Below are 56,337 nucleotides of genomic sequence, written 5' to 3' on the forward strand. Positions count from 1 at the left end.
AAACTCGGCAAGACCCTGCCGGCGGACTGGCAGAAGCGTCTGCCGGAAGCCAGCACGCCGTACACCTCGACCATCGTGTTCCTGGTGCGCAAGGGCAACCCTAAAGGCATCAAGGACTGGGGCGACCTGGTCAAGAACGACGTGTCGGTGATCACCCCGAACCCGAAAACCTCAGGCGGTGCGCGCTGGAACTTCCTCGCCGCCTGGGCCTATGGCCTGAAAGCAAATGGCGGTGACGAAGCCAAGGCCAAGGAATACGTGCAAACCCTGTTCAAGCACGTGCCAGTGCTGGACACCGGTGCTCGCGGTTCGACCATTACCTTCGTCAACAACGGTCAGGGTGACGTGTTGCTGGCGTGGGAAAACGAAGCGTTCCTGGCCCTGAAAGAAGATGGCGGCGCCGACAAGTTCGAAATTGTCGTGCCTTCGCTGTCGATCCTTGCCGAGCCGCCAGTGGCGGTGGTCGACAAGAACGCCGAGAAGAAGGGCAACGAGCAGATCGCCGAAGCCTACCTCAAGCACCTTTACAGCCCGGCGGGCCAGGAAATTGCGGCTAAAAACTTCTATCGTCCACGGGACAAGGAAGTCGCCTCGAAATACGCCCAGCAGTTCCCGAAACTGGACCTGGTGACCATCGACAAAGACTTCGGCGGCTGGAAAACCGCGCAGCCGAAATTCTTCAACGACGGCGGCGTATTCGACCAGATCTACCAGGCGCAGTAATCTTAAATAGCCATCAAGGAGCCTCGAATCGCGATTCGAGGCTTTGTGCATTCTCAACCAGGGACTTTTATGTCGCGTCGTATCTCCCCCGTCATACCCGGCTTCGGGCTGACGCTGGGCTACACCTTGGTGTACCTCAGCCTGATTGTGCTTATACCACTGGCGGCGATGTTCGTGCATGCCGCTCAACTCACCTGGGATCAGTTCTGGGCAATCATCTCGGCGCCAAGGGTGCTGGCGGCGTTGAAGCTGAGCTTCGGCACCGCCCTGTACGCGGCGATCATCAACGGCATCATCGGCACGCTGCTGGCCTGGGTGCTGGTGCGCTATACCTTCCCGGGACGCAAGATCATCGATGCGATGATCGATTTGCCCTTCGCATTGCCCACCGCCGTGGCCGGTATTGCGCTGACCGCGCTGTACACCCCAACCGGCCTGGTGGGTCAGTTTGCGGCGGATCTGGGTTTCAAGATCGCCTACACCCCCCTGGGCATCACCCTTGCCCTCACTTTTGTGACACTTCCATTCGTAGTACGTACCGTACAGCCCGTGCTGGCCGATATTCCCCGTGAAGTGGAAGAAGCGGCGGCGTGCCTGGGTGCAAAACCGTTGCAGGTGTTCCGTCATATCCTGGTGCCGGCATTGCTTCCGGCCTGGTTGACCGGTTTTGCCCTGGCCTTTGCCCGCGGGGTCGGCGAGTACGGTTCAGTGATTTTCATCGCCGGTAACATGCCGATGAAAACCGAGATCCTGCCGCTGCTGATCATGGTCAAGCTGGACCAGTACGATTACACCGGCGCTACCTCCATTGGTGTACTGATGCTGGTGGTTTCCTTCATTCTGTTGCTGCTGATCAACTTGCTGCAGCGGCGCATCGAAACCCCATAGGGAGGCGCGAACAATGTCCCAATCGTCTATTGCTGCCGCCTCTTCGGCCAACGCTGCCCGCCGTGGCAGCGCGACCTCGCGGCGAATCCTGATCGGCCTTGGCTGGCTGATTTTTGCGCTGTTCCTGTTGCTGCCGCTGTTCATCGTGGTGTCCCAGGGTTTGAAAAACGGCCTGGGTGCGTTCTTCACCGCGATCTTCGAACCCGACGCACTGTCGGCTCTGAAGCTGACGTTGATTGCCGTACTGATTTCGGTGCCGTTGAACCTGGTGTTCGGCGTCAGTGCCGCGTGGTGCGTGAGCAAGTACTCGTTCCGCGGCAAGAGCATGCTGGTGACCCTGATCGACCTGCCGTTCTCGGTATCGCCGGTCATCGCCGGCCTGGTCTATGTGTTGATGTTCGGCGCCCAGGGCCTGTTCGGCCCGTGGTTGCAGGACCACGACATCCAGATCGTCTTCGCCTTGCCAGGCATCGTGCTGGCGACGATATTCGTCACCGTGCCGTTCGTGGCCCGTGAGCTGATCCCGCTGATGCAGGAGCAGGGCACCCAGGAAGAGGAGGCCGCGCGCTTGCTCGGGGCCAATGGCTGGCAGATGTTCTGGCACGTCACCGTACCCAACATCAAATGGGGCCTGATCTACGGCGTGGTGCTCTGTACCGCGCGGGCCATGGGTGAATTCGGTGCGGTGTCGGTGGTTTCCGGGCACATTCGCGGGGTGACCAACACCTTGCCGCTGCACGTCGAGATCCTCTACAACGAATACAACCACGTGGCCGCGTTCGCCGTGGCGAGCCTGTTGCTGATCCTGGCGCTCTTCATCCTGCTGCTCAAGCAGTGGAGCGAAAACCGTATCAACCGCCTGCGCGCCAGCGCCGCGGAGGAATAATTCATGTCGATCGAAGTGCGTAACGTCAGCAAGAATTTCAATGCGTTCAAGGCCCTGGACAACATCAGCCTGGACATCCAGAGCGGCGAACTGGTCGCGCTGCTCGGCCCGTCGGGCTGCGGCAAGACCACGTTGCTGCGGATCATCGCCGGCCTGGAAACCCCGGATCAGGGCAATATCGTGTTCCACGGCGAAGACGTTTCCGGCCACGACGTGCGTGATCGCAACGTCGGTTTCGTGTTCCAGCACTACGCTTTGTTCCGCCACATGACAGTGTTCGACAACGTCGCGTTCGGCCTGCGCATGAAGCCGAAAAACCAGCGCCCGAGCGAAAGCCAGATCGCGACCAAGGTGCACGAACTGCTGAACATGGTGCAGCTGGATTGGCTGTCGGATCGTTATCCGGAACAACTGTCCGGTGGCCAGCGTCAGCGTATCGCCCTGGCCCGTGCCCTGGCGGTGGAGCCGAAAGTGCTGCTGCTCGACGAACCCTTCGGCGCCCTCGACGCCAAGGTTCGTAAAGAGCTGCGTCGCTGGTTGGCGCGTCTGCACGAAGACATCAACCTGACGTCCGTTTTCGTGACCCACGACCAGGAAGAAGCGATGGAAGTCGCCGACCGCATCGTGGTGATGAACAAGGGCGTGATCGAGCAGATCGGCGCACCGGGTGACGTCTACGAAAATCCAGCCAGCGATTTCGTTTATCACTTCCTCGGTGATTCGAACCGTCTGCACCTGGGCGAAGACAATCATGTGCTGTTCCGTCCGCACGAGGTGTCGCTGTCGCGCCATGAACTGGAAGATCACCACGCCGCGCAAGTGCGCGATATACGTCCGTTGGGTGCGACGACGCGGGTGACGCTGAAGGTCGAAGGCCAGAGTGATCTGATCGAAGCCGAAGTGGTCAAGGATCACGACAGCCTGATCGGGTTGGCCAAGGGCGAGACGCTGTTCTTCAAGCCGAAGGTCTGGCAGAAGGTCGCCAACCTCTGACCTGTAGGAGCTGGCTTGCCAGCGATCAACGATGACGCGGTGTGTCATACACACCGCTTTCGCCGGCAAGCCAGCTCCTACAGATCCGCTCAGGCCGCCGCTTTGTTTGGATTGACCCGCACACCCCCCGCCCGCGCCTCGATCTGCTCTTTCAGCTCATGCCGCAACCCGAGCAAAAACGCCAACTCAACCACCACAAACAACGGCCCGACAATCAACCCCGTCACATCATCGACAAACGCCGGTTTGCGCCCTTCATAGTGGTGACCGACAAACTGGATAACCCAGCCAATCACAAACATCGCCACGCCACTGCTCAACCAGACCAGCGTGCTTTGCTGCGCCAGGACCTGGCCCGCCCAAATGCACAGCCCCAGCAGCGCCGTCATCAACACCCCAAGGCGCAACTCCAGGCGCAGGTAGAACCACGCCGACGCCAGCGCGACCAGCACCGCCGGTGAAAGCCAACCCCCAGCCCATTGCGGACGAGACAGCAACACCGCCACCGCCACCACAATCAACGGGATACCAATGAAGTGGGTGGCAATGTTGCGCGGATCGCGGTGGTAGGCGGCGTATTGACTGAGATGATCAACGAGGCTTTTTTTCATTGTTGTTCCTCCTGTAGGGTGCACGATCATGCCTCGGGGCCATTCATTGCTCTGTCAGCCAGGCGACAATCTCTAGGAGTTTTCATGGATATGCAGGACTGGCGGCCACGCCTGTTGCGCGGCCAATGGTTCAGCCATTTGCCTGCTTCCCTACAGGATAGTCTGCTGGACGCCGCCAGGGTGCGGCGCTTATCAGCCGGTCAGCGCCTGTTCCAGCGCGGCGATCCGCCCTGTGGCCTGTACGCGGTGCTCGAAGGCGCGGTGCGTATAGGCGCCGTGAACGAGCAGGGCAAAGAGGCGTTGCTGAGCCTGGTGGAAGCGCCGCACTGGTTTGGCGAAATCTGCCTGTTCGATGGCCAGGCGCGTACCCACGACGCCTTTGGACTGGGCCCGTGCACGCTGTTGCACATACCGCATATCGCCCTGCTCACGTTGCTCGATGAACAGCCGGTGTACTGGCGGCAACTGGCGCTGCTGATGAGTCAGAAACTGCGCCTGACCTTCATCAATCTCGAACAGCTGAGCCTGATGCCGGCCCCGGTGCGGCTGGCCCATCGCTTGCTGATGATCGCCGAAGGGTACGGCGAAATCGACGAACCACGCCGCGTCCTGCAGTTGCCGCAGGAGCAGCTTGCTTCGATGTTGTCGCTGTCACGGCAGACCACCAACCAGATCCTCAAGGATTTGCAGGGGCAGGGGATATTGAATCTGGGGTATGGCGAAATTGAAATCCTCGATGTTCAGCGGTTGCGGGCGTTAGTTGCCGTTTAATGGTGGGCTTTACCCGCAAACGCGCCTAGCCTGTCGGAACGACAATCGAGGTGTGCCATGCGTGTATTGCTAGTGGAAGACGAACCCGGACTCGCCAGGCATCTGGCCGATGGCCTGAGCGAAGCGAGCTATGCGGTGGATGTGGCAGTCAACGGTATGGACGGCCGGCGCTTCATCGAGGCGGGCGAGTATGAGCTGATCATCCTCGACGTCATGCTGCCTGGGCTCAATGGTTGGCAGTTGCTGCAACAGATCCGCAAGCTCGGTGAGACCCCAGTGCTCCTGCTCACTACCAAGGATGGTATCGAGGATCGCCTGCGCGGCTTGGAGTTGCACGAGGATGATTACCTGCTCAAGCCCTTTGCCGTGAGTGAACTGGTGGCGCGGGTGCGCAAGTTGTTGCGGCGGGGTCAGGGGCGCTGAAGTTTTCAGGCGCTTAAAAAAACCAGCTGGACTTAGTCTTTAAACTGCACTAAATACAATGCATATTCCACATTTCGTGGTGCTTTGCACGGTATACGATGCAGGTCGATAAATGGAAAACCTTGGTGAACTGATCCGCTCACTGCGTAAAGAGCAAAAGCTTTCCCAGCAGGTACTGGGAAAACAGTACGGAATGAGCCGCTCCACGATTTCTGGAATCGAGAACAACACGATCTCCGAAATCGGTCTGCGCAAGGTTGAGGCGATCCTCAACGGGTTCGGCTATGAGCTCATCGCCGTGCCTCGTCAGGCGCAGCGTCCAACGCTGGACTCTCTGAAGAAGGCAAACTTCCATGGCTGAGCCGCAGGAGCAGGACCGGCTATATATCAGTGTCTCGGGAGCCGTGGCCGGCACGCTCGGGCGTGGTCAGTCGCGCAGTGATTCGGTTTTTACCTATGCCGACAGCACGCAGGAAGAAAACGCGGTTTCGTTGACCATGCCGGCTCGTCTCGAAAGCTACACGTGGGAACGAGGTGTTCCGCCAATTTTCGAAATGAACTTGCCAGAGGGAGCTCTGCGCGAAGAGTTGGTTCGTCGGTTCAGTAAAGCGGTCAGGGGTTTCGATGATTTTACGATGCTGGCGATCGTTGGTCCGTACCAGCTCGGTCGAGTGGCAATTGCAAACGCGCAGGATGCGAGCGACCGTCCACCCGAAACCAGCCTCGCGGACCTGCTGGTTCACGACGGTGCGCAAGGTTTGTTCGATGATTTATTGCGCACGTATGGCCAATACTCGGGCGTCTCCGGCGTGCAGCCCAAGGTGCTTGTCCGTGATAGTGCGACGACTGTCGACCGGTTGACTCATCGAGGCGCGACGCACCTGGTCAAGTCCTTCCGTCCCGAGGAATACCCTGAGCTTGCGGCCAACGAGTATTTTTGCATGCGGGCCGCCTTGCACTCGGGCCTTGAAGTCCCGAAGTTCGAACTTAGCGAACATGGCAAATTCCTGGTCGTCGAACGTTTCGATCTGAATGAGCGAGGTTACTTGGGGTTCGAGGATTTCTGCGTCCTGAATGCCTGGCCTTCGAAGGCTAAATACGATGGTTCATACGAAGGTGCCGCAAGGCAGATAAGAGCATTCGTCTCCCCGCCATTGCTCAACCATGCGTTGGAGTCTTTTTTCAAGATTGTTGCGCTCTCGTCCGGCCTGAAAAATGGCGATGCTCACCTCAAGAACTTCGGTGTGCTGTACGAGGATTGTGGTACGGATGCGCAAATCAACCTCGCTCCCGCCTACGACATCGTGACCACTTCGGTCTACATCAAGAACGACAGTATGGCGTTGTTGCTAGGCGGGTCAAAAGCATGGCCCAAGTACAAAATGCTGATGCGCTTTGGCCGGTCGGCCTGCAATCTGACCGAGGGACGCTGTAATGAGCTGTTGCAGCAAGTCGCACATGGCATGGACATGGCAATGACGGAGATGGCGGACCACATCAAGGGCAATCGTCACTTTGCGAGCGTTGGCGAAGCGCTGATGGAACAGTGGAAATCAGGTATGGCCCGCAGTCTTGTGAAGAGCTGATCAGCGCAACCCATCGCGAAACTGCCCCGGCGTGATCCCCGTCCAGCGCTTGAACGCACGGCTGAAACTGCTGGTATCGGCAAACCCCAGCAAGTAGCTGATTTCGCTCAACGAGCATTGCGGATCACGCAGGTGCAGCAACGCCAGGTTTTCGCGGCTTTCGTTGAGCAGCGTATCGAACCGACAACCCTCATCCGCCAGGTGCCGTTGCAGGCTGCGCAGGCTCAGGTGCAGTGCCTTGGCGATGTGTTCGGCACTGGGTTCGCCTTCCGGCAGTTGCTCTTCGATGGCGTCGCGGACCTTGCGCTCCCAGGTCAGCGGCTTGAGTTGCGCCAGGGTGCGGTTGAGCACGGCTTCGTTGTGTTCGGCCAGTTCCGGGTTGGCGTCGTCCAGGTGACTGTCAAAATCCGCCAGCGCGAACTCCAACCGATCCTCCCCGGTGGCGAAATACACCGGTGAGCGAAAGACCTTGTGCCATTGATGCGGGTCCGCCGGCTCAGGACGACGCAAGTACACCGCCAGCGGTGCATAGTCGCGGCCCAGGCGGTTGCGGCAGGTGCGCACATAAATCGCCACGAAGGCGTCGATGGCCTCATAGGCCGGGGCCGGATTGCCTGGCGGAATCCTCAGGTGGAAACAGTAGCGGTCTTCGCCGCGGGTCAGTTCCAGTTCCAGGGCGTCACTGACCACCTGGTGATAACGCACGATGCGTTCGAAGACTTCCCGCAGGCTGCCGCTGGCCACCAGCGCATACCCGAGTGCGTGAAAGGTGGTGGGGCTGACGAAGCGCGAGACGCGCAAGCCGATCGCCGGGTCGCCGCTGACCTGCACCGCGATTTCCCACAGGCGCGTGGTTCCGGACAACGGATAACGGGCGTTGGGGTCGTCCATCAGTTGCGGATCGAGCCCGGCTTGCTGGCACAGGGCAGTGCTGTCGAGGCCCAGGGCGTCGAGTTGCTTGCGCAGGGCGCGGGTCCAGCTGGCGAGGGAGGTCGGTTCAGTCATGCTGATTGGCGCTTCCGGTCAACAGGTTGGCGTTCTCGGCTACCGCTCCAGGCATATGAAGCGGGCAGGATGCGAACATCAATAACCAGAGGATGGAAGCATGCAAGGTACTTCTGCAAGTCCCCAGCGACTGAATGCTGCTCAGCGATCTGCACATATTCGCGAAGTGGTGCTGGCCAAGGGTGTCGAACTTCGCCAGCGCTACCCGGTTCTCAATCATCAGGACGCCTTGGGCGCAGGCATTCTGGCCTTCGCCCTGGCCGGCATGATCGGTTCGGCGGCGCTCTACATCGAGGGTTACATGGCGTGGTGGGTGTGCTTGCTGCTCAATGCTTTTTTCGCGTCCTTGACCCACGAACTCGAGCACGACCTGATTCACAGCATGTACTTTCGCAAGCAGCGGCTGCCGCACAACCTGATGATGGGGCTGGTCTGGCTGGCGCGTCCGAGCACAATCAATCCATGGATTCGTCGACACCTGCACCTCAATCACCACAAGGTGTCCGGCACCGAGACCGACATGGAAGAACGCGCCATCACCAACGGCGAGCCTTGGGGATTCGCGCGGTTGTTGATGATTGGCGACAACATGATGTCGTCGTTCATTCGCATGCTGCGGGCCAGGACCTGGGCGCAAAAGTTCAGCATCATCCACCGCACCCTGAAGGTCTACGCGCCACTGGCGCTGATGCATTGGGGCGCGTGGTACGTGTTTCTCGGCTTCCACGCCGCGAACGGCATCGCCTACCTGATGGGCACGCCGATCGAGTGGTCGGCAACCACGCTGTCGGTGATGAACGTGATCGATATCGCCGCGGTGGTGATCATCGGCCCGAACGTTTTGCGCACGTTCTGCCTGCACTTCATCAGCTCCAACATGCACTACTACGGCGACATCGAGCCGGGCAACGTGATGCAGCAGTGCCAGGTGCTGAACGCCTGGTGGCTGTGGCCGTTGCAGGCGTTCTGCTTCAACTTCGGCAGCAGCCATGGGATTCATCACTTTGTGGTGAAGGAGCCGTTCTACATCCGCCAGATGACTGTGCCGATGGCGCATAGGGTGATGCGGGAGATGGGGGTGCGGTTCAATGATTTCGGGACGTTTGCGCGGGCGAACCGGTTTGTGCGTAAGGATGTTGCAGCGCGAGAAGAGGTGCGTGCGGCGCAGGCTTAATGGTTGACTGAGAGGAGGCCTTCGCGAGCAAGCCCGCTCCCACAGTGGATCTTCAGCGTTCGCAAAATTTGTGAACAACCGAGATCAAATGTGGGAGCGGGCTTGCTCGCGAAGAGGCCGGTTTAGGCAACCTCAATCCGGCTGAAACGGCGACTCACTCAATATCACCCCGGTCTCATCCACATAGTTCTGCCAATGCTCGATCAACAGGTTGAGCTTGGCAGGCTGACTCAACGCCAGGTCATGAATCTCCCCCGGATCGCTGCCCAGATCATAAAGCTGCCAGGTCGCCGGCCCCACCGGCCCCGGGATGTAGACGGCTTTCCATTGCCCCTGGCGAATCGCTCGCCGCCCGAACAACTCCCAACCCGTCACGGTGTGCTCGTCATGCACTTGCGCCGTTTCGCCCGATAGAAACCCCAGCCACGACTTGCCGCGCAACGGTGCCACTGGCTTACCGCGCCATTGCTTGCCCGGATGGCGCACCCCGGCGAGGTCGAGAATGGTCGGCGTGATGTCCATCACAGTGCCGAACCCATGGCTGATCTGCCCCTTGAGCGGCAGTTGCGGGTAGTGCACCAGCGCGGGCACCCGAATCCCGCCTTCGGTGGTGAACGCCTTGAACAGCCGCGAAGGCGCGGTCGCCACTTGCGCCCAGTTCGGCCCGTACCAGACGTAGGAATTGGCGCGGCCGATGTTGTCCAGGCTGTTGTCGTAATGCTGGTTGAGGTAGGTCATCAACTCAGGGCCGAACTTCGGGAAGGCTTCCAGCAGCGCACCTTCGGCGCCGTTATCGGACATGAACAGGATGAACGTGTTGTCCAGTTGGCCCTGGTTACGCAGGTAGTCGACGACGCGACCGATGTTCCAGTCCATGCGCTCGACCATCGCCGCATACACCTCCATGGCCCGTGCGGAAATCTGCCGTTGTTCGTCGCTCAAGGCGTCCCATTGGGCGCTGAGCTGGATCAGCGGATGCGGCTCGACATCCGCCTCGATCAGCCCCAGGGCCTTGAGTTTTTCCAGGCGCTCCAGGCGCAACACTTCGGGACCGGCGTCATAGCGGCCGCGGTATTTCTCGACCACCTCCGCAGGCGCTTGCAACGGCCAGTGCGGCGCGGAAAACGGCAGGTAAGCGAAGAACGGCCGGGTCTGATCGCGCTCCTTGAGGTATTGCAGCAGCTTGTCGCCGAAGGCATCGGAGGAATAGAAAACCTTCGGAAGTTCGTCGATGAATTTATCGTCTTCGATGTACAGTGCCGGGGTGGATTTCAACAGGCCCGGCGTGTGTTCGTCATAGGTCGGTTCGAAGCCGTAATGGTTGGCGGCGCCCGGCAGCAGCGAGAACGAACGCTCGAAACCACGGGCATGGGGCGCCAGTTCGGCGGTCAGGCCCAGGTGCCATTTGCCGCTCATCAACGTCTGGTAACCGGCCTCGCGCAGCAGCTCGGGCAAGGCGGCGACGCGATCGTTCAGGTAGCCCTCGTAACCAGGCTTGCCGATCAGGTCCGGGGTCAGGGCTTCGGCCATGGTGCCGATGCCGGCGATGTGGTGATCGGTGCCGGTCAGCAGCATCGAACGCGTCGGCGAGCAGGTCGGTGCAGTGTGGAAATCGGTCAGGCGCAGGCCGTTGTTGGCCAGGGCGTCGAGGTTCGGCGTGGCGATCTCTCCGCCGAATGCGCCGATATCGGAAAAGCCCAGGTCATCGGCCAGGATCACCAGAAAGTTGGGACGTTGCGGCATCAAGAATCTCCTGTTCAGCAGGCAATGAAAGACAGTGGCAAATCACGCACCTGCACCGGCACAGGCGGTTGGTAGTGATCGTCGCTGGTGAGTTCGTGCAGCAGCTCTTCGCGCAGCTGGTGGAAGTCGAAACTGCTGCGCAGGCGCGGATGGGGCAGGGCGATGTCGACCACTTTTTTGATGCGCCCGGGACGCGGCTCCATCACCACCACGCGGTCGGCGAGGAAAATCGCTTCCTCGACATCGTGGGTGACCAGAATCGTGGTGATTTTGGCCCGCGCACGGATCGCCAGCAGTTCGTCCTGCATCTGCTGGCGGGTCAGGGCATCGAGGGCGCCGAAGGGTTCGTCCAGCAGCAGAATCCGTGGGCTGGCCACCAGGCCGCGAGCGATCGCCACCCGTTGCGCCATGCCGCCGGAGAGCTGGTGTGGATAAGCGCGGCTGAAGTCGCGCAGGCCCACCAGGTCAATGAAATCGCTGATGCGCTTGTGCTTTTGCTCAGCACTCAACGGCTCGTTGACCAGGCCCAGGCCGATGTTGTCGGCCACCGTCAGCCAGGGGAACAGGCGGTGCTCCTGAAAGACGATGCCGCGTTCGCCGCCGATGCCGGTGACGGCCTGGCCGTCGACGCTGATCTGCCCACGAAACTGCGTATCGAGGCCCACCAGCAGCCGCAGCAACGTGGATTTTCCACAGCCGCTGGAGCCGACAATCGCGACGAATTCGCCCTCGGCAATGTCCAGGTTGAATTCGCGGATGGCCTCCAGTTCAAAGCCGTCGACGTCGAAGGTTTTGCCTACGTGGTTGAAGCTGACGATGGGTGCGTTCATGCGTGTCTCCAGCGGGTGGCGCGGGTTTCGAGGCGTTGGCCAATGAGGTTGAGCAGGGCGCCGGTGAGGCCGACCAGCAACATGCCGGCCATGATCAGGTCCATTCGCAGCAGTTGTTGGGCGCCGATCATCTGGCTGCCGATGCCGCCGTTGGACGGCATGAAATATTCGGCGCCGATGGTGCCCAGCCAGGCGTAGATCAGGCTCAGCCTCAGGCCGGCGAAAATCCCTGGCGCTGCGCCCGGCAGAACCAGGCGGGCGAGGCGTTGCCGCAGATTCAGACGCAGCACTCGGGCGGCCTCGTTCAGTTGTGGCGAGAGGTTGGCGACGCTGCGTTGGGTGGCGATGAACAACGGGAAAAACGCGGCGAGGGCGACGAAGACCCACTTGGCCAGTTCCCCAAGGCCGAACCAGGCGGTGAGCAGCGGCACCCAGGCGAAAATCGCGATCTGGCGCAGCGCGGCGAGGGTTGGGCCGAGGACTCGTTCACTGGCGCGAGAAAGTCCGAGTAGCAAGCCCAGCGCGAAACCGAGGCCGCCGCCGAGCAATAGACCGCCAAGGGTGCGCCCCAGGCTCAGCGCCATGCCGCTGATCAGCGTGCCGTCGAGTAAACCGTTCCAAGTGGTCTCCAGCACTGTCAGCGGGCTGATCAGAATGTTGGCGTCCACCCATTGCTGATTCGTCGCCAGTTGCCACAGCAGTAGCAACGCCAGCGGCAGCAACCAGGGCTGCAGGCGTTGCCAACCTTGATATTTAGGGCCACGGCGAATTTCGGCCGTGGCCGGGTGCGGCCAGTGCACCAGTTTTTTGTCCAGCAGGCCGATGCCGCGATCCATGGCCACACCGATCAAGCCGATCACCACGATGCACACAAATACGATGTCGAGCATGAACAACTGCCGCGCCCAGACCATCAGGTAACCGATGCCTTCGCTGGAGGCGAGCAGTTCGACGGCGAGCAATGAGGTCCAGCCAGCGGCCAGTGCCAGGCGCACACCGGCCATGAACGCCGGCAAGGCGGCGGGCAGCACCAGGCGGCGGATCAACAAGCGTGGCGGCAGGCGCAGCACCGCGGCTGCTTCCCGCAATTTGGGTTGTGCATCACGTACGCCCACCAACGTGTGCAGGGTCACCGGCACCACGATGGCCTTGATCAGCACCACCAGTTTCAATACTTCGCCGATGCCGAAAAACACCATGAACAGTGGAATCCACGCCAGCGTCGGGACTTGCGCCAACCCGGCGAATGTCGGGAACGCCAGGCGTTCCAGTGTGCGGCTGAAACCCAGCGCCGCGCCCAATATGGCACCCGCCGTGATCCCCGCCAGCAGCCCCCAGAACAGACGTTGCAGGCTGATCCACAGATGGCTCCACAGCTCGGCGTGGGACAGTTCCAGCGCGCTGTTCCAGACCAGCGAAGGCGGCGGCAGGATCTGTTCACTCATCCACTGATTGCGGCTGGCCAGCCACCACAGTGCGAACAGGCTCAGGGGCAGCAGCCAAGGCAACAGGCGTTGGTTCAGTGTTGGCCATAACCGCCGGCCGTTGAGCGGCGGCGCTGCCAGCGGCAGGCTGAGAAGGGAAACACGGGCCATGGACGACCTCCGTTGTCGGGTTGCAATACGGCCTGCCTTTTGTGGGAACGGGCTTGCTCGCGAAGACGGCGTGTCAGGCAATGACTTATCGATTGATCCATCGCCTTCGCGAGCAAGCCCGCTCCCACAGGGTTTTAGGTTGTATGCAAAATTGTTCTATAAAATTTCAAATCAATTCTATTGGGAGATAAGCAGGACCATTTAAGGCCTCCAGCCAATACGCATCCAATGCATTCGAAGAATATTTTCGATGCTGCTCATGCATATCGCTCCACGCGCCCCGTACTGGCTCGCTTAGCTCTAAAAGATATAAAAATGTGAATTTATAGTATTTAAGTGTAGGTCACGATTCAGCCTACTTTCAGCTCCTCAACGCTGTCGCCCAGGAGCCGCACCCATGAACATTCCCTTCAAACGCGTCATCAGCCTGATCGCCGTTCCGGCCTTGGCGGGCTTGCTGGCATTCACCGCCCAGGCCGCCGAACTCAAGGAAATCCGCATCGCCGTACCCGACCTCAGCGCCGGCACTCAACACAGTGCAGGCGGCGTGGTGGACGTGCTGCGCGATCAACAGATCTACGAAAAGGCCTTCGCTGACCAGGGCATCAAGATTCAGTGGAATTTCTTCAAGGGCGCGGGCCCGGTGATCAACGAAGCCTTCGCCAACGATCAGGTCGACCTGGCGTATCTGGGCGACCTGGCGGCGATCATCGGCAAGTCCAATGGCCTGGATACCCGGGTGCTGAGTGCCTCGGCGCGCGGGGTCAAGCATTACCTCGGCGTGGTGCCGGGTTCGGGGATCAAGACCCTGCAGGACCTCAAGGGCAAACGCGTTGCGATCTTTCGCGGCACCGCCAGCCAGTTGTCGTTCGATGCGGCGCTGGCCAGCCAGGGGTTGAGCGAGAAGGATCTGAAAGTCATCAACCTGGATTTCAACGCTGCGGTTGCGGCACTCGCCGCTAAACAGATCGATGCGTCGTGGGGTGGTTCAAGTTTGACGGCGTTGCAAGCCAAGGGCTTGGCCGAGTTGCCGTTGAACACCAAGGATCTTGGCGGCGCGGGCAGTGTTCAGGCCGTATTGGTGGGCAACGGCAAGTTTGTCGATGAGCATCCCGAGGTGGTGACGAAATTGCTCAAGGCCCAGCAGCAGGCGGTGCAGTGGCTGACTCAGGACAGCAACAAGGAGGCGTACATTCAGTTGGTGTCGGGGCTGGCGAGTTATCCATCGGTGATTCTGACCGAGGATTTGAAGGACCAGAATTTGAGCGAGGTTTTCCCGTCGACCCTGGATCCGGTGTTCCTGGGTAAATTGCAGGATGCGGTGGATCTGGCTTCGCAGCAGAAGCTGATTCGCAAGGCGTTCAAGGTGAGCGATTGGGTGGCGCCTGAGTTGGCTGCGGCCAAGCTCTGAATCGTTGGTGTCAGAGCCGACGCCTTCGCTGGCAAGCCAGCTCCTAAAGGAATCACCGCGTCCTTGTAGGAGCTGGCTTGCCAGCGATGAGGCCATCAAACCGCGACTGCGATCTCCTGCTTGTCCACGGCAACCAACATCTCGATCATCGCCCGCGCCGCCGGCGACAACCTGAACCCTGTGCGACTGACAATCCCGCACCGGGCATTCATGCTTTCGATGTTCTGCGGCAGATTGCGCCAGTGCAACAGCACCAGCGAACCCTGGGCAATGTCCTCGACGAATGCTTCCTCTGTGCCCACCCCAATCGCGTTCGACTGCAGCACGATTTTCACCAGTGCCGGGAAATGCTCGGTCTCGATGGTCGGGGAAAAATCCATGCGCCCACTGAGGTTCGCCAGCAGTTTGCGGATGCCCGGTGGGATCAGCGTGGTCGCCAGCGGGTAGTCGAACATGTCGTTGGTCGACAGGCTTTCCTTGGCCAACAGCGGATGCCCGGGACGGCAGAAAAACACCCCGCGCTTGGGCGTCAGGGCCTGGGTCTGGAAGTTCGGGTCGGCTTCGAAATGGCGGATGTCGGCGATGAAGAATTCGATCTCTTCGCGGCTCAGCGCGCGGCTGAGTTTTTCCCAGTTATCCACTTCGAAACAGGTGCGCACTTTCGGGTGGGCATTGATGAATTGCGCCACCGCATCCGGCACCAGTTTCACCGCCGGGGCGGGTCCGCAACCGAAGCGCAACTCACCGGCATCAAGCTTGGTCATCTGCGTCACTTCGGCGCTGAGCAATGCCGCGCCTTGCACCAGGCTGCGAGCATGTTGCAACACCACCAGGCCTTCGGGTGTCGGGCGCAGATCCTTGTTGCCACGGTCTACCAGCACGCAGCCGAACTCTTGTTCCAGCCCCTGGATGCTGCGGCTGAACGCCGGTTGAGTGATGCCCATGGCGTCCGCCGCACGGACGAAACTGCGGTGTTCGTTGAGGGCGATGAAGTAGCGCAACTGGCGAAGATCCATATGCTTTCCCGGCATCCTAAAAATAGCTCGAAGGCATTTGCGACGAGGGTTGGTTGAGGTTTTAAATGCAAGCTCTTATTCCGTCAACGAAGCATGTGAATATCTATTAGATCTAAAAAGAATATAGATAGAGCGTTGTTTCGCTGCCGCTCAACCGTCAGCAGTCCGATCGAGGGTCAACCCATGAGCAATGCCGCTTTAGCCGTAAAACCCGCTGTTCACGCGCTTGAAATCCATCCGGTGGCCGGTCGGATCGGTGCCGAAATTCGTGGCGTGAAGCTCTCCGGTGAACTGGATGCCAGCACCGTCGAAGCGATCCAGCAGGCGCTGGTGCAGTACAAAGTGATCTTCTTCCGCGAGCAGACCCACCTCGACGATCAGAGTCAGGAAGCTTTCGCCCATCTACTCGGCGAACCCGTGGCCCACCCAACTGTGCCGGTGCGCGACGGCACCCGTTTCCTGCTGGAACTGGACGGCGCCCAAGGCCAGCGTGCCAGCTCCTGGCACACCGACGTGACCTTCGTCGACGCCTATCCAAAAGCCTCGATCCTGCGCTCGGTGGTGGCACCGGCTTTCGGTGGCGACACCGTGTGGGCCAACACCGCCACGGCCTACAACGAACTGGCGCCGGAGCTGCGCGAGCTGGCGGACAAACTCGTGGCGGTGCACAGCAACGAGTACGACTACGCAGGCGGCAAGCCGGACGTGTCGGAGGAGAAGCTGGAGCGCTACCGCAAGATCTTCACTTCGACCGTCTACGAGACCGAGCACCCGGTGGTGCGCGTGCACCCGATCAGCGGCGAGAAAAGCTTGCTGCTGGGACATTTCGTCAAGCGCATCAAGGGTTACTCCCAGGCCGATTCGGCGCACTTGTTCGGCCTGTTGCAAAGCCACGTCATCCGCCAGGAAAACACCGTGCGCTGGCGCTGGCAGGTCGGTGATGTGGCGATCTGGGATAACCGCTCCACCCAGCATTACGCGGTGGATGACTATGGTACCCAGGACCGCGTGGTGCGGCGTGTGACGCTCAAGGGGGAGGTGCCGGTGGGGGTGGCGGGGCAGCGTAGTCAGACTATCAAAGGGGCTGAAATCTCGGGCGTCTGATCTTGCCTCTTCGCGAGCAAGCCCGCTCCCACATTCGTCCTGCGTACACGGATCAAGTGTGGGAGCGGGCTTGCTCGCGAAGCTCTTTCACCACACGCCGATCTGCACCATTTTCTCGGTTTCCGGCTCACCGTAGCGAAACCGCTGCCCACGCAAATCAATCTCCTGATGACTGATGGTCGTGCGCCGCTTCAACCCACGCACCCACTCAAACAAATACCCCGCATGCTCCTCCCGAACCGAGGCATACGCCGGGTCGGCACCCAGGTCCCGTAATTCCTGCGGATCATTGAGCAGGTCGAACAGCTGCGCTCGAAAGCCGTCATACGCCAGGTATTTCCAGCGCTCGCTGCGCACCATGGTCATGCGGCAACGGTCGATGGGTTGCTGCAGCCGCTCCCGGGCAGGTGCCTGAAAGGCGTAGTCGTATTCGCTGATCGCAAAGCGGCGCCAGTCGGTTTGCACGCCGTGCAACAGGGGAATCAGCGAGCGTCCTTCAAGGCGATGCTCGGCACCTGGCAAGCCCAGCGCCTCGAGGAAGGTAGGCAGTGCATCGATGGTTTCCACCAGTCGCTCGTCCACCGAACCACGCGTGGCGTCCGCCGTCGGGCGCGGGTCGCGCACGATCAGCGGAACGCCCACCGCCGGCTCCAGCAGAAACTCTTTTTCCCCGAGATAGTGGTCGCCAAGGAAGTCGCCGTGATCGCTGGTGAACACGATCAGGGTGTCGTCCCAACGACCGCTGCTCTGGAGAAAATCGAACAGCCGGCCGAGTTGGTCATCGACCTGCTTGATCAGGCCCATGTACGTCGGGATCACGTTCAAGCGCACTTCATCCCGGGAGAAATTCAGGCTCTCCTCGTGCTGGCGAAACGCGTTGTACACCGGGTGATCACTGGCCTCGCCCTGCGCTGCACGCACCGGCTCGATCACCTGTTTTGCGCCATACAGCGCGTGGTAGGGCGCCGGGGCGATGTAGGGCCAGTGGGGTTTTATGTACGACAGGTGCAGGCACCACGGCTGCTCGCCCTGCTCGCCAATGAAGTCGAGGGCGCGGTCGGTGGTGTAGACGGTCTCCGAATGCTGCTCCGGTACGCGCGCCGGCAGATGGGCGTTGCGCATTTTCCAGCCGCTGAGGATTTCGCCCTGTTCGCCTGCGGCCGCGTTAGCCCAGTCGTGCCACGGGTTGCGCCCGGTAAACCCAAGGTCGCGCAGATGGTGGGTGTAGGGCGCGGATTCGCGTTTGTCATCGAACAACGGGTCGTCGGGGAAGATCCCGTCATGCCGAAAAAATGGCTCGAAGCCGACTTCGTTCAGCACCGAAGCCTGATCGCCGAGCGGGTCGATGGCCAGCCGCTGCAAGGCATCGAGATTGGGCGTGGCGTGGGTCTTGCCCACCAGCGCGGTACGTATGCCATGGGGCCGCAGGTAGTCACCGATGGTCAGTTCTTCCAGCGGCAAGGGCACGGCGTTCCAGGCGACCTGATGGCTGCTGACATAGCGCCCGGTGTAGGCCGACATCCGCGACGGGCCGCAGATGGTGCCTTGGGTGTAGGCACGACTGAAACGCACGCCGGCGGCGGCCAGGCGATCGATGTTGGGGGTGTGCAAGTGCGGATGGCCGTAGCACGACAGGTAATCGCGGCGCAGTTGATCGCACATGATGTACAGCACGTTGCGCACTGGGTTTGGGGTGTTGGACATGGGGGTTCACCGATCGAAAGACAGGCGAGGTTTTTCGCTGTTGGGGCGGGGTTGAGGCAAGTGCGTTTGGGGAATGGTTTTCATGCAGTGAATGCATCTTTGCCTGGGCTGACACCTTCGCGAGCAAGCCCGCTCCCACAATGGATCGGTGTACACCAGCCCCTGTAGGAGCTGGCTTGCCAGCGATGAGGCCAGATCAGACAGCGAAATTCTCCAGCGAACACACTTCATCATCCTGCGCATCAATCTCCTTGATCTGCGCAATCATCGCCTCCGCCAGCGGTGACAACCGATACCCCGCGCGACTGACAATCCCGTAGCGGGTGTACAGCTCCTCCAGGTCATCGGCCAGCCCGTCGACCTTCAAGCGCACCAACTCACCCTTGGCATTATGCAGCGCATCCGAATACTCGCCGACGATGCCAATCGCATCCGAACGCAGCACCACCCCAAGCAGGCTGTAGCTGTTTTCGCATTCCACATTGGGTGTGAAATCCGGCCGGCCGCTCAGGTCGACGATGACTTTGCGCAGGTTCGGCGGGCGGATGGTCACGGCCATTGGGTAGCTCATCAATTCGGCGGCAGTGACACTTTCGCGAGCGGCCAGGGGATGCCCGGCGCGGCAGCAGAAATGCCATTTGCGCGGGCGCAGGCGTTGGGTCAGGTAGTCCGGGTCGGCCTCGAACTGCCGGGTGTCGGCGACGAAAAATTCGAACTCTTCACTCAGCAGGCGCTTGCTCAGGCTTTGCCAGTCATCCACCTGGAATTGCACCCGCGCCTTGGGGTAGCGACCGATGAAGCTGCCGATCGCCCGCGGGATCAATCCCGCCGCGGGCGCCGGGCCGCAACCGAAGCGCAACTCGCCGGCCTCCAGGCCGTTGAACTGGCTGATCTCGTTGGCCATCTGCTGCGCGCCGCTGACCAACCGCCGCGCGTGTTCGAGCAATACCTGACCCTGTTTGGTCGGCGCCAGGTCCTTGCGCCCGCGATCCACCAACTGACAGCCGACGCTGTGCTCCAGCGCCTGGATGCTGCGGCTGAACGCCGACTGCGACAGGTTCACCGCCACGGCGCCCGCGACGAAGCTGCGCTGATCGGCGAGGGCGATGAAGTGGCGGAGCTGGCGCAAGTCGATATGCATTTTTCACATTAAAAATATCGGGGAAATGCATTGGATATGCATTAGGTCGACTCCTTATAAAGGCAATCTCTTATGCAGTAAATCTTTGTAAAAACATAAATAAATAACTTTAAAGAATATGCACTACTGAAAAGTCGCTGTGTGTTTTTGACCAGGAGCCGCCTCATGAGTCCGTTGAACCTAACGTCACCCCTCACACCCCGACGGCTCAAACGCCTGCCCCTGGCTCTGCTGCTGGCGGGGAGCGCCAGTTGGACCCAAGGCTACGCAGCCGAGACTGCCACCCCGCAAGAGGCTACTACGAAAGCCGCGTCGGCCAAGGCCGATGGCGCTCAACTGGAAACCGTGACCGTGACCACCCGCCGTCGCGAAGAAAGCTCGCAGGATGTACCGACGCCCATGAGCGTGGTCAGCGGCCAGGTGCTGGAAACCCAGCGGGTCTATCGCATCCAGGATCTGCAGCAACTGGTCCCTAGCGTCAATGTCGCCTACATGCATGCGCGCCAGTCCAGCGTGTCGATCCGTGGCCTGGGCAACAACCCGGCCAGCGATGGCCTGGAAGGCAGCGTCGGGCTGTACATCGACAACGTCTACCTCGGTCGGCCGGGTATGGCGGTGTTCGACTTGATGGACATCGAGCAGCTCGAAGTGCTGCGCGGTCCGCAAGGCACCTTGTTCGGCAAGAACACCACCGCGGGCGTGATCAACATCAGCACGCGGGCGCCGTCATTCACACCAGAGCGCAGCATCGAAAGCTCGGTGGGCGAGGACGGTTACTTCCAGACCAAGGGCACGATTTCCGGTCCGTTGAATGATGAACTGGCGGGTCGATTTTCCGCTTACCGCACCCGCAGCGATGGCGACATCAAGAACGAATACGACGGCCACGACCTGAACGGCGGCTCACGGGATGGCTTTCGTGGCCAGTTGCTGTTCAAGCCGAACGAGTCGTTCAACCTGCGCTGGATTGGTGATTACAACGAAGAGGACTCCAGCGCCGGCACCCGCGTGTTGTACAACACCGGACCGACCATCAATGGCGTCAACCTCTATCAGAACCGGGCCAATGCGGCGGGCGCCACGTTGGTCGATGGCACCCATCGCAAGGTCAACCTGAACAACGACCAGCACGTCACCGTGCATCAGGGCGGCACGTTGGTCGAGGCCAACTGGACGCTGCCGAGCGACTTCACCCTGACCTCGATCAGCGCCTATCGCTGGTGGAATTTCACTCCGCGCAACGATGACGGCCTGAACGTAACCGCCTTCTACAACGCTGGCGTTTCGGTGGAGGATAAGCAGTATTCCCAGGAGTTTCGCCTGGCCTCGCCCACCGGCGGATTCTTCGATTATGTACTCGGGGCCTATTACTTCGGCTCCAACCTGGATAACAAATCCTTTACCTACAACGGACCGCAAGCGGACATCTGGAATGGCACGCCCGCGGGTGCACTGGCCAACGTCACCAGCATCGGCAAAGGCCACATCCAGACCGACAGCTTCGCCCTGTTTGCCCAAGGCACCTGGCACCTCAGCGATCGGCTGGACTTCACCGCTGGTGTGCGCGGCACCTACGAAGAGAAAAGCGCCTGGGTCGACCGTAATGCGCCAGTGGGTGGCGCGGCGGTGGCTGGCGCGGCAGCGGCGGTCAGGCAGGGTCGTGCCGGGGCTTACGACTCCGGCGATTTGAACCAGTACAGCTCCAGCCCCTCGGGTCTGCTGAACCTCAGCTATCACTTCAGCGATAGCCTGCTCGGCTACGCCACGCTGTCCCACGGCGAGAAATCCGGTGGGGTCAACCTGGCCGTGGGCACTGCCCCGGTCGCCGGCGCGGACTCGCTGCTTATCGGCACCGAGCGCGCCAATAACGCCGAACTCGGCTTCAAAAGCACTCTCTGGGACCGTCGCCTGCAGCTCAACGCCAACGTCTTCTGGACCCAGGTCAACGGCTACCAGACCAACGCCTACGACGACGTCAACCGCGTGCAATACCTGACCAACGCCGGTTCCGTGCGCTCCCGTGGCGTGGAATTCGACAGCACGCTGATCCCGTTGCGCGGCCTGACGTTGAACGTCAACGGCTCCTACAACGACGTCAGCTACCTCTCCTACAAGGATGCGCCGTGCCCGCCGGAAGTCAGCCTGGCGCCAGGCGCCCCGGCCTCTTGCGATCTCACCGGCCACCAGGTGGTCGGTGCTTCGAAATGGATCGGCAACGCCAACGGCGAATACAAATGGAACCTGAGTAACGGCTTCGAGGAGTACGTCACCGCCAGCTATGCGTTCCGCTCCAAAGCGGTGGGCACGGTGGAGGATTCGGACTTCGGCCAGATCCCGAGCTACGCCGTGGTCAACCTGTCCACCGGCCTGCGTGGCGACTTCAAGCAGGGCCAGTGGGACGTCTCGCTGTGGCTGAAAAACGCCTTCGACAAAACCTATTACACCACCCTCTGGACCGGTGCCAACGGCGGTTACGAAGGTTTGCTCGGGACACCACGGACCTTGGGTGTGACTGGTCGCTACGACTTCTGATGCGCCGAAAACCATGCCTTGGGGGAATATTTTCAATGCCTGAAAAGCATGTGTTTTCGGCCGCCTGGCCGCAGCCCTTACGCGACATGGCCTGCAACGAATAGAGCTTTTTTTATATTCGTTTTGGGTCTATCTATAACTTCAAATATTACTTTCAGAGATAAGCGTCTCACTCAATGATTAACCCGTCGATACGTCGTTCGGGGGAACGTCGGGTTCGTCGTATCGGGTAATTCGCAAAAAGACCGCAGGGAGTAAATCAATGGGCAATGTCCAGAACGCCGCCAGCGCACACGAGGTGCTTTGGCGCCACGCGCCGGGTGGTGAGTTGGTCGACCTCGGGCGGGTTCACCGCGTGCCTTTGGGCCAGCTGCGTTTGCAGCGTGCACCCAAGGGCGTCCTGAGCCGACGCGAAGCGATCCTGCTCGGTGTGCTGGCGTTGCTGGTGCACGGCGCGGTGATTTACTGGGTCAATCAGCAGCCGACCAAGGCATTGCCGATCGTGCCGCCGGAAATTCCACCGATGACCATCGAGTTTTCGCGTCCGGCACCACCAGCGGTTGAGCCACCTCCGCCGCCTCCACCACCTCCGCCACCGGTGGTCGAACCGCCACCGCCCGTGGTGGATGAGCTGGCGGCCAAACCGACGCCAAAACCGATTCCCAAGCCAAAACCCGTGGTCAAGCCAGTACCTAAACCTGCGCCCAAGGCCGTCGAGCAACCGCCCGCGCCGCCACAGCCGGCTACTCCGGTTGCAGCACCGGCACCGCCCGCGCCACCCGCGCCAGCGCCTGTGACGCCTGCCTCGGCCAACGCCGCATACCTGAAAAACCCGGCGCCGGAATATCCGTCGCTGGCCCAGCGTCGCGGTTGGGAAGGCACGGTGTTGTTACGAGTACATGTTCTCGCCAGCGGCAAGCCCGGCGAGATCCAGATTCAGAAAAGCAGTGGCCGCGAGGCCCTCGATGAGGCAGCCCTGAGCGCCGTGAAACGCTGGAGTTTCGTGCCCGCCAAGCAGGGTGACGTGGCCCAGGACGGCTGGGTCAGCGTGCCCATAGATTTCAAGATTCATTAAACCGACACCTATTTAGCGCGAAACGTTTACATGAGGAATTCACCATGACGTTATTGGCATCTCCACTCGAATCCATCGAAAGCGCGGTGATCTGGCTGCTGGTGGTTTTTTCTGTCGCCACTTGGGGCCTGGCATTGCTCAAGGGTGTGCAGTTCGGTCGCCTCAAGGCCCAGGATCGAAAGTTTCACAAGCAGTTCTGGGCCGCCTCCAGTCTTGATTCGGCCGCGGAATTGGCCGAAACCCAACCCGGCGCAGCGGCGCGGGTGGCGCAGGCCGGTTACGCGGCGATCCAGGTAGGCGAGGCGCCACACGCAGCGGACTTGAGCCAGGCGATCAATCATCAGGATCGCCTTGAGCGGGCCTTGCGTCAGCAGATCGTGCGCGAGCGCCGTTCCCTGGAAACCGGGTTGGCGGTGGTCGCGAGTATTGGTAGTACGTCTCCGTTCATTGGGTTGTTCGGCACGGTGTGGGGAATCATGGAGGCGTTGAAGGGCATCAGCGCGGCGGGCTCGGCGAGCCTGGAAACGGTGGCCGGGCCGATCGGTGCAGCCTTGGTGGCCACTGGTGTGGGGATCGCCGTCGCGGTACCGGCGGTGTTGGTTTACAACTACTTCTTGCGCCGTTTGAAGCTGACGGCGGCGGACCTCGACGACTTTGCCCACGACTTCTACAGCCTGGCGCAGAAGAGCTCGTTCCGCGTGTTGATCCACCCGACGGCGCACAAAGGCGCGGCATCGGGTAACGCGCAGAAAGTGAAGGAGGCGTCCTGATATGGCCTTCTCCACGCAAGACAGTGATGAGGTGCTGAGCGAGATCAACGTGACACCGCTGGTGGACGTGATGCTGGTGCTGCTGGTGGTGTTCATCGTCACCGCGCCGCTGCTGACCAATGCGATCCCGATCAACCTGCCCAAGACCGAAGCCGTGGCGCCGGTGGAGCAGAAGGACCCGCTGGTGGTGAGCATCGACGGGGCCGGCAAGCTGTTTATCAACAAGGATGAAATCCAGCCCGATTTGCTGGAATTCAATCTGCAAGCGGCCAAGGCCAAGGACCCGGAGGTTCGGGTGCAATTGCAGGCCGACGACGGGGTGAATTACGGCGAAGTGGCACGGGCCATGGCGTCCATTGAGCGGGCAGGTATTACCAAGTTGTCGGTGATCACCGCGCGCTGAAAGATTTTCGATTTTCCGGGGCCGTCTCCTTGGCAGGGTGCGGCCCTTTTTTTATTTCTGTCAAACACATCACCCCTGTAGGAGCTGGCTTGCCAGCGAAAGCGGTGTGTCAGGCAAGTCGCCTTCGCTGGCAAGCCAGCTCCTACAGTTGAGCGCGGGTCATATTCTATATAGGTCTTAATAAATAGCTTCTTATTCCTTAACGAATATAAATCCCGTCCCTATACTCGATCAGGAACAGACACGCAGCAGGAGAGCTCCCCCATGCGCAACGAATCCATTCGCTACCTGATTGTGCCGGGCTGGCAAGGATCGCCGGAAGATCATTGGCAAAGCCACTGGCAGAACAGCCTGCCGAACAGCGCAAGGGTGGAGCAGGCCGACTGGTTGACGCCGCGTCGTGAAGACTGGGTGGCGGCACTGGCCGAGGCGATTGCCGCCGACAGTACCCCGGTGATCCTGATCGCCCACAGTCTTGGCTGCATCACCGTCGCGCATTGGGCAGCAACCGCACCTGTGCAGTTTCTGCGTCAGGTACGTGGCGCCCTGCTGGTCGCGCCGGCGGACGTCGAGCGCCCGGCATGCGCCCCGGCCCTGCGCAATTTCGCACCGATCCCCACCGACCTGCTGCCATTCCCAAGCCAGGTCGTCAGCTCCGACAACGACAGCGCCGTCAGCGCGCCGCGGGCTTTGGAACTGGCGCGTAACTGGGGCGCGGAAGCAGGGATCCTCGCAGGTGCCGGGCACATCAATGTGAAGTCGGGTCATCAGCGTTGGGAGCAGGGTTTTGCCTATCTCTATCGTCTGCAAAACCGCATGGAACACCACGCCCTGCGCCGCGCCTGACCCTTTTGTCTTTTTCAACGCCCCCGTCCTTTGGCGGATTTGGGCGGGAGCCTGCCATGAGTTTTGAAACCTTCGGCCAGCCGCTGCTGACCTTTCCCGATGCGGAAAAAAGTCCCCTGAGCATCCGCGCCAAGGCGCTGGTATTCGTCGATCCGCGTTCGCGGCAACTGCGCCAGGAGCTGGAGCAACTGGCGCCGCGCTCGATCTCGGTGCTGATCCGTGGGGAAACCGGCAGCGGCAAGGAGCTGCTGGCGCGGCACATCCATCGCGCCAGTGATCGCGGTGGATTGTTCGTCTCGGTCAACTGCGGGGCAATCAGCCCGACCTACGCCGATGCCGAATTGTTCGGTTATGCCGCCGGCAGTTTCAGCGGCACGGCCAGCAGTCGCGCCGGGTGGTTCGGTTCGGCGAACGGCGGCACTTTGTATCTGGATGAAATCGGCGACCTGCCACTGCCGATCCAGATCAAATTGCTCGCCGCCCTGGAAAACCACGAAGTGACCCGCGTTGGTGCGCATCAACCAAGCCCGGTGGACGTGCGCCTGGTCGCCGCCACCAGCATCGACCTGGCCCAGGCGGTTGCCGCCGGAAAATTCCATGAGCGGCTCTACCACTATCTCAGCGAAGGCCAGCTCGAACTGCCGGCCCTGCGCGAGCGGGTGGGTGACATCCTGTCCCTGGCCGAATATTTCCTCGGCATCTACAGCCAGCGCCTGGACCTGCCAGTGCCACTGATCAGCGAGGCCGCACAAGCGGTACTTGAGAGACACAGCTGGCCGGGCAATACCCGGGAGCTGGAAAACGTCATTCACTTTGCGCTGTTGGTGAGTACCGGTGACGAGATCCTGCCGGAGCATTTGAATTTGCCTGATGAAGGTTTGGCGCAAATCGAACGGCAACTCCGACAGATTCTTGGCAACGGCTCCGTCGCCGAAAAAGCAGCCTTGAAACACATTCTCAAAGACGCCGGCCTCCTGTAGGAGCAAGCTTGCTCGCGATTGGGCTTACGCGGTTTTTCTGGTCGGACGCCATCGCTGGCAAGCCAGCTCCTACAGTTGAATGTGTGGGCCAGAGCTGTATGAACAAAATGGAATATGAAAGTGAATAAAAGATATTGTTCGGGAATAAAAAATCCCGGTATTGTCCGCGTCACGCCAGCGATAGCACTTCACTGGCACTTAAATATCTAGCCGTCGCCACAAGCGACCGTGATTTTCGATAAGGACACTGCATGAAAAAGGTTCTGTTGTTCACCGCACTGGCGGCTGCCCTGACTGCGGGCCTGGCCCAGGCTGGCGAGAAACTGGTGGTGGCGGCGACCCCGGTTCCACACGCCGAGATTCTTGAGCTGATCAAGCCGACCCTCGCCAAAGAAGGCGTGGACCTGGAAATCAAAGTCTTCACCGACTACGTTCAACCGAACGTTCAGGTCGACCAGAAGCGTCTGGACGCCAACTACTTCCAGACCCTGCCATACCTGAAAAGCTTCAACGAAGGCAAAGGCACCAACCTGGTCACCGTGATTGGTGTTCACGTTGAACCGTTCGGTGGCTACTCGAAGAAAGTCAAAACCCTGGCCGAGCTCAAGGACGGCGCGACCATTGCCATTCCTAACGAAGGCAGCAACAGCGGCCGTGCCCTGATCCTGCTGCAGAAGGCTGGCCTGATCGAGTTGAAAGACCCGAAAAACGCCGTGTCCACGCCAAAAGACATCGCCAAGAACCCGCACAACTTCAAGTTCAAGGAGCTTGAGTCGGCCATGTTGCCGCGTGTGCTGGATCAGGTCGACCTGGACATGATCAACACCAACTACGCGTTGGAAGCGGGCCTGAACCCGGCGAAAGACGCGCTGATCATTGAAGGTCCGGATTCGCCATACGTGAACTTCCTGGTAGCCCGTCCAGACAACAAGGACAGCGCCGCCATCCAGAAACTGGCCAAGGCCCTGACCAGCCCGGAAGTGAAAGCATTCATCGAGAAGAAGTACAGCGGCGCGGTACTGCCAGCGTTCTGATTCACCAGGTAAACCTCTTCAAGGTTTTCAACGCCGACGGCTGATAGAGCGTCGGCGTTTTTTTATCTTCCCACGCTCTGCGTGGGAATGCCTCCAGTCGCAGAGCGTGGGAACGATCCAAGTGCGTAACCGCACATTAAAACCACTCGGCACCTAGCAGTTCTGCTAGGTGCCCGAGGCTCCGGTATGGGTGCAAGATTGGCCTTCGACCAGGAGGCTCCCGCGATGACAGCTGTACCTACCCCTATGTGTCGGTATCACTATGACGCGCTGGACCAGATCACAGGGCTCGAGTGCGCCGACCAGGCCAGCGTGCAACGCTTCTATCGTCATCAGCATCTGGTAACGGAAAGGCAGGGACAGACCAGTCATTCTGTATTTCAGCACGGCGAGCAACTGCTCGCCGTGCAATCGAGCGAGAACGACACCCTCAAGAGCCAGTTGCTGGCCACCGATCAACAGCGCTCCGTGTTGCAGCTGATTGATTCGGTGGGGCCGTTGCCACAGGTCTACACAGCTTATGGTCATCATCGGGTGGAAAGCGGTCTGAGCAGTCTTCTCGGCTTTAACGGCGAACGTCTTGACCCGGTGACCGGGTATTATTTGCTGGGTAACGGGCATCGGGCGTTCAACCCGGTGCTGATGCGTTTCAACAGCCCTGACCGGCTGAGTCCGTTTGGGCAGGGCGAGTTGAATTCGTATGCGTATTGTTTGGGGGATCCGGTGAATCTCAGTGATCCGACGGGGCGGTTTGCCGAAATAGGCCGATTGATCGCAAGCATGATGAGTGTGTTGAATGTGCGACTGGGCATGTCCCGTCCCATCCCCGCCTATAACTTGGCCAAGGATGCCTTGAGATTGGGTGCATTGAGAAAATTACCGGCCAGACAGGCCTTTGCGGCAGCGAGCACGGTGACGGCCAGTAACGCGATACTCACCACAGGTCTGGTGGGGGTTGCAAGTGCCGCTGTGGCAATCGCCGATAAACCTGAGGCAGGCGCAATACTGGGGTATGTCACTTTAGGGCTGACAACGTTGGCGTTAGCATCGAGAGTGGGGACTTATTGGGCTGTGAAAAAGCCCGGGACTGAAGCTGCCTTGATGAGTTTTGTGACGAACAAGGGGCGGGTGCCTTCGAGCTCTATCGAGCTCCTTGCGCAGCAACCAGCTCCCAGAGCGGCCAACATTCGTCGCTCTATCTGAAGGCACATCAGAAAGGTTGGCCGGTCAATCCGGCCAATACCACGCCGGCTCATCCAGCATCCGCTGCCCAACAATCCCGGTTTGCCCGAGATTCTTCTCCAGTACGATGCAATTGCATTCAGGATCTTCCTGCAACGCCGAAATCAACCGCCGCGCATGGGACACCACCCACACCTGACACTGTGCGGACGCGCGGATGATCAAGCGCGCCAGCGCCGGCAGCAGATCCGGATGCAGGCTGGTTTCCGGTTCGTTCAGCACCATCAGCGTCGGCGGCCTGGGCGTCAGCAGCGCCGCCACCAGCAGCAAATACCGCAAGGTGCCGTCCGACAGCTCGGCTGCCGACAACGGTCGCAACAGTCCTTCCTGATAAAACTCGATAGCAAAACGCCCGCCGGCCAGCGGCTCGATGTGCAGGCGCGCGCCGGGAAAGGCGTCGCTGATCGCGTTGCGCAATGCCTCGGGGTCGCCGATTTCGATGATGGTCTGCAACGCCGCCGCCAGGTCTCTGCCGTCGTGGTGCAGCACCGGGGTGCGGGTGCCCAGTTGTGGCTGACGCACCGGGGCGTCCGCGTCGCTGCGAAAGTGATCGTAGAAGCGCCAGCGGCGGATGAACTCGCGCATTTCCAGCACTTCTGGCGAGGTACGCAGGCTGCCGACCTGATCGAACAGGCTGTCGAAATTCGGCGTGTGTTGAGCCAGCACGTCCCAACTGCGGTTGGCCCGAGCGCGGATCAGCGGGCCGTCGCGATCCACCAGCAGGCTCGCTGGCCGATAGAACGGCCCGGCCCACAGGCACTCGCGCTTGATCTGCGGGTCGAGGCTGAACCGCGACGGAATAGGCGTACTGTGCCCGGGCAGCATGAAGTGACCGTTGGAGTCGGGCAGCCCGAGGCTGATCGAGTAACCGAAGTCTTCCCCGGAAAATCCCAGCCGCAGGCGCTTCACGCCCCGTGGCACGGTCGCCTCGATCGGCACTTCGCCATTGCGCATGCGCCGGCTGATGGTTTCCGGACCGGCCCAGAAGGTCGAATGCAGTCCCCCCTCGCGGGCCAATGCATTGACCACACCGCCCTGGGCGGTTTCCGCCAGCAGGCGCAGCGCGCGGTAGAGATTGGATTTGCCACTGCCGTTGGGGCCCGTAATCAGGTTCAGCCGGCCCAGCGGAATCACCAGTTTATTGATCGAGCGGTAATTGGCCACCGCGAGGGTTTTTAGCATGAAGGACGTTCCCTGTGACCTTGTAGGAGCTGCCGCAGGCTGCGATCTTTTGATCTTTATCATTCAAACGCAAAAGATCGCAGCCTGCGGCAGCTCCTGCAGTGGAAATGATGATTATTGCGTAGGCGAAGATTAAACCCTGTTCTAAGCTGACAGACGAATCGCGCCCGTTAAACGCAAAGGAGTCTGCATGGCTGTTCCCGGATTGAAAATAGCGCTTGGCTTGAGCCTCCTGGCTTTGCTGAGTGCTTGCGACAAAGAAAAGCCGGTCGAGAAGGATCGGCCACGGGTTTTCGTGCAGGAGGTCAAGCTGGCCGACTACGCCGTCAACATCACGTTGACCGGCGATGTCCAGGCCCGGGTGCAAACCGAGCTGTCGTTCCGCGTCGGGGGCAAGATCATCCAGCGTACTGTGGATGTCGGCGACCGGGTTTCGGCCAGGCAGGTGCTTGCCAGGCTCGATCCCAAGGACCTGCAGACCAACGTGGATTCGGCCCAGGCCCAGGTGGTCGCCGAGCAGGCGAAGGTCAAACAGAACGCCGCCGCCTTCGTGCGCCAGCAAAAACTCTTGCCCAAGGGCTATACCAGCCAAAGCGAATACGATTCCGCCCAGGCGGCCTTGCGCAGCACCCAAAGCTCGCTGGCGGCGGCCCAGGCGCAACTGGCCAACGCCCGTGAACAGCTGAGCTACACGGCGTTGATTGCCGACGCGCCGGGCGTGATAACAGCACGCCAGGCCGAGGTTGGCCAGGTGGTGCAGGCCACGGTACCGATTTTCAGCCTGGCCCGGGACGGCGACCGCGATGCGGTGTTCAACGTCTACGAATCGCTGCTGGCCGAGCCGCCGTCGGATCGAGCGGTGGTGGTGAGCCTGCTGGATAACCCGGCGATCAAGACCACCGGGACCGTGCGCGAAGTGACCCCGGCCGTCTCCGAGCAAACCGGTACGGTGCAGGTCAAGGTCACCCTCGACGCCTTGCCGCCAGGCATGCAGTTGGGTTCGGTGGTGAGTGCCACCGCCAATACCCGGGGCAAATCCGCCGTGGAGCTGCCGTGGTCGGCGCTGACCAAAAACATCAGCCAGCCGGCGGTGTGGCTGGTGGATGGCGAAGGCAAGGCGCAACTGCACAACGTCACGGTGGGCCGCTACCTGACCGGTAAAGTCATCATCAGCGCCGGGCTCACCGGCGGTGAAAAAGTCGTGATCGCCGGGGGCCAGTTGCTGCACCCCGGTGTGAAGGTGGAAATCGCCGAAGACACCTACAAGGACCTGACTGCGGGGGCTCAGCCATGAAGCGCCTGCTATTGGTGTTCGCCAGTGTGATGCTGGCGGCCTGCTCGAAAGAAGAACCCGCTCCGGAGCCAGTGCGTCCGGTGCTGTCCATCAAGGTCAAAGCCCTCGACGAAGAAAACCTGGGGCGATTCGCTGGCAGCATCCAGGCCCGCTATGAAAGCAACATCGGCTTCCGCGTGCCGGGGCGCATTGCCAGTCGCAGCGTCGATGTCGGTGCCGAAGTCGAAAAAGGTGCCTTGCTCGCCACGCTCGACCCCACCGACCAGCAGAACCAGTTGCGTTCGGCCGAAGGCGACCTGGCGAGTATCCAGGCGCAGCTCATCAATGCCCAGGCCAGCGCCCGACGCCAGCAACAACTGTTCGATCGCGGGGTGGGCTCACAGGCGCAACTCGACAGTGCAATTACCGATCTGAAAACCACCCAGGCCTCGCTCGACCAGGCCAAGGCCGCGGTCAGCCAGGCCAGGGATCAGCTCAACTACGTTGAGTTGCGCTCCGATCACAAGGCCGTGGTCACGGCGTGGGCTGCCGAAGCCGGGCAAGTCGTCACCGCGGGCCAGCAGGTGGTGACCCTGGCGCAGCCGGACATCAAGGAAGCGGTGATTGACTTGCCCGACACCCTGATCGAGCAGTTGCCCGCCGACGTGGTGTTTCAGGTCGCCTCGCAACTGAACCCGAGCATTACCACCACGGCCACCGTGCGTGAAATCGAGCCCCAGGCCGAAAGCGCAACGCGCACACGCCGCGCGCGCCTGACGCTGACCGAGACGCCGCCCGCATTTCGTCTCGGCACGGCGATCAGCGTGACCTTGAAGAGCGCGGTCAAGCCGCGCATCGAACTGCCCCTGAGCGCCTTGCAGGAGGTCGATGGTAAAAACCGCGTCTGGGTCATCGATGCGCAGACGCAAACCGTTTCCCCACGGGATGTCAGCATCGTCAGACGCACGGACAGCACGGTGGTGCTGGCCAACGATATCAAGGCCGGCGAGCGAGTGGTCAGTGCCGGTGTGAACAGCCTCAAGCCGGGGCAAAAAGTGAAAGTCGACGAGGGCAGCCCACAATGAAAGGGAGTTTCAACTTATCCGAATGGGCCCTCAAGCATCAGTCGTTCGTCTGGTATTTGATGTTTGTCTCACTGTTGATGGGCGTGTTTTCGTACCTCAACCTGGGACGCGAGGAAGACCCGTCGTTCACCATCAAGACCATGGTGATCCAGACCCGCTGGCCGGGTGCGAACCAGGAAGAAACCCTCAAGCAGGTCACCGACCGTATCGAGAAAAAACTCGAAGAGCTTGATTCCCTCGACTACGTGAAAAGCTACACCCGTCCCGGCGAATCCACGGTCTACGTGTACTTGCGCGACACCACCAAGGCCAAGGACATTCCGGAAATCTGGTACCAGGTGCGCAAGAAGATCGGCGACATTCGCTACTCGTTTCCCCAGGGCATCCAGGGCCCGTCGTTCAACGACGAGTTCGGCGACGTGTTCGGTTCGATCTACGCCTTTACCGCCGATGGCCTGTCGCTGCGTCAGTTACGCGACTACGTAGAGCAGGCGCGCGCAGAGATTCGCGGTGTGCCGGGCCTGGGCAAGATCGAAATGGTCGGCCAGCAGGACGAAGTGCTCTATCTGAATTTCTCGACCCGCAAGCTGGCGGCGCTGGGTATCGACGAACAGCAAGTCGTACAAAGCCTGCAGGCCCAGAACGCGGTGACCCCGGCCGGGGTCATCGAAGCCGGTCCCGAGCGGATTTCCGTGCGCACGTCCGGGCAGTTCATTTCCGAGAAGGATCTGGCCAACGTCAATTTGCGCCTTAATGATCGCTTCTATCGCCTGGCCGACATTGCCGACATCCAGCGTGGCTACGTCGACCCGTCGACGCCGGAGTTTCGCTTCAATGGCCAACCCGCCATTGGCCTGGCCATTGCCATGCAAACGGGCGGCAACATCCAGGACTTCGGCAAGGCCCTGCACCAGCGCATCAGCGAGCTGACGGCCAATCTGCCGGTGGGCGTCGGCGTGCACAACGTGTCCGATCAGTCTGTGGTGGTGGAAGCCGCCGTTGGCGGGTTCACCAGTGCCTTGTTCGAAGCCGTGGTGATCGTGCTGGTGGTCAGCTTCATCAGCCTCGGCGTACGCGCCGGCCTGGTGGTGGCGTGCTCGATCCCGCTGGTACTGGCGATGGTGTTTGTGTTCATGGAATACAGCGGCATCACCATGCAGCGGATTTCCCTCGGTGCGCTGATCATCGCGTTGGGCCTGTTGGTGGATGACGCAATGATCACGGTCGAGATGATGGTCTCGCGCCTGGAATTGGGCGAAACCAAGGAGCAGGCCGCGACCTTTGCCTACACCTCGACCGCGTTCCCGATGCTTACCGGCACCCTGGTGACGGTGGCGGGTTTTGTCCCCATTGGCCTCAATGGCAGCTCGGCCGGTGAATACACCTTCACCCTGTTTGCGGTGATCGCCGTGGCCATGATGGTCTCGTGGGTGGTGGCGGTGCTGTTCGCCCCGGTGATCGGCGTGCACATCCTCAGCGTCAATGTTAAGCCGCACTCGGCCGAGCCAGGGCGCTTGGGGCGGGCCTTCAATAGCGGCCTGCTGTGGAGCATGCGCAATCGCTGGTTGGCGATTGGCATCACCATGCTGATATTCGCCTTGTCGGTTGTCGGCATGCGCTTTGTGCAGAACCAGTTCTTCCCGGCCTCGGATCGTCCGGAAATCCTGGTGGACCTGAACCTGCCGCAAAACGCCTCCATCGATGAAACCCGCAAAGCCGTGGACAAGCTGGAAGCGACCCTCAAGGGCGACCCCGACATCGTGCGCTGGAGTACCTACATCGGCCAGGGCGCGATTCGTTTCTACCTGCCCCTCGACCAGCAACTGCAGAACCCTTACTACGCACAGCTGGTGATCGTCGCCAAGGACTTCGAGACGCGCACAGCCCTCAGCGATCGCCTGCGTGAGCGCCTGCGCAAAGACTTCGTCGGCATCGGCAGTTTCGTCCAGGCACTGGAGATGGGCCCGCCCGTGGGGCGGCCGATCCAGTACCGCGTCAGCGGCCCGGACATCGACCAGGTGCGCAAGCACGCCATCGATCTGGCAACCGTGCTGGACAAGAACCCGCACATCGGCGAGATCATTTACGACTGGAACGAGCCCGGCAAGGTGCTACGCATCGACATCGCCCAGGACAAGGCGCGCCAGCTTGGCTTGTCGTCCGAAGACGTGGCGAACCTGATGAACAGTATCGTCAGCGGTTCCACGGTGACCCAGGTCGACGACGACATCTACCTGATCAACGTGGTCGGGCGCGCGGTGGACGCCGAACGGGGTTCGCCGGAAACCCTGCAGAACCTGCAGATCCTCACCCCGGGCGGCACCTCGATTCCGCTGCTGGCGTTTGCCACTGTGCGTTACGAGCTGGAGCAACCGCTGGTGTGGCGTCGTGACCGCAAGCCGACGATCACCATCAAGACCGCGGTGATCGGTGATATCCAGCCCACCGACCTGGTGAAACTGCTCAAGCCGGACATCGACACATTCGCCGCCTCGTTGCCGGCGGGGTACAAGGTCGCCACGGGCGGTACGGTGGAGGAGAGCGCCAAGGCCCAGGGGCCGATCAACCAGGTCGTACCGTTGATGGTGTTCCTGATGGCCACCTTCCTGATGATCCAGCTGCACAGCGTGCAGAAGATGTTCCTGGTGGCCAGCGTCGCGCCACTGGGCCTGATCGGCGTGGTGCTGGCGCTGGTGCCGACCGGCACGCCGATGGGCTTCGTGGCGATCCTCGGCATCCTGGCGCTTATCGGCATCATCATCCGCAACTCGGTGATCCTGGTGACCCAGATCGACGCGTTCGTGGCGCAAGGGTCGTCACCCTGGGATGCCGTGGTGGAAGCCACCGAACATCGTCGCCGGCCCATCCTGCTGACCGCCGCGGCGGCGAGCCTGGGCATGATCCCGATCGCCCGGGAGGTGTTCTGGGGGCCGATGGCCTACGCGATGATCGGCGGGATCATTGTCGCCACCTTGCTGACGCTGCTGTTTTTGCCGGCGTTGTATGTGGCCTGGTACAGGATCCAAGAGCCGAAGAAAGAAGTGCAGTAAGACGAGCGCTGCGCGCTCATCGCCAGCAGGCTGGCTCCCACAGGGGCATGCGATCAACTGTGGGAGCCAGCCTGCTGGCGATGGCGTCCGCACTGGCTACGCAGGCTTGCGCCACACACTCGCCAACCAAGGCTGCTGCTCCCGCGGCAGCCCCGCCGGCCGGTAGTAATGCTCCAGCTCCACAAACCCCGCCTCGGTCAGCAATTGCTGCCACGCCTGCAGATCGTGATACGCCCCATACCGCGGCCCGTTCCAGCCTTCCTGATTCTCGCCACGGGGATTGGAACTGAACAACACACCCCCCGGCTTCAACGCCGCGCGCAGCTGCTTCAACACCCGAGGCAACTCCTGGCGCGGGATGTGAAACAGCACCGCATTGGCAAAAATCCCGTCGAAGCGCTCGTCCGGCAAATCCAGCTTCAGGAAGTCCTGCTGCCAGACTTCGCAACCGCTGTCCTCCCGGGCCATCTGCGCAAACTTCTCCGATCCGTCGAGACCGACCGCTGTGTGGCCCATTCGCGTAAACGTCTGCAAGTCGCGACCGGGACCACAGCCAAAATCGAGAATGTCGAACGGCGCTTTACCCTGGATATGCCGCAACAGCGCGTCGATGTTCTGGCTAACATCGTGATCGCGGGTGCCTTCGCGGAAACCTTCGGCCACCGAGTTGTAATGGCCCAGGGTGGTGGACGTGATCTGTTCGAGGTCGTCGGGGGTCTGTTTCATGGTTGGCTGCGCAGGCAATAGGGATTTGCCGAATATACGCCATCAAGCCTGGGGCTGCTGCGCAGCCATTCGCTGGCAAGCCAGCTCCTACAATGATCGCGTCGGTCATCTGCAGGAGCTGGCTTGCCAGCGATGGCGGCCTTACGTATCGCCTACTAAACGATTGGGTGGCGGCTGTACGCAGGTTAGTAGGCCGGTCAATAGGAAAACCGGTGCACCCGAAGGTGCCCCACGCACAGCCACCATATTCCGCATGCGGCAAAGTGCCGACATGAGCATGGAAACGCTATGCGCCTATTGTTCCGGGCTACTAAACCCGATCACTGATGAGCAGTGACGGACCGAGACTAACCACGGAATTTGGCAGGCGCAAGCGAGCGGAATAATCTAGGAAACGTCCTGCAAAGGAAAGGGATTTAGCCTTCAGAATTGCCGATTTTCTTGTACGAAATATCGCCAAGATCGCAGCCTTCAGCAGCTCCTACAGGGTGTACACATTCCCTGTAGGAGCTGCCGAAGGCTGCGATCTTTTGATCTTGATCTAGCGTTTGTTCAACCCCCGAGCCAACCTATCCCCACCCAACTGAATCACCGCCACCAACGCCACCAGCAACACAATCACCGTCAGCATGATCTGACTGTCAAAGCGCTGATACCCATACCGGTACGCAATATCCCCCAAGCCACCCGCACCGATCGCCCCGGCCATGGCCGATGAGTTGATCATCGTCACCAGGGTAATGGTGAAGCCCCCGACTATCCCCGGCAGCGCCTCAGGCAACAGCACATGCCAGACGATATGCCCACGTCGGCAGCCCATGGCCTGCGCCGCTTCGATCAAACCATGATCGACCTCGCGCAGGCTGACCTCGGCGATGCGTGCAAAGAACGGCGTGGCAGCGATGGTCAACGGCACCACCGCCGCCCACACACCATAGGTGGTACCGACGATCAACCGGGTGAACGGGATCAGCGCCACCATCAGGATCAGGAACGGAATCGAGCGGAACAGGTTCACGAAGGCACCCAGTGCGCGGTTCAGCGCCGGGGCTTCGTAGATGCCGCCCTTGGAGCTGGTGACCAGGATCACCGCCAGCGGAATCCCCGCCAGCAGTGCGATCAACGACGACACGCCAACCATCAGGAAGGTGTCGATGAAGCCTTGCAGCAAGCGATCAAACCACATAACCCAACACCTCTACCTGTTGCGCCCAGTTGCCGGCGCGATGACGCAGTTCATCGGCGCCCAGAGGCGAGCCGGTCACCGCCAGCAGCAGTTGCCCCAGCGCGTGCCCCTGAATCCGTTCCACGCCCCCCTGCAACAGACGCACGCGGCCACCGAGTGCAGCGAACAGCGCGGCAAGGTCTGGTTCGGCATGGGCCGTTCCGGTGAATTGCAGGCGCAGCACCACGGCATCCTCCGAAGACTGCGCTTGTTGATGCAGGCGGCTTTGCAGCTCGGGCGGCAGGGCGTGTTGCAGTGGCGCGAGCAAGGTCTTGCTGACCTCATGCTGAGGGTTGCCGAAGACTTCCCAGACCGGGCCTTGCTCGACGATTTGTCCATGTTCCAGGACCACCACGCGATCGCAGATCTCGCGGATCACCGCCATTTCGTGGGTGATCAGGATGATGGTCAGGCCCAGGCGCTGATTGATCTCACGCAGCAGGCCGAGGATCGATTGGGTGGTCTCCGGGTCCAGTGCCGAAGTGGCTTCGTCGCACAGCAAAATCGCCGGGTCATGCACCAGCGCGCGGGCGATGCCGACGCGCTGTTTCTGCCCGCCGGAAAGCTGCGCCGGGTAAGCCTTGTGTTTGCCCTGCAGGCCGACCAGTTCCAGCAGTTCACGCACCTTCTGCTCGCGTTTTTCCTTCGGCACTCCGGCGACTTTCAGCGGCAACTCGACGTTCTGCCAGACGGTCTTGGCCGACATCAGGTTGAAGTGCTGGAAGATCATGCCGATGCGCCGACGCAGCGCCACCAGGCGGTCTTCGTCGAACTCGCCAATGTCCACTTGATCGATCAGCACGCGACCCGAAGTCGGTTGTTCGAGGCGGTTGATGGTGCGGATCAGCGACGACTTGCCGGCGCCGCTGCGGCCGATGATGCCGAACACCTCACCGCGCTGGATCGCCAGGTCGATGCCTTGCAGCGCCGCCACCGGTCCTTGCTTGCCGTCGTAGGTTTTACCCAGGCCGATGAAGCGCACGTGGGCCCGATTGAGCGCCGGGTGCAGTTCGGTCTGGTCAGCATTCTTGAGCGCTGGAATGTCCAGTCGCCGTTGCGTGGCTGCCGTCATGCTCAGCTCTCCCAGCCGGCTTGGTAGAGCTTGCCGTGGGCTTTATCCAGGGCTGCGCGAACGGCCGGCGAGTGTTGGTAGATGTCGACGAACTTGATCAGGCGCGGGTCGGTTTTGCTTTTCGGCTGGATCACGAACTGGATCACGTATTCCTTGTGGTCGAGGCCGTCGAACAGCAGGGCGGAGCCGGCGTCGAAGGTTTTCGCCAGGCGGATGTAGGCCGGGTAGCCCTGGACCAGATCAGCGTCGTCATAGGCGCGCACCAGTTGCACGGCTTCGACCTGCAGGATCTTGATGTTCTTCGGGTTGGCGATGATGTCTTCTTCGGTGGCCTTGTAGCCGACACCCGGTTTGAGCGTGATCAAGCCGGCCTTGGCCAACAGCTGCAAGCCTCGGCCGCTGTTGATCGGGTCGTTGGCGATGGCCACGCTGGCGCCTTGCGGCAGCTCGTCGAAGCTTTTGTATTTCTTCGAGTAGAGGCCGACGTTGTTGATGATCCCCGGGGCGAAGGGCACCAGGTCAAAGCCGGAGGCGTTCCTGGCGTTTTCCAGGAAGGGGATGTGCTGGAAGTAGTTCACGTCGATGTCGCCGGCGGCGAGGCTGACGTTGGGCGCGATCCAGTCGGTGAACTCTACGAGTTCGACTTTCAGGCCTTGTTTGCCGGCTTCTTCTACTGCCGCTTCGAGAGGAATGGCGAAGGCGGCGGTGGTGCCGATCTTCAGTGGGGCGTCGGCGGCGAACAGCGCCGAGCTGAACAGGGCTAGGGCCAGGGCCAGTGCTTTGACTGGGTGGTTCAGGAGTTTTTTGGTCATGGTAGTTTTCCAGTCAGTGCATGAGTTTTGTGTTGTCTGGTCAGGCCTCATCGCCAGCAGGCTGGCTCCCACAGTGGGAATGCATTCCAAATGTGGGAGCTAGCCTGCTGGCGATGCTTTTAGCGTCGGTAGGCAGAGCCGGTATGCTGGCCAGGCAAATGCGCCTCGCCATGAAACAGCTTTTCGCGCAAGGACCCGTTGTCGTAGGCGGTCTTGTACGACCCGCGCCGTTGCAGCTCCGGAATCACCAGCTCAATGAAATCCACATAGCTTTCCGGCGTGACGATCCGCGTCAGGTTGAAACCGTCCAGCCCGGTTTCGGCGATCCACGATTCCAGCTCATCGGCCACTTGTTCAGGCGAGCCGACCAGGGTGATGTAACGTCCGCCGAGGGCGTGTTGCTCGAGCAGTTTGCGGCGGGTCCAGTCGTTGTTCTGCAGGTTTTTGGTGGCGGACTGGATCGCGTTGCTCTTGACGTACTGGATCGGTTCGTCGATGGCGTACTCGGAAAAGTCGATCCCGGTGGAGGCCGAAAAATGCGCCACTCCCGCCTCGGCGCTGGCGTAGCCCAGGTATTCGGCGTGCTTGGCCCAAGCGAGTTCTTCAGTCGCGCCAACGATCACGTTCAAGCCCATGAACACCTTGATGTCCTCGGGATTGCGCCCGGCCTCGACGGCGCTGGCGCGGACCTTGTCCACCTGTACCTTGGTCGACGCCTTGGTCTGCCCGCTGATGAACACGCATTCGGCATGCCGCCCGGCGAACAGCAATCCGCGATCGGAACTGCCAGCCTGGAACAGCACCGGGGTGCGCTGCGGCGAGGGCTCGCACAGGTGATAACCCTCCACCTGATAGAACTCGCCCTTGTGCTCGACCTTGTGCACTTTTTCCGGTTGCGCGTAGATCCGTTGCTGCGCATCGTTGAGCACCGCGCCGTTTTCCCAGCTGCCTTCCCAGAGTTTGTAGAGCACTTGCAGGTATTCATCGGCCTGGTCGTAGCGGCGGTCATGCTCGACCTGTTCGCTCAGGCCCATGGCCTTGGCGGCGCTGTCGAGGTAGCCGGTGACGATGTTCCAGCCCACCCGACCGCGGCTCAGGTGATCCAGGGTCGACATGCGCCGGGCGAACAGGTACGGCGGTTCGTAGGTGAGGTTGGCAGTGAGGCCGAAGCCGAGGTTTCTGGTCACGGCAGCCATCGCCGAGACCAGCAGCAGCGGGTCGTTGACCGGCAGCTGGATCGACTCTTTGAGCGGCACATCCACCGAGTTCTGGTACACGTCGTAAACACCGACGATATCGGCGATGAACAAGCCGTCGAACAACCCGCGCTCGAGCAGTTGCGCCAGTTCGGTCCAGTATTCGATCGTCTTGTACTGGGTCGAGGTGTCCCGTGGATGCGTCCACAGGCCATGGTTGATGTGCCCGATGCAGTTCATGTTGAACGCGTTGAGCAGGATCTTCTTTTTCGCGTCGGCCATCAGATGGTCCCCCGCAGCGGCGGGTTTTCATCGTTGAGGTAGTAATTGCCGACCGCGTGGTACTTCCAGCGCACCGGGTCGTGCAGTGTGTGCACCCGGGCATTGCGCCAGTGGCGATCCAGCCCGTGCTCGACCAGCGTGGCCTGGCTGCCGGCCAGTTCGAACAAGGTAGTGCCGGCGGCGAGGGAGATTTCGGTGCTGATGGCCCGGGCTTCGGCGACGGCAATCGACGCGGCGGCGACGCTTTCGGCATTGGTGTCGGCCTGTGCCTTGTCGAGGAATTCCCCGGCGCGCTCCAGCAAGGCTTCGGTGGCGTGCAGGCGAATGCTCAAGTGGCCGAAGCTCTTGATGGTCAGCGGGTCGTCGGTGGCTTTTTCATGGGTGGCGTCGATCCACGGCCGGGTCTTGGTGCGCACGAAATGCAGCGCGTCTTCATAGGCCGCGCGGGCGATGCCGGTGTCGATGGCGGCATGGAGAATCTGCGCCAACGGGCCGACCGGGGTCGGGCGCTCGAACGCGCTTTGAAACGGGATCACGTCTTCGGCGGCAATAAAGACATCTTCGAACACCACTGAACCGCTGCCGGTGGTGCGCTGGCCGAAGCCGCTCCAGTCGTCGATCACGGTCAGGCCTTTGCTGTCGCGCGGGACGAACGCCAGTTGCTGCACGCCGTTTTCATCGATCACCGAGGTCGGGATGCGCTGCGCGTAGATCGCGCCGGTGGCGTAGAACTTGCGACCGTTGATGCGATAGCCGTCACCATCGCGAGTCAGGCGGGTGACGCGGTCGTGGGCGGTTTTGGTACCCAGTTCGGCAAGGGCATTGCCGAATCGCTGACCGGCCAATACTTCGGCGTACAGACGTTTTTTCTGCTCATCGCTGCCGTTCACACGCAGCACTTCCAGCGCGTAGAAATGGTTCTGCGGGATTTGCCCGAGGGAGCCATCCGCCTGGGCGATCAGGGCGATGACCTTGGCCAGGGTGACGTTGGAAACACCGGCGCCGCCGTATTCCTTGGGCACGCTGATGCCCCACAGGCCCGAGCGGGAAAACACTTCCAGTTCCGGGTGTGGCAAACGGCGTTCGCGGTCGCGCAGGGCGCTGTCGCGTTTGAAATCTTCGGCCAGGTCGCTGGCGACGATCAGGGCTTGCTCATCGCTGGTGATGACCGCGACGTGTTGAGAAAGGGTCATGTGTTTCTCCAGATGTCTGGTCGTCAGATCCAGGAATGGCGAGCGGGCAAAGTGCCGTTCAGGTAATAGGCACCCACCGCGTGATATTTCCAGCGCACCGGGTCGTGCAGGGTGTGCACCCGGGCGTTGCGCCAGTGGCGGTCGAGGTTGAATTCGGCGAGGGTGGCGCGGCTGCCGGCCAGCTCGAAGAGCTTTTCGCTGGCCTGTAACGAGATTTCGGTGGTCAGCACTTTGGCTTCGGCCACGGCAATCGAGGCGCGGGCGGCAGACTCGGCGGTGAGCGGCGCGGCGCTCACCTGGTCGAGCACCTGCCCGGCCTTGCGCAGCAGTGCTTCGGCGGCGTGCAGTTCGATTTTCAGCTTGCCGATGTCGGCGATCACGTACAGGTCATCGCTGGCCCGTTCGACGTTGGCGTCGACCCATGGCCGGGCGCGGGTTTTGACGAATTCGATGGCGTCGTCGATGGCGCCACGGGCGATACCGGCGTCGATGGCGGCTTGAATCAGCTGCGAGACGGCGCCTTGGGTATTGGGTTTTTCATTGATCTTCCAGTTGTCCACCACCAGCTCGGCATCGACCCGCACGTTGTTGAGCAAAATGGTGCCGCTGGCGGTGGTGCGCTGGCCGAAACCGGACCAGTCATCGACGATGCGCAGCCCCGGCGTACCGCGACGGACGAAGGCCAGCACCTGCTTGCCATCGTCGTTGAGCGCCTTGACCGCGACCCAGTGCGCGAACAGCGCGCCGGTGGAATAGAACTTCTGCCCGTTGAGGACAAAACCATCGCCGTCGGCGCTTATGCGCGCCTTGAGTTCCAGGGTGTTTTTAGCACCGCGTTCCGGCCCGGCATTGCCGATTCGCCAGCCTTCCAGGACGCTCTTGAACAGCTGTTTTTTCTGCGCCTCGGTGGCGCTGCCGAGCACCAGGTTGAGAATGCCGAACTGGTTCTGCGGAATCTGACCCAGGGCCGGGTCCGCCGCGGAAATGATCGCGAACACCTCGGCCAGGGTGACAAATGAAACCTGCGGGCCGCCGTACTCGCGGGGAATGGCGATGCTGCCCAGGCCGCTGCGGGTGAATTGTTCGATTTCCGACCACGGCAGCTTGCGCTGCTGGTCGCGCCGGGCTGCCTGCAGGCGAGCGACTTGCGCCAGCTCATGGGCGGCCTTGATGGCCTGGGCATCGTTGCGCAGCACTTGCGCGGGCAACAACAAGGGGGCGATGTCCAGGTCACTCTGGACGATTGCATCAGCCAGACTGGACATCAGTGCCACTCCTTGGCTACACGCAATGCCCTGGCGATCTGCACTGGGGTGATTGTGTTCCGGACCATACCTACCTCACATCTCATGGAAACACCGCGGGGTGCGGCGAACGAAAACAAGAATGTCCGGTGGTCCGGTTTATATACCCTAAACGTGTATAAATGTTTTTTGAACTAACTTTTAGGAATATGTATAGAAGGTCAAGCTGCGCCTCATCACTTTCGTCGTTCGGCGGCTTTGAGGTGTTCTTTTTTCGGCACCTTGAGATAGGGATTGGCACAACCAATCTTCAACGCCCGTGCTGGCGCCCAGCGCGAATTGTTGCCGACACGATCAAGGATGCAGTAAGTCACCTCCAGGCGCAGGTCTTCGCCGGCTTCGAGAATGATCGCCGGTGGCACCCAGATCTGAATCGGCTGGCCCACATCACTCTCCTTGAGTGGCGGCAAATCCATGCGGGCATCGCCCCAGCGCAGGGTGATTTCGTCATCGGCGGCCATGTTCAGGTACGGCTCGATAGTGACTGGCACGCCGCGCTTGATCTGGTTGGGATTCACCCCCTGCCGGCAAATCGTTCCGGGAAGTTTTACCGGTGCCAGGCTCTGGTTCTCGTCGCCAGTCAGCGCAGTAGGCTGTCCACCGGGGCACTCGAGTTTTGACTGCAGCCGCCGGGCGGGCGATACGATCGGGGCCTGCCCTATTTGCATGATTCGATAGTGAACGCGAGAAGCGCCACTGGCGATAAAGCTCTCGGGTACCCGTAGCTGGACGGGTTGGCCGATCTCAATGGCCTTCAGGGCCCTCGAGGCGACGTAGCAGTTGTCCCAGAACAGTTCGATCAGGTCGCCTTCGTCCATCCCGGGGTAGGGTGGCACCTCGATCAGCAAGTGCGCGGCCGAGGCGAGGTTGATCCCGGCCTTGTGGGACTGCGCCAGTGTCGGGGCGGCAAGTTCGATTTTACTTGAGGTGCATGTCATGGAAGTCTCCTTGATGTTTTGCAATGAAGTCCGTTTCGGAAAACAACAGCAAAACCGTTCATTACTTTGATTTGAAATAATGATTTGGCGTGATCAGTGCCGCTGGCAGGAGACTAGATAAGAGTGCGCTGGATTCAGTGTCAATAGAGTGGGCTAGTTAAATGAAGTGCTGGGTGTTATTCAGAAAACTCCTACGCGTTAAAGTTAATAAGCCGTTCCGATGAGTCGACTTTACCTGCTCAAGGCGCCGTTTTATGAGGGGCTGGCGCATTATATGGGTTCACGATGCGCTTGGATGTCCAGTCGGCAAAACTGTTGCGCAATACATATATGTATCGAGTGCGCTGACAAGATGTGCTTGTCGTGCACGTACATTTAATTATGTAAGAGTAAGAGTTTGGTGCGGGGAGGGTGGCACTTCCATCCATGGAAGTTGACCGATGTTACGAGAGGTTTAGTTGTGGGCGTTGTTCAGGAACTTGCTGAGAAACTGTTTCGTGCGTTCTTCCTTGGGGTTGGCAAACAACGCCTTCGCTTCGCCTTGTTCGACGATCACGCCCTTGTCGAAAAACACCACGCGATTGGCCACGTCGCGGGCAAACCCCATTTCGTGGGTGACGATGACCATGGTGCGATTCTCCTCGGCCAGGCTGCGAATGGTCGACAGGACTTCGCCCACCAGCTCCGGGTCGAGCGCCGAGGTCGGTTCATCGAACAGGATCACTTCCGGCTCCATCGCCAACGCGCGGGCGATCGCCACACGCTGTTGCTGACCACCGGAAAGGCGGCGCGGGTAAGCGTCTTCCTTGCCTGCCAGGCCGACCCTGGCCAACAGCTTTTTACCCAGGGCAACGGCCTCGGCGTGCGCGATCTTCTTGACGATGATCGGGCCTTCGATAACGTTTTCCAGGGCGGTGCGGTGGGGGAACAGGTTGAAGTTCTGGAACACGAAGCCCACGTGCTGGCGCAAACGGCGCACCAGGCTCTGTTGCTGGTTAAGCGGGCGGCTGGTATCGATCTCGATGTCGCCGACCTTGATCCGGCCGCTGGTGGGTTCTTCGAGGAAGTTCAGGCAGCGCAGGAAGGTGGTCTTGCCCGAGCCGCTTGGCCCGATGATCGCCACCACCTCGCCTTCCTTCACTTGCAGATCGATGCCGTTGAGCACCACTTGACCCTTGAACTGCTTTGTCAGTTTTTCCACGACAATCATGGGGTCAGGACTCCTGGTCGTGCCGGTTGACCCGTGCTTCCAGCTGGTTCTGCAGGTGCGACAGCACCGTGGCCAGGACCCAGTAGATCAGCGCGGCGGCAAGGTACATGGTGAAGACTTCAAAGGTACGGGCGGTGATCAGCTGCGCCTGGCGGAACAGCTCCGGCACCTGAATGGTGGCCGCCAGCGCGGTGTCCTTGACCAGTGAAATGAAGCTGTTGCCCAGTGGCGGCAATGCGGTGCGCATCGCCTGCGGCAGGATGGCCCGGCGCAGTGTTTGCGCGCGGGTCATGCCGATACTGGCAGCAGCTTCCCACTGGCCGCGCTCGATGGAACTGATCGCCGAACGCAGGATTTCACAGGCGTAGGCGGCCATGTTCAGCGAGAAGCCGATCAGGGCCGCCGGCAGCGGGTCGAGTTCCATGCCCAATTGCGGCAGGCCGTAATAGATCACGAACAGTTGCACCAGCAACGGCGTACCGCGAAAGAACGACACGTAGATGCGGGCGATCCAGCTGATCAGCTTGAAGCGCGACAGGCGCATCAGTGCCAGGCCGAAGCCCATCACCAGGCCGAAGAACATCCCGCCCAGGCTCAAGATGACCGTGTAGTAGGCCCCCTTGAGCAGGAAGGGCAGGGAGTCCAGTGCGAGTTGAAAAGCTTCTTCCATTATTGAGTGACGTCAGCGCTGAAGTATTTTTCCGAAAGCTTTTTCAGCGTGCCGTCGGCGCGCAGCTTGTCGATCGCCTTGTTCACGGCTGCCAGCAGTTCAGGCTCGCCTTTGCGCAGGGCAATGCCGGCCTCCTGGCGGGAGAACGCTTCACCGGCAGCGGTGGTGTCCTTGGCTTTCTTGGCGTATTCCAGGGCGGCCAGACGGTCGATCAGGATGGCGTCGATACGGCCGACACGCAGGTCCTGGAACTTGGTCGGATCGTCTTCATAGGTGCGCACGTCAGCGGTCGGCACGTTGGCCTTGACCCACTGCTCGTAGTTGGTGCCCAGGCCCACGCCGACTTTCTTGCCACCCAGGTCGGCCGCGGACTTGATGTTCAGTTCGGCGGCTTTCTTGGTCAGTACCAGCGCCTGGATCCCGGAAACGGTGTAGGGCTCGGAGAAGTCATACTTCTTCTTGCGCTCTTCGGAGATGGTCACCTGGTTGATCACCGCGTCCAGGCGCTTGGATTCCAGTGCCGCGAGGATGCCGTCCCATTTGGTCGGTTGCAGCTTGACCTTCACACCCAGCTCTTTGGCCAGGGCTTCGGAGAATTCGACTTCGAAGCCGGTCAGTTTGCCGTCGGCGTCGACGAAGCTGAACGGTGGGTAGGTGCCTTCCAGGCCGACGTTGATCACGCCTTTGTCCTTGATTTGTTGCAGTTGCTCACCGGCCACTGTCTGGCCAATCAGGCCGGCACTGAGGGCCAGGCCCAGCGAACCCACCAGCAGATTTCGACGTAGTGCGGAAAAATTCATGACAAGCCCCTGTGTTTTCTTATGGAAGACGCTTAAGGAAAGTTGGCAAATTCGGGATTTGGACGACTGCGATATCCTGCCCTAAAGCAGCGTATGCGTCTCGCTGCAAATTCGCCTGCGGCGTGACTATATGATGGTGCTTTTAGATTAGAAAATAATAAATTCTATTTTTCTTATTTCTTAAAGGAATATGAGTTGTCTGATGAAAAGATCGCAGCCTTCGGCAGCTCCTACAGGGGATTGCGTACATCTGTAGGAGCTGCCGAAGGCTGCGATCTTTTGATCTTGGTTCTTACAAGAAGCTCGTATAGGCAAACAACGCTGGCGCCCCGCCGGTGTGCAGGAAGATGATCGGGCCCTCATCGAAACGTGAACGTCCGATCCCGTCCAGCAACCCCGCCATGGCCTTGCCAGTGTAGACCGGGTCCAGTAACAGGCCTTCCTGGCCGGCCAGCAGCTTCACCGCTGCCAGCGTGCCGGCATTGGGCTCGCCGTAACGTGGCGAGAAATACTCGTCCCACAACTCGACCTTGAAACTCTCCGGCAACGTCACCCCCAGCAACTCGGCGGTACGTTCAGCCAGGCCCTGGACCTTTGGCCGCTGGTCTTCATCGCTGCGCGAAACCGTGACGCCGATGACTGGCAATTCCGGCAATACTTCGCTCAACGCCAATGCCAGGCCGCTGTGGGTTCCGGCGCTGCCCGAGGCGAGGACGACGGCGGCGAAATTCAGTCCGGTGTCCTTGATCTGTTCGGCCAGTTCCAGACCGGCTCGCACGTAACCCAGGGCGCCCAGCGCATTGGAGCCACCGATCGGCACCAGATACGGCTTCTTGCCGTTGCTGCGCAGGCGAGCAGCCAGGGATTGCAATTGCTCGTCGGCGTTATCCAGATTTTCGACCAGCTCGACCTTGGCATCGAACAGATCCAGCAACAGCCGATTGCCGTTGCCGACATAATTGGCGTCGTCGGTGCCCAGGGGGTTTTCCAGCAGGGCCACGCAGCCCAGACCCAGCTTGGCCGCAATGGCAGCGGTCTGGCGTACATGGTTGGACTGCAGCGCTCCCGCCGTGATCAAGGTATCTGCGCCCTGGGCCAGGGCATCGGCCGCCAAATATTCGAGTTTGCGCAGCTTGTTGCCGCCCATCGCCAGTGGGGTCAGGTCATCGCGTTTGACGTAGACGTCGCGCCCCAGCCAGGCCGACAAGCGTTCGAGTTTTTCGAGGGCGGTCGGTTGGCCCAGCAGGTCTAGACGGTTGAAGCGGGCAAGCTGTTGTTTGATCATGGGTCCGTACTGGCGGTGGAAGGTCTCTGGACTATAGGCACGCCACTTTGTCGGGGCAACCGTGAATCGCTTATAGCCGATTGTAATTACGACAGCACAATTGGTTCTTAATTTTGCTTGCGGGCCTTGCCGTAAAGTAATCGCCGTCAGTGCGGCCAGACTGTCCGGCCGCCCGTGAGGAGTTTTTACCGTGAGTGAGCGTTCCAGCCATTGGCAGTTGCAAACCATCGTCAGCCAGCTGCGTACGGCACGTGAGCAGTGGCGTGCACAAAACGGCCGCGCCAGCGGTGAGCAGGGTGGTCGCGAATTGCCGTCGCGGGCAGCAATGGCGGACATTCTCGAAGCACTCTGCGGGGCGCTGTTCCCTATGCGCCTGGGGCCGGTAGACTTGCGCGAAGAGAGTGAGGATTTCTACGTGGGCCACACCCTCGATGTGGCGTTGAATGCATTGCTGGCGCAGGCGCGGCTCGAATTGCGCTATGCCGCCCGTCACAGCGCCCAGGCCGACACCGAGGTCGAGGCCAAAACCATTCAGATCATCCAGGACTTCGCCCTCGCGTTGCCTGGGCTGCGCAGCCTGTTGGACACCGACGTTCTGGCGGCTTATCACGGCGATCCGGCGGCGCGTAGCGTCGATGAAGTGTTGCTGTGCTATCCCGGCATTCTGGCGGTGATTCACCATCGCCTGGCTCATCATCTATATCGTGCGGGCTTGCCCTTGCTGGCTCGGATCAGCGCGGAAATCGCGCATTCGGCCACCGGCATCGACATTCACCCGGGCGCGCAGATCGGTCGCAGTTTCTTCATCGACCACGGGACTGGTGTGGTGATCGGCGAGACCGCGATCATCGGCGAGCGGGTGCGGATTTATCAGGCGGTAACCTTGGGTGCCAAGCGCTTTCCGGCGGATGAAGACGGCCAGTTGCAGAAGGGCCAGGCGCGGCATCCGATCGTCGAGGATGACGTGGTGATTTACGCCGGGGCGACGATTCTGGGGCGGATCACTATCGGCAAGGGCTCGACCATTGGCGGCAATGTCTGGCTGACCCGCAGTGTGCCAGCGGGCAGTAACCTGACCCAGGCCAATCTGCAACTGGATGACGGGGCTCAGAAGTAGGAGCTGTGTAGGAGCTGTCTCGTGCAACGAGGCTGCGATCTTTTAAGCGCTCCGCAAAACCAAAATCAAAAGATCGCAGCCTACGGCAGCTCCTACAAAAGCATGACCGCCGAGCTCTGGAATTAGTCCTTAGCCCCCTATTCATGTTTAACTTGAACGTTCATTCAAGTTAAACCGGTGGTTCGCTGCCCGCTCACAACAGGAGGCTTGCCTTTGCTGAGTCCGATTTCTACAGCCACGATTGACCCCTTCGAGGTGCACCTGCAATGAGTGCATCGTCCATTCCCCCAAGCGGCCTGGTCCGCATGAATCCGCCGGTGTTCTACTTCGCGGCGACCTTCATTCTGCTGTTCGGCATCGTGGTCATTGCCATGCCCGAACAGGCCGGCGCCTGGCTGCTGGCGGCGCAAAACTGGGCGGCCAACACGGTTGGCTGGTACTACATGCTGGCGATGACCCTGTATCTGGTCTTCGTGGTGGTCACCGCGTTATCGGGCTACGGCAAGATAAAACTCGGTGCCGACCACGACGAGCCCGAATTCAGTTATCTGTCCTGGGCCGGCATGCTGTTCGCCGCCGGGATCAGCATCACGCTGTTTTTCTTCTGCGTGTCCGAGCCCCTGACCCATATGCTGCAACCGCCCCAGGGCGAGGCCGGCACGGCGGATGCGGCGCGGCAGGCGATGCAGATCCTGTTCCTGCACTGGGGCCTGCATGGCTGGGGCGTGTTCGCCTTTGTCGGCATGGCGCTGGCCTACTTCGCCTACCGGCATAACCTGCCGCTGGCCTTGCGCTCGGCGCTGTACCCGCTGATCGGCAAGCGCATCAATGGCCCCATCGGTTACGCGGTGGACGGCTTTGGCATCATCGCCACGGTGTTCGGTCTCGGTGCCGACATGGGCTTTGGCGTGTTGCACCTTAACTCGGGCCTGGACTACCTGTTCGGCATTGCTCACACCCAGTGGATCCAGGTCGGCCTGATCACGCTGATGATGGGCGCGGCGATCATCGTCGCGGTGTCCGGCGTCGACAAGGGCGTGCGGGTCATGTCCGACATCAACATGCTGCTGGCCTGTGCGCTGCTGCTGTTCGTGTTGTTCGCCGGGCCCACCCAGCACCTGCTCAATACCCTGATCCAGAACGTCGGCGACTACCTCGGCGCCTTGCCGATGAAGAGTTTCGACCTCTACGCCTACGACAAGCCTAGCGACTGGCTGGGTGGCTGGACGGTGTTCTACTGGGCCTGGTGGATCGCCTGGTCGCCGTTCGTGGGCCTGTTCATTGCACGGATTTCCCGTGGCCGCACCATCCGCGAGTTCGTCTTCGGCGTGCTCCTGATTCCGCTGGGCTTCACCCTGGCGTGGATGTCGATCTTCGGCAACAGCGCCATCGATCAGGTGCTCAACCACGGCATGACGGCGCTGGGCATGTCGGCCATCGACAACCCGTCGATGACCCTCTACCTGCTGCTGGAAACCTACCCGTGGAGCAAGACCGTGATCGCGGTCACGGTGTTCATCAGCTTCGTGTTCTTCGTCACCTCTGCCGATTCCGGCACCGTGGTGTTGTCGACGCTGTCCGCCAAGGGTGGCAACCCGGATGAAGACGGGCCGAAATGGCTGCGGGTGTTCTGGGGCGCAATGACTGCGCTGGTGACCAGTGCGCTGCTGTTTTCCGGCAGCATCGATGCGTTGAAGTCCGCCGTGGTCCTGACTTCGCTGCCGTTCTCGCTGATTTTGCTGTTGATGATGTGGGGCCTGCATAAAGCGTTTTATCTGGAATCGCAGAAGCAGATTGCGCAGATGCATTCCCTGGCGCCGGTGTCCGGTTCGCGGCGCGGTGGTTGGCGCCAGCGCTTGAGTCAGGCGGTGCATTTCCCGTCGCGGGACGAGGTCTATCGCTTCCTCGATTCGACGATACGCCCGGCCATCGAAGAGGTGTCGGCGGTGTTTATCGAAAAGGGCCTGAAGGTCGTGACTCACCCTGAGCCGGTCAATGACAGCGTCAGCCTGGAAATCGGTCACGGCGACGAACACCCGTTCATCTATCAGGTACAGATGCGCGGCTACTTTACGCCGTCATTCGCCCGCGGCGGCATGGGCTCCAAGGAACTCAACAACCGGCGCTATTACCGGGCCGAAGTGCATTTGAGCGAGGGCAGTCAGAACTACGATCTGGTGGGATACACCAAGGAACAGATCATCAACGACATCCTTGACCAGTACGAACGGCACATGCAGTTCTTGCACCTGGTGCGTTGAGCGGGTCTAGGCCTCGGTGGTCATCACCATGAACAACACCAGCGCCGCCACGGGGATACCGAACACGGCGCTGCCCACCACCAGCTCCGTGCCCAACGGCTGGCCGGCATGCACCATGCCCACCGCGCCATTGATCAGCGTCAGGGCCAGCCACAGCACGATGAAGCTGTAGGCGAGGACCTGGCGGGGAAAGCCGATCTTTTCGCCGATGTACAGCATCAGGGCGAGCAGGATCAGGCCGAAAGTGATGATGATGGTGGTGTGCATGGTGTGTTTTGCCTGCCGGATGTGTATTGACTGGTCGGCCGCCTTCGCGAGCAAGCCCGCTCCCACAGGGTATCTCCTTTGAACATTAATCTTGTGAGCAACCGGGATCAATGTGGGAGCGGGCTTGCTCGCGAATGGGTCACCTCGATATCGGTTTGAGCATAGTTAAACCAACCCACCATTCACTCGCAGAATCTGCCCGTTGACCCAAGCCGAATCCGGCCGCGGAAATTTATGTCGCCTCAGCGATCGCCGGACTGGGCCTGATCCAGTGCCCGCACAACCGGCACATGTCGCCACGGGTTCGGGTGTTTGTGGATTGGTTGGGGGAGGTGTTTGCGGGGGCCGTTTGAATGGAAAAATGTGAAACGTTTCAGCCATTTTTCGAGTCTCAGGTTTTCTGGCGTTTGTCTGGGCGTATGCTGGGCGACTGGCAAAGCAGTCGAGACCAGATTCAAGACAGACAAGAGAGGATTCGATGACTTACACCGCTGCCGAAAACCGCTACGACTCCATCCCCTACCGCCGCGTTGGCCGCAGCGGTCTGGTACTGCCGGCGCTGTCCCTGGGCCTGTGGCACAACTTCGGCGACAGCACGCCGATCGATACCCAGCGCGCGTTGTTGCGCACGGCTTTCGACCTTGGGATCAACCATTTTGACCTGGCAAACAACTACGGCCCTCCGTACGGCAGTGCCGAGATCAATTTCGGCCGTTTGCTGCGTGAAGACTTCAAGCAGTACCGCGACGAGCTGATCATTTCCAGCAAGGCCGGTTGGGACATGTGGCCCGGCCCTTACGGTCAGGGCGGCGGCTCGCGCAAGTACGTGCTTGCCAGTCTCGACCAGAGCCTGCAGCGCCTGGGCCTGGACTACGTGGATATTTTCTACTCCCACCGTTTCGACCCCGACACCCCGCTGGAGGAAACCGCCAGCGCGCTGGCCACGGCGGTGCAACAGGGCAAGGCGCTGTACATCGGCATCTCGTCTTATTCCGGGGTGAAAACCCGTGAAATGGCGGCGTTGCTCAAAGAGTGGAAAGTACCGCTGTTGATTCACCAACCGGCTTACAACCTGCTTAATCGTTGGGTGGAAAAGGACCTGCTGGACACCACCGATGAACTCGGCACCGGTGTCATTGCATTCACACCGCTGGCCCAGGGTTTGCTGACGGACAAGTACCTCAACGGCGTGCCGGCGGATGCGCGGGTCAACCGTCCTGGCGGTGGTTCGTTGCAGGCCTCGCACTTGTCCGAGGCCAACATTGCGCATGTGCGTGCACTCAACGAGATCGCCAGGCGTCGTGGCCAGAGCCTGGCGCAACTGGCGCTGGCCTGGACCCTGCGTGACCCGCGGGTGACCTCGGCGCTGATCGGTGCCAGCCGGCCGGAGCAGATCATCGAGAACGTCGGGGCGTTGAAGAACCTGAGTTTCAGTGCTGAGGAGCTGGCGGAGATTGACCGGTTTGCCCAGGAGGGTGGGATCAATCTTTGGGAGAAGCCTTCTACCGCTGAGTAAGCTGTAAAGCAAAAGATCGCAGCCTGCGGCAGCTCCTACAGGGGAACGCATTTCCATGTAGGAGCTGCCGCAGGCTGCGATCTTTTGATCTTAAAAAAACGGCACATCCCCCAACACCGTCGCCCGCTGCATCACCCGCCGCGCCGGGCGATAGTCATCCACCGCGTAATGCTGGGTCACGCGGTTGTCCCAGAACGCGATGTCGTCTTTCTGCCAGCGCCAGCGAATGGTGAATTCCGGCCGGGTCGAATGGGCGAACAGGAACTTGAGGATCGCCTCGCTCTCGGTGTCCGATAGCTCGTTGATCTTCGAGGTGAAGCCCTCGTTGACGAACAGTGAGCGACGCCCGCTCACCGGATGCGTGCGGATCACCGGGTGCGACAGCGGCGGATTCTTGCGCCGTGCCTCTTCCCATTGGGCCAGCGCTTCAGGCGTGTTGCCATAGCGCTCCAGCGGAAACGAACGGGTGAAGTCATGGGTAGCGGTCAGTCCTTCGAGCAGGGTTTTCATCGGCGCCGACAGGGCTTCATACGCCGCGATGCCGCTGGCCCACAGGGTATCGCCGCCAAACTCCGGCAGCAGCTTGGCGCTGAGCACCGCGCCCATGGCCGGGGTTGGTAGGAAGGTCACGTCGGTGTGCCAGATGGCGTTGTCGCGCACGTCTGTGACGGCGGTGTCGAGGATCAGTACCTCAGGTTGATCCGGCACGTTCGGGTAGATCGGATGAATGTGCAGGTCGCCGAAATTGGCGGCGAATCGCGCCTGCTGCTGCGGCGTGATCGGCTGGTCACGGAAGAACAGCACCTGATGCTTGAGCAGCGCCTGCTCTATGGCGTCGCGTTGTTCCAGGTTCAGCGGCTGGCTGACGTCGACGCCGCTGATTTGCGCGCCGAGGGCCGAGCTTAGAGGGACGATGGTCAGGTGGCTCATGGTGGTTCTCTTCAATCCGGGGCGTGCTTTTTGTGGGAGCGGGCTTGCTCGCGAATGCAGACTGTCAGGCAACAAAAAGTGACTGTCACACCGCTTTCGCGAGCAAGCCCGCTCCCACATTTAAAAATCAGTGAGCCTGGCCGTGCCATGGCACCAGTTTGCGTTGCAAGGCGCGCAGGCCCATCTCCATGGCGAAGGCAATCAGCGCGATCACCAGAATCCCCAGCACCACCACATCGGTGACCAGGAACTGCGCAGCCGACTGCACCATGAAACCCAGGCCGCTGGTGGCGGCGATCAGTTCGGCGGCCACCAGTGTCGACCAACCAACTCCGAGGCCAATGCGCACGCCAGTCAAGATATCCGGCAAGGCACTGGGCAGGATCACATGGCGAATCAACTGCGCGCGGGTCGCACCCAGTGACTGCGCGGCGCGCAATTTCGCCGGGTCTACCGTGCGCACGCCGGTCGCTGTAGCGATGGCGATCGGGGCGAAAATCGCCAGGTAGATCAGCAGCACTTTCGACAACTCACCGATGCCGCACCAGATCACGATCAGCGGCAGGTAAGCCAGCGGAGGAATAGGGCGGTAGAACTCGATCAAAGGATCCAGCACGCCCCGGGCAATCCGGTTGGCACCGATGGCGATGCCTACCGGAACGGCGGTCAGCACCGCGAAGCCGAGGCCCAGGCCGATGCGGCTGAGGCTCGCGCCCAGGTGCTGCCACAAGGTCGAATCCATGTAGCCGCTGGTGACCAGCAACCAGCCTTTTTGCAGCACGGCGGACGGTGGCGGCAGAAACAGTGGTTCGATCATTCCAGTGGCGGTGACCGCCCACCAGATGGCAACGAGCGCGACCAGGGTCAGCACGCTGATCCAGCGAGTGCTCAAACTGCGGCGCAGGGGCGTGACCGTGGAACCTGGTTTAACCGCTGCGGCGGGAATTTCGTAGCTGCTCATGCGCGCTCCTGCCGCTGGGCGGCGCTGCGTTGGGAGAACACTTTGGCGAGTACGTGTTCGCGGGTTTCGATAAAGCGCGGATCGGACTTGATCGACCGTGCCGATTCCCCCGCGGCGTAGCGCTGGCCGAAATCCAGCTGCAGTCGCTCGACGATCTGCCCGGGATTCGGCGCCAGCAGAATCAGATCCGTGGCGAGAAACACCGCTTCTTCAATGTCGTGGGTAATCAGGAACACCGGCTTGGCGGTGCGCCGCCAGACTTGCAGCAGCAGCTCCTGCATCTGTTCGCGGGTGAAGGCGTCGAGGGCGCCGAAGGGTTCGTCCATCAGCAACACACGCGGGTCGGCAGCGAGCGCGCGGGCCAGGCCGACACGTTGCTTCTGGCCGCCGGAGAGTTGCCAGATACGGCGGCTTTCGAAGCCGGAAAGGTCCACCAGCGAAAGCATTTCCCTTGCGCGGGCTTCGCGTTGGTCCCGGGCAACGCCGGCCAATTCCAGGCCGAAACCGACGTTGGCCAGCACGTCCTGCCAGGGCAGCAAGGCGTCGTCCTGGAACACCACGCCGCGTTCGGCGCTCGGCCCTTTGACCGGCACGCCGTCAAGGGTGATGCGCCCGGCGCTGGGCTCGACGAAACCGGCAATCAGGTTCAACAGCGAAGTCTTGCCACTGCCGGACGGACCGAGGGCCACCAGCAACTGCTGGGGGCCGAGGGTCAGGGAAATATCCGCCAGCACTGGTGCAGGGCTGCCGGGGTACTGTGCGCTGATGCGCTCCAGCTGTAGCAAAGCCATCGTCATTAACTCCCGATCAATCCGTGATGAACTTGGCGCTGACGTACGGCGCGTAGTCCGGCAGCACAGCGTCGACCTTGCCTTGTTCCTTGAGGAACGCGGCGGTGTCGGTGATGGCCTTGGTGGTCGGCGCGCCGAGGGTGATCACCTGGTCAGCCGCCAGTGGGTAGACGTTGCCTTGCAGCAGCAGCGGAATGTCGCTGGCCTTGGCACCGGAGAGTTTTACCAGCTTGTCGACGTTGCCTTGATTGGCCAGCCAGGCTTGTGGGTCCTTGCGGTAATCGGCGTAGGCATCCAGGGTGACTTTGGCGAACGCGGTGACGATTTCCGGGTGCTTCTCGGCGAAGTCCTTGCGCACGATCCAGGCATCGAAGGTCGGCGCACCGAACTTGGCCAGTTCGCCGGAGGTGATCAGCACTTTGCCGTTTTCCTTGGCTACACCGAGGGCCGGGTCCCACACGTAAGTGGCGTCGATGTCACCGCGTTTCCACGCGGCAATGATGGCTGGTGGAGCGAGGTTGAGCACGGTGACTTTCGAGGGGTCGATGTTCCAGTGCTTGAGCGCGGCCAGCAGGCTGTAGTGGCCGGTGGACACGAACGGTACGGCGATTTTCTTGCCGATCAGGTCCTGCGGGGTCTTGATCCCGGAACCGTCGCGGGCCACCAGGGCTTCGGCGGCGCCGATCTGGGTGGCGATCAGGAAGG

At 60.8% G+C, this 56,337-nt stretch carries 51 protein-coding genes and 1 pseudogene (2 of these 52 running past the window's edge); 26 read left to right on the top strand and 26 right to left on the bottom strand.

The features are described 5' to 3' along the window. The 4 genes from NPS56_RS13430 to NPS56_RS13445 all read left to right on the top strand — a co-directional run. Nucleotides 1-723, top strand: partial view of a sulfate ABC transporter substrate-binding protein gene (locus NPS56_RS13430; RefSeq protein ID WP_274075041.1) — the 3' portion only. 291 nt of this gene lie to the left of the window's left edge; the window shows 723 of its 1,014 coding nt (coding positions 292-1,014); its start codon lies beyond the left edge, outside the window; its stop codon occupies nucleotides 721-723. 69 nt (nucleotides 724-792) lie between these two features. Next, entirely contained in the window at nucleotides 793-1,611 is an 819-nt protein-coding gene (gene cysT / locus NPS56_RS13435) for a sulfate ABC transporter permease subunit CysT (protein WP_034148416.1), read from the top strand. 13 nt (nucleotides 1,612-1,624) lie between these two features. Next, nucleotides 1,625-2,497: a sulfate ABC transporter permease subunit CysW gene (gene cysW / locus NPS56_RS13440; RefSeq protein ID WP_274075042.1), complete on the top strand. Its 873-nt coding sequence runs from the start codon at nucleotides 1,625-1,627 to the stop codon at nucleotides 2,495-2,497. Nucleotides 2,498-2,500: 3 nt separating this feature from the next. Next, nucleotides 2,501-3,490 carry a sulfate/molybdate ABC transporter ATP-binding protein gene (locus tag NPS56_RS13445; RefSeq protein ID WP_274075043.1) on the top strand — a complete coding sequence of 330 codons (990 nt, stop codon included), beginning with the start codon at nucleotides 2,501-2,503 and terminating at the stop codon, nucleotides 3,488-3,490. Nucleotides 3,491-3,579: 89 nt separating this feature from the next. Here the strand turns inward: NPS56_RS13445 and NPS56_RS13450 are convergent, their stop codons facing one another. After that, on the bottom strand, nucleotides 3,580-4,101 hold the full coding sequence (locus NPS56_RS13450; protein WP_274075044.1) for a DUF962 domain-containing protein: 522 nt from the start codon (nucleotides 4,099-4,101) through the stop codon (nucleotides 3,580-3,582). Nucleotides 4,102-4,185: 84 nt separating this feature from the next. Here NPS56_RS13450 and NPS56_RS13455 point away from each other — a divergent pair, with 84 nt between their 5' ends. The 4 genes from NPS56_RS13455 to NPS56_RS13470 all read left to right on the top strand — a co-directional run bounded on the left by NPS56_RS13455 (nucleotide 4,186) and on the right by NPS56_RS13470 (nucleotide 6,881). Further along, nucleotides 4,186-4,872, top strand: a complete 687-nt coding sequence (locus tag NPS56_RS13455; RefSeq protein WP_274075045.1) for a Crp/Fnr family transcriptional regulator — start codon at nucleotides 4,186-4,188, stop codon at nucleotides 4,870-4,872. Nucleotides 4,873-4,929: 57 nt separating this feature from the next. Beyond that, nucleotides 4,930-5,295 (top strand): response regulator, encoded by a 366-nt coding sequence (locus NPS56_RS13460; RefSeq protein ID WP_274075046.1) that lies wholly within the window; start codon nucleotides 4,930-4,932, stop codon nucleotides 5,293-5,295. 112 nt (nucleotides 5,296-5,407) lie between these two features. Beyond that, nucleotides 5,408-5,656, top strand: a complete 249-nt coding sequence (locus NPS56_RS13465) for a helix-turn-helix domain-containing protein (RefSeq protein ID WP_274075047.1) — start codon at nucleotides 5,408-5,410, stop codon at nucleotides 5,654-5,656. After that, nucleotides 5,649-6,881, top strand: coding sequence for a type II toxin-antitoxin system HipA family toxin (locus NPS56_RS13470; RefSeq protein WP_274075048.1), 1,233 nt, complete (start codon nucleotides 5,649-5,651; stop codon nucleotides 6,879-6,881). Before NPS56_RS13465 ends, NPS56_RS13470 begins: the two co-directional genes overlap by 8 nt. Here NPS56_RS13470 and NPS56_RS13475 read toward each other — a convergent pair whose 3' ends face one another. After that, nucleotides 6,882-7,886, bottom strand: coding sequence for an AraC family transcriptional regulator (locus tag NPS56_RS13475; protein WP_274075049.1), 1,005 nt, complete (start codon nucleotides 7,884-7,886; stop codon nucleotides 6,882-6,884). It lies immediately after the preceding gene. 100 nt (nucleotides 7,887-7,986) lie between these two features. Between NPS56_RS13475 and NPS56_RS13480 the strand changes: the two genes are divergently transcribed. Continuing rightward, complete coding sequence (locus NPS56_RS13480; protein WP_274075050.1) at nucleotides 7,987-9,060, top strand: fatty acid desaturase; 1,074 nt, start codon at nucleotides 7,987-7,989, stop codon at nucleotides 9,058-9,060. Nucleotides 9,061-9,192: 132 nt separating this feature from the next. On the opposite strand, the gene NPS56_RS13485 is transcribed toward NPS56_RS13480, so the two are convergent. Genes NPS56_RS13485 through NPS56_RS13495 form a run of 3 tightly spaced genes read right to left on the bottom strand, consistent with a single transcriptional unit; the run spans nucleotide 9,193 to nucleotide 13,228 of the window. Next, nucleotides 9,193-10,803, bottom strand: a complete 1,611-nt coding sequence (locus NPS56_RS13485; protein ID WP_274075051.1) for an arylsulfatase — start codon at nucleotides 10,801-10,803, stop codon at nucleotides 9,193-9,195. Between the two features lie 14 nt (nucleotides 10,804-10,817). Next, nucleotides 10,818-11,633: an ABC transporter ATP-binding protein gene (locus NPS56_RS13490; RefSeq protein ID WP_274075052.1), complete on the bottom strand. Its 816-nt coding sequence runs from the start codon at nucleotides 11,631-11,633 to the stop codon at nucleotides 10,818-10,820. Then, nucleotides 11,630-13,228, bottom strand: coding sequence for an ABC transporter permease (locus tag NPS56_RS13495; RefSeq protein WP_274075053.1), 1,599 nt, complete (start codon nucleotides 13,226-13,228; stop codon nucleotides 11,630-11,632). The genes NPS56_RS13490 and NPS56_RS13495 overlap by 4 nt, the downstream gene beginning before the upstream one ends. Before the next feature lie 397 nt (nucleotides 13,229-13,625). Between NPS56_RS13495 and NPS56_RS13500 the strand changes: the two genes are divergently transcribed. Next, nucleotides 13,626-14,639, top strand: a complete 1,014-nt coding sequence (locus tag NPS56_RS13500; protein ID WP_274075054.1) for an ABC transporter substrate-binding protein — start codon at nucleotides 13,626-13,628, stop codon at nucleotides 14,637-14,639. A gap of 95 nt (nucleotides 14,640-14,734) precedes the next feature. Here the strand turns inward: NPS56_RS13500 and NPS56_RS13505 are convergent, their stop codons facing one another. Continuing rightward, nucleotides 14,735-15,655: a LysR family transcriptional regulator gene (locus NPS56_RS13505; RefSeq protein WP_274075055.1), complete on the bottom strand. Its 921-nt coding sequence runs from the start codon at nucleotides 15,653-15,655 to the stop codon at nucleotides 14,735-14,737. Nucleotides 15,656-15,838: 183 nt separating this feature from the next. Between NPS56_RS13505 and NPS56_RS13510 the strand changes: the two genes are divergently transcribed. Then, nucleotides 15,839-16,759 carry a TauD/TfdA dioxygenase family protein gene (locus tag NPS56_RS13510; RefSeq protein ID WP_274075056.1) on the top strand — a complete coding sequence of 307 codons (921 nt, stop codon included), beginning with the start codon at nucleotides 15,839-15,841 and terminating at the stop codon, nucleotides 16,757-16,759. 87 nt (nucleotides 16,760-16,846) lie between these two features. On the opposite strand, the gene NPS56_RS13515 is transcribed toward NPS56_RS13510, so the two are convergent. Beyond that, a complete protein-coding gene (locus NPS56_RS13515) occupies nucleotides 16,847-18,463 on the bottom strand; it encodes an alkaline phosphatase family protein (RefSeq protein ID WP_274075057.1) in 1,617 nt (538 codons plus the stop codon). Between the two features lie 196 nt (nucleotides 18,464-18,659). Then, nucleotides 18,660-19,604, bottom strand: coding sequence for a LysR family transcriptional regulator (locus tag NPS56_RS13520; protein WP_274075058.1), 945 nt, complete (start codon nucleotides 19,602-19,604; stop codon nucleotides 18,660-18,662). Between the two features lie 165 nt (nucleotides 19,605-19,769). Between NPS56_RS13520 and NPS56_RS13525 the strand changes: the two genes are divergently transcribed. From NPS56_RS13525 to NPS56_RS13560, 8 genes are all read left to right on the top strand, one after another. Continuing rightward, the gene (locus NPS56_RS13525; protein WP_274075059.1) at nucleotides 19,770-22,136 is read left to right on the top strand and encodes a TonB-dependent receptor; all 2,367 of its coding nucleotides are present in this window, start codon (nucleotides 19,770-19,772) and stop codon (nucleotides 22,134-22,136) included. Between the two features lie 262 nt (nucleotides 22,137-22,398). Next, nucleotides 22,399-23,211 (top strand): energy transducer TonB, encoded by an 813-nt coding sequence (locus NPS56_RS13530; RefSeq protein WP_274075060.1) that lies wholly within the window; start codon nucleotides 22,399-22,401, stop codon nucleotides 23,209-23,211. A 44-nt stretch (nucleotides 23,212-23,255) separates the two neighbouring features. Further along, the gene (locus NPS56_RS13535; RefSeq protein WP_274075061.1) at nucleotides 23,256-23,981 is read left to right on the top strand and encodes a MotA/TolQ/ExbB proton channel family protein; all 726 of its coding nucleotides are present in this window, start codon (nucleotides 23,256-23,258) and stop codon (nucleotides 23,979-23,981) included. Nucleotide 23,982: 1 nt separating this feature from the next. After that, nucleotides 23,983-24,384, top strand: coding sequence for an ExbD/TolR family protein (locus tag NPS56_RS13540; RefSeq protein ID WP_034148436.1), 402 nt, complete (start codon nucleotides 23,983-23,985; stop codon nucleotides 24,382-24,384). Nucleotides 24,385-24,648: 264 nt separating this feature from the next. Then, on the top strand, nucleotides 24,649-25,230 hold the full coding sequence (locus NPS56_RS13545; protein WP_007972928.1) for an alpha/beta hydrolase: 582 nt from the start codon (nucleotides 24,649-24,651) through the stop codon (nucleotides 25,228-25,230). A gap of 56 nt (nucleotides 25,231-25,286) precedes the next feature. Beyond that, entirely contained in the window at nucleotides 25,287-26,210 is a 924-nt protein-coding gene (locus tag NPS56_RS13550; RefSeq protein ID WP_274075062.1) for a sigma 54-interacting transcriptional regulator, read from the top strand. A gap of 251 nt (nucleotides 26,211-26,461) precedes the next feature. Beyond that, nucleotides 26,462-27,244: a MetQ/NlpA family ABC transporter substrate-binding protein gene (locus NPS56_RS13555; protein ID WP_274075063.1), complete on the top strand. Its 783-nt coding sequence runs from the start codon at nucleotides 26,462-26,464 to the stop codon at nucleotides 27,242-27,244. Nucleotides 27,245-27,469: 225 nt separating this feature from the next. Beyond that, nucleotides 27,470-28,447, top strand: a complete 978-nt coding sequence (locus NPS56_RS13560) for an RHS repeat-associated core domain-containing protein (RefSeq protein ID WP_274075064.1) — start codon at nucleotides 27,470-27,472, stop codon at nucleotides 28,445-28,447. Nucleotides 28,448-28,471: 24 nt separating this feature from the next. Here the strand turns inward: NPS56_RS13560 and NPS56_RS13565 are convergent, their stop codons facing one another. Beyond that, entirely contained in the window at nucleotides 28,472-29,668 is a 1,197-nt protein-coding gene (locus tag NPS56_RS13565; RefSeq protein WP_274075065.1) for an AAA family ATPase, read from the bottom strand. 190 nt (nucleotides 29,669-29,858) lie between these two features. Here NPS56_RS13565 and NPS56_RS13570 point away from each other — a divergent pair, with 190 nt between their 5' ends. From NPS56_RS13570 to NPS56_RS13580, 3 genes are read left to right on the top strand one after another with little or no spacing between them, the layout of a single operon-like run. Beyond that, complete coding sequence (locus NPS56_RS13570; RefSeq protein ID WP_274075066.1) at nucleotides 29,859-30,962, top strand: efflux RND transporter periplasmic adaptor subunit; 1,104 nt, start codon at nucleotides 29,859-29,861, stop codon at nucleotides 30,960-30,962. Next, nucleotides 30,959-32,026: an efflux RND transporter periplasmic adaptor subunit gene (locus NPS56_RS13575; RefSeq protein WP_274075067.1), complete on the top strand. Its 1,068-nt coding sequence runs from the start codon at nucleotides 30,959-30,961 to the stop codon at nucleotides 32,024-32,026. Before NPS56_RS13570 ends, NPS56_RS13575 begins: the two co-directional genes overlap by 4 nt. Further along, the gene (locus tag NPS56_RS13580; RefSeq protein WP_274075068.1) at nucleotides 32,023-35,076 is read left to right on the top strand and encodes an efflux RND transporter permease subunit; all 3,054 of its coding nucleotides are present in this window, start codon (nucleotides 32,023-32,025) and stop codon (nucleotides 35,074-35,076) included. Before NPS56_RS13575 ends, NPS56_RS13580 begins: the two co-directional genes overlap by 4 nt. Before the next feature lie 96 nt (nucleotides 35,077-35,172). On the opposite strand, the gene NPS56_RS13585 is transcribed toward NPS56_RS13580, so the two are convergent. From NPS56_RS13585 to NPS56_RS13640, 12 genes are all read right to left on the bottom strand, one after another. After that, nucleotides 35,173-35,802: a class I SAM-dependent methyltransferase gene (locus NPS56_RS13585; protein WP_274075069.1), complete on the bottom strand. Its 630-nt coding sequence runs from the start codon at nucleotides 35,800-35,802 to the stop codon at nucleotides 35,173-35,175. Nucleotides 35,803-36,343: 541 nt separating this feature from the next. Continuing rightward, the gene (locus NPS56_RS13590) at nucleotides 36,344-36,988 is read right to left on the bottom strand and encodes a methionine ABC transporter permease (RefSeq protein ID WP_008057629.1); all 645 of its coding nucleotides are present in this window, start codon (nucleotides 36,986-36,988) and stop codon (nucleotides 36,344-36,346) included. Beyond that, entirely contained in the window at nucleotides 36,978-38,099 is a 1,122-nt protein-coding gene (locus tag NPS56_RS13595) for a methionine ABC transporter ATP-binding protein (protein ID WP_274075070.1), read from the bottom strand. The genes NPS56_RS13590 and NPS56_RS13595 overlap by 11 nt, the downstream gene beginning before the upstream one ends. Before the next feature lie 2 nt (nucleotides 38,100-38,101). Further along, nucleotides 38,102-38,911 carry a MetQ/NlpA family ABC transporter substrate-binding protein gene (locus NPS56_RS13600; protein ID WP_274075071.1) on the bottom strand — a complete coding sequence of 270 codons (810 nt, stop codon included), beginning with the start codon at nucleotides 38,909-38,911 and terminating at the stop codon, nucleotides 38,102-38,104. Nucleotides 38,912-39,030: 119 nt separating this feature from the next. Beyond that, entirely contained in the window at nucleotides 39,031-40,389 is a 1,359-nt protein-coding gene (locus NPS56_RS13605) for an LLM class flavin-dependent oxidoreductase (protein ID WP_274075072.1), read from the bottom strand. Continuing rightward, nucleotides 40,389-41,582: an SfnB family sulfur acquisition oxidoreductase gene (locus NPS56_RS13610; RefSeq protein ID WP_274075073.1), complete on the bottom strand. Its 1,194-nt coding sequence runs from the start codon at nucleotides 41,580-41,582 to the stop codon at nucleotides 40,389-40,391. Before NPS56_RS13610 ends, NPS56_RS13605 begins: the two co-directional genes overlap by 1 nt. Before the next feature lie 23 nt (nucleotides 41,583-41,605). Next, entirely contained in the window at nucleotides 41,606-42,847 is a 1,242-nt protein-coding gene (locus tag NPS56_RS13615) for an SfnB family sulfur acquisition oxidoreductase (protein ID WP_274075074.1), read from the bottom strand. Between the two features lie 215 nt (nucleotides 42,848-43,062). Continuing rightward, a complete protein-coding gene (locus NPS56_RS13620) occupies nucleotides 43,063-43,824 on the bottom strand; it encodes a hypothetical protein (protein WP_274075075.1) in 762 nt (253 codons plus the stop codon). Nucleotides 43,825-44,278: 454 nt separating this feature from the next. Next, entirely contained in the window at nucleotides 44,279-45,034 is a 756-nt protein-coding gene (tcyN, locus tag NPS56_RS13625) for an L-cystine ABC transporter ATP-binding protein TcyN (protein WP_274075076.1), read from the bottom strand. Between the two features lie 4 nt (nucleotides 45,035-45,038). Beyond that, the gene (gene tcyL / locus NPS56_RS13630) at nucleotides 45,039-45,704 is read right to left on the bottom strand and encodes a cystine ABC transporter permease (RefSeq protein WP_274075077.1); all 666 of its coding nucleotides are present in this window, start codon (nucleotides 45,702-45,704) and stop codon (nucleotides 45,039-45,041) included. After that, entirely contained in the window at nucleotides 45,704-46,504 is an 801-nt protein-coding gene (gene tcyJ / locus NPS56_RS13635; RefSeq protein WP_274075078.1) for a cystine ABC transporter substrate-binding protein, read from the bottom strand. The genes tcyL and tcyJ overlap by 1 nt, the downstream gene beginning before the upstream one ends. A 292-nt stretch (nucleotides 46,505-46,796) precedes the next feature. After that, nucleotides 46,797-47,789: a D-cysteine desulfhydrase gene (locus tag NPS56_RS13640; protein WP_274075079.1), complete on the bottom strand. Its 993-nt coding sequence runs from the start codon at nucleotides 47,787-47,789 to the stop codon at nucleotides 46,797-46,799. Between the two features lie 190 nt (nucleotides 47,790-47,979). On the opposite strand from NPS56_RS13640, the gene epsC reads away from it, so the two are divergent. Then, nucleotides 47,980-48,906, top strand: coding sequence for a serine O-acetyltransferase EpsC (gene epsC / locus NPS56_RS13645; protein WP_046815348.1), 927 nt, complete (start codon nucleotides 47,980-47,982; stop codon nucleotides 48,904-48,906). 305 nt (nucleotides 48,907-49,211) lie between these two features. Next, on the top strand, nucleotides 49,212-51,167 hold the full coding sequence (betT, locus tag NPS56_RS13650; protein ID WP_274075175.1) for a choline transporter BetT: 1,956 nt from the start codon (nucleotides 49,212-49,214) through the stop codon (nucleotides 51,165-51,167). A 6-nt stretch (nucleotides 51,168-51,173) separates the two neighbouring features. On the opposite strand, the gene NPS56_RS13655 is transcribed toward betT, so the two are convergent. Then, nucleotides 51,174-51,434, bottom strand: a complete 261-nt coding sequence (locus NPS56_RS13655; RefSeq protein WP_274075080.1) for a hypothetical protein — start codon at nucleotides 51,432-51,434, stop codon at nucleotides 51,174-51,176. Between the two features lie 224 nt (nucleotides 51,435-51,658). Between NPS56_RS13655 and NPS56_RS13660 the strand changes: the two are divergent. Further along, nucleotides 51,659-51,787: pseudogene (locus NPS56_RS13660) on the top strand (LysR family transcriptional regulator); the annotation flags it as partial. Between the two features lie 125 nt (nucleotides 51,788-51,912). After that, entirely contained in the window at nucleotides 51,913-52,950 is a 1,038-nt protein-coding gene (gene mgrA / locus NPS56_RS13665; RefSeq protein ID WP_274075081.1) for an L-glyceraldehyde 3-phosphate reductase, read from the top strand. Between the two features lie 90 nt (nucleotides 52,951-53,040). Here mgrA and tauD read toward each other — a convergent pair whose 3' ends face one another. The 4 genes from tauD to tauA form a co-directional block, all read right to left on the bottom strand. After that, complete coding sequence (tauD, locus tag NPS56_RS13670; protein WP_274075082.1) at nucleotides 53,041-53,880, bottom strand: taurine dioxygenase; 840 nt, start codon at nucleotides 53,878-53,880, stop codon at nucleotides 53,041-53,043. A gap of 127 nt (nucleotides 53,881-54,007) precedes the next feature. Next, the gene (gene tauC, locus NPS56_RS13675) at nucleotides 54,008-54,841 is read right to left on the bottom strand and encodes a taurine ABC transporter permease TauC (protein ID WP_274075083.1); all 834 of its coding nucleotides are present in this window, start codon (nucleotides 54,839-54,841) and stop codon (nucleotides 54,008-54,010) included. Continuing rightward, nucleotides 54,838-55,632: a taurine ABC transporter ATP-binding subunit gene (tauB, locus tag NPS56_RS13680; protein WP_274075084.1), complete on the bottom strand. Its 795-nt coding sequence runs from the start codon at nucleotides 55,630-55,632 to the stop codon at nucleotides 54,838-54,840. Before tauB ends, tauC begins: the two co-directional genes overlap by 4 nt. A gap of 16 nt (nucleotides 55,633-55,648) precedes the next feature. After that, nucleotides 55,649-56,337, bottom strand: partial view of a taurine ABC transporter substrate-binding protein gene (tauA, locus tag NPS56_RS13685; protein ID WP_274075085.1) — the 3' portion only. 289 nt of this gene lie beyond the right edge of the window; the window shows 689 of its 978 coding nt (coding positions 290-978); the start codon falls outside the window, past its right edge; it ends in the stop codon at nucleotides 55,649-55,651.

This window comes from Pseudomonas putida, from assembly GCF_028682635.1.
Taxonomy (GTDB): Bacteria; Pseudomonadota; Gammaproteobacteria; order Pseudomonadales; family Pseudomonadaceae; genus Aquipseudomonas; species Aquipseudomonas putida_AE.

Coding starts and splice junctions, on each gene's coding strand:
- cysT (WP_034148416.1), top strand. CDS start 793: ATGTCGCGTCGTATCTCCCCCGTCATACCCGGCTTCGGGCTGACGCTG.
- cysW (WP_274075042.1), top strand. CDS start 1,625: ATGTCCCAATCGTCTATTGCTGCCGCCTCTTCGGCCAACGCTGCCCGC.
- NPS56_RS13445 (WP_274075043.1), top strand. CDS start 2,501: ATGTCGATCGAAGTGCGTAACGTCAGCAAGAATTTCAATGCGTTCAAG.
- NPS56_RS13450 (WP_274075044.1), bottom strand. CDS start 4,101: ATGAAAAAAAGCCTCGTTGATCATCTCAGTCAATACGCCGCCTACCAC.
- NPS56_RS13455 (WP_274075045.1), top strand. CDS start 4,186: ATGGATATGCAGGACTGGCGGCCACGCCTGTTGCGCGGCCAATGGTTC.
- NPS56_RS13460 (WP_274075046.1), top strand. CDS start 4,930: ATGCGTGTATTGCTAGTGGAAGACGAACCCGGACTCGCCAGGCATCTG.
- NPS56_RS13465 (WP_274075047.1), top strand. CDS start 5,408: ATGGAAAACCTTGGTGAACTGATCCGCTCACTGCGTAAAGAGCAAAAG.
- NPS56_RS13470 (WP_274075048.1), top strand. CDS start 5,649: ATGGCTGAGCCGCAGGAGCAGGACCGGCTATATATCAGTGTCTCGGGA.
- NPS56_RS13475 (WP_274075049.1), bottom strand. CDS start 7,886: ATGACTGAACCGACCTCCCTCGCCAGCTGGACCCGCGCCCTGCGCAAG.
- NPS56_RS13480 (WP_274075050.1), top strand. CDS start 7,987: ATGCAAGGTACTTCTGCAAGTCCCCAGCGACTGAATGCTGCTCAGCGA.
- NPS56_RS13485 (WP_274075051.1), bottom strand. CDS start 10,803: ATGCCGCAACGTCCCAACTTTCTGGTGATCCTGGCCGATGACCTGGGC.
- NPS56_RS13490 (WP_274075052.1), bottom strand. CDS start 11,633: ATGAACGCACCCATCGTCAGCTTCAACCACGTAGGCAAAACCTTCGAC.
- NPS56_RS13495 (WP_274075053.1), bottom strand. CDS start 13,228: ATGGCCCGTGTTTCCCTTCTCAGCCTGCCGCTGGCAGCGCCGCCGCTC.
- NPS56_RS13500 (WP_274075054.1), top strand. CDS start 13,626: ATGAACATTCCCTTCAAACGCGTCATCAGCCTGATCGCCGTTCCGGCC.
- NPS56_RS13505 (WP_274075055.1), bottom strand. CDS start 15,655: ATGGATCTTCGCCAGTTGCGCTACTTCATCGCCCTCAACGAACACCGC.
- NPS56_RS13510 (WP_274075056.1), top strand. CDS start 15,839: ATGAGCAATGCCGCTTTAGCCGTAAAACCCGCTGTTCACGCGCTTGAA.
- NPS56_RS13515 (WP_274075057.1), bottom strand. CDS start 18,463: ATGTCCAACACCCCAAACCCAGTGCGCAACGTGCTGTACATCATGTGC.
- NPS56_RS13520 (WP_274075058.1), bottom strand. CDS start 19,604: ATGCATATCGACTTGCGCCAGCTCCGCCACTTCATCGCCCTCGCCGAT.
- NPS56_RS13525 (WP_274075059.1), top strand. CDS start 19,770: ATGAGTCCGTTGAACCTAACGTCACCCCTCACACCCCGACGGCTCAAA.
- NPS56_RS13530 (WP_274075060.1), top strand. CDS start 22,399: ATGGGCAATGTCCAGAACGCCGCCAGCGCACACGAGGTGCTTTGGCGC.
- NPS56_RS13535 (WP_274075061.1), top strand. CDS start 23,256: ATGACGTTATTGGCATCTCCACTCGAATCCATCGAAAGCGCGGTGATC.
- NPS56_RS13540 (WP_034148436.1), top strand. CDS start 23,983: ATGGCCTTCTCCACGCAAGACAGTGATGAGGTGCTGAGCGAGATCAAC.
- NPS56_RS13545 (WP_007972928.1), top strand. CDS start 24,649: ATGCGCAACGAATCCATTCGCTACCTGATTGTGCCGGGCTGGCAAGGA.
- NPS56_RS13550 (WP_274075062.1), top strand. CDS start 25,287: ATGAGTTTTGAAACCTTCGGCCAGCCGCTGCTGACCTTTCCCGATGCG.
- NPS56_RS13555 (WP_274075063.1), top strand. CDS start 26,462: ATGAAAAAGGTTCTGTTGTTCACCGCACTGGCGGCTGCCCTGACTGCG.
- NPS56_RS13560 (WP_274075064.1), top strand. CDS start 27,470: ATGACAGCTGTACCTACCCCTATGTGTCGGTATCACTATGACGCGCTG.
- NPS56_RS13565 (WP_274075065.1), bottom strand. CDS start 29,668: ATGCTAAAAACCCTCGCGGTGGCCAATTACCGCTCGATCAATAAACTG.
- NPS56_RS13570 (WP_274075066.1), top strand. CDS start 29,859: ATGGCTGTTCCCGGATTGAAAATAGCGCTTGGCTTGAGCCTCCTGGCT.
- NPS56_RS13575 (WP_274075067.1), top strand. CDS start 30,959: ATGAAGCGCCTGCTATTGGTGTTCGCCAGTGTGATGCTGGCGGCCTGC.
- NPS56_RS13580 (WP_274075068.1), top strand. CDS start 32,023: ATGAAAGGGAGTTTCAACTTATCCGAATGGGCCCTCAAGCATCAGTCG.
- NPS56_RS13585 (WP_274075069.1), bottom strand. CDS start 35,802: ATGAAACAGACCCCCGACGACCTCGAACAGATCACGTCCACCACCCTG.
- NPS56_RS13590 (WP_008057629.1), bottom strand. CDS start 36,988: ATGTGGTTTGATCGCTTGCTGCAAGGCTTCATCGACACCTTCCTGATG.
- NPS56_RS13595 (WP_274075070.1), bottom strand. CDS start 38,099: ATGACGGCAGCCACGCAACGGCGACTGGACATTCCAGCGCTCAAGAAT.
- NPS56_RS13600 (WP_274075071.1), bottom strand. CDS start 38,911: ATGACCAAAAAACTCCTGAACCACCCAGTCAAAGCACTGGCCCTGGCC.
- NPS56_RS13605 (WP_274075072.1), bottom strand. CDS start 40,389: ATGGCCGACGCGAAAAAGAAGATCCTGCTCAACGCGTTCAACATGAAC.
- NPS56_RS13610 (WP_274075073.1), bottom strand. CDS start 41,582: ATGACCCTTTCTCAACACGTCGCGGTCATCACCAGCGATGAGCAAGCC.
- NPS56_RS13615 (WP_274075074.1), bottom strand. CDS start 42,847: ATGTCCAGTCTGGCTGATGCAATCGTCCAGAGTGACCTGGACATCGCC.
- NPS56_RS13620 (WP_274075075.1), bottom strand. CDS start 43,824: ATGACATGCACCTCAAGTAAAATCGAACTTGCCGCCCCGACACTGGCG.
- tcyN (WP_274075076.1), bottom strand. CDS start 45,034: ATGATTGTCGTGGAAAAACTGACAAAGCAGTTCAAGGGTCAAGTGGTG.
- tcyL (WP_274075077.1), bottom strand. CDS start 45,704: ATGGAAGAAGCTTTTCAACTCGCACTGGACTCCCTGCCCTTCCTGCTC.
- tcyJ (WP_274075078.1), bottom strand. CDS start 46,504: ATGAATTTTTCCGCACTACGTCGAAATCTGCTGGTGGGTTCGCTGGGC.
- NPS56_RS13640 (WP_274075079.1), bottom strand. CDS start 47,789: ATGATCAAACAACAGCTTGCCCGCTTCAACCGTCTAGACCTGCTGGGC.
- betT (WP_274075175.1), top strand. CDS start 49,212: ATGAATCCGCCGGTGTTCTACTTCGCGGCGACCTTCATTCTGCTGTTC.
- NPS56_RS13655 (WP_274075080.1), bottom strand. CDS start 51,434: ATGCACACCACCATCATCATCACTTTCGGCCTGATCCTGCTCGCCCTG.
- mgrA (WP_274075081.1), top strand. CDS start 51,913: ATGACTTACACCGCTGCCGAAAACCGCTACGACTCCATCCCCTACCGC.
- tauD (WP_274075082.1), bottom strand. CDS start 53,880: ATGAGCCACCTGACCATCGTCCCTCTAAGCTCGGCCCTCGGCGCGCAA.
- tauC (WP_274075083.1), bottom strand. CDS start 54,841: ATGAGCAGCTACGAAATTCCCGCCGCAGCGGTTAAACCAGGTTCCACG.
- tauB (WP_274075084.1), bottom strand. CDS start 55,632: ATGGCTTTGCTACAGCTGGAGCGCATCAGCGCACAGTACCCCGGCAGC.